Genomic DNA, 57671 nt, shown 5'->3' on the forward strand with positions numbered 1-57671 from the left:
GCACCCCACAGGGTGCGGCGGCCCTTCCCGTGCGCGGGGGCGGCCCGGTCGCCCTACCGCAGCCGCCGGCGCGGCATGAACGTGAACACCGCCGCGCCCAGCAGGATCACCGTCCCCGCCACCAGCCCGAGGGCCTTCAGCGCGCCGTGGTCGTCCGCGCCCGTCTCCGCCAGTCCGCCGCCGGTGGCGGTGCCGGCCGAGGTGCCGCCGGCGGAGGACGTGGTGGAGCCGGACGCTCCGCTCGCCTGCTCGGTGGTGTCCAGGGTCAGGGACACCTCGGACCTGGTCGGGGTGCACGTGGTGGTCGTGCCGAGGGCGTCGATCGTCAGCACGCCCGGGGACAGCGTCGACACACCGCTCGCGCCCGGCTTGTAGGTGCCGGTCAGGTCAGGGATCTCGATCGGGTCGCCCGACTTGATGGCGTCGGCGTTGGCCGGGCCCTCCACATGCACCGTGCCCTTGTCGGCACCGCCCAGGGCGACCTCCATCGACGGCTTGACCGAGCCCTTCGGGATGTCCGCGGGGCTGTCCATCACCGACTTCTTGAACTGCACCGTCAGACCGAAGCTCCCGCCGTCCTTCTTGGCGTTGATCTGCACCGGGGAGGTCGCGTTCTTGTCGCCGATGGGCGTCTTGCACGCGTACGGGACCTGGACCTCCTTGCCGGTGAAGTCGGTCTGACCGCTCCCGGTGCCGTCGCCGGAGGACGCGCTGGGTGTGCTCGACGGGGAGGCGGACGGCGAGGCGGAGCCCGTCGGGTCCGGCGAGGTACTGGCCGACGGGCTCGACGGACTCCCGCCCCCCGCCGCCACCTCGATGGTCGCCGCCGGCTGCACCGTCTGCGTCGGCGTGCACTTGGTGTCGGTCGACATCGCGTTGACCGTGTACGCGTCCGGCGTCAGCGTCACCGCGCCGGGCGTCGTCAGTTTCAGGGTCCCCTTCATGTCGGACAGCACCATGGCGGCCCCTTTGGGGATCGCCGGATTCTTGCGCGGGCCCTGCATCGCGATGTCGGCGGTCTGCGCGCCGGCCGCCTTGAGCGTGCCGGACGGCTGCACCGAGTCGGCGGGCAGGTCGATGATGTCGGGGTTCTTCGAGGCGGCCTGCGTGAACTTCCAGACGATGTCGACGCTGTCGCCGACCTTCGCCGTGGCCGGTGCGGTGATCTCGACCTTGGTGGTCCCGTCGACGGGGTCGATGCCCGCGGGCGGCACACAGTGGGCGGTGTACGACACCTCGGCGGCCTGCGCGGTCCCGGCGGCCGCGCCGAGCAGGACGCCCGCCGAGCACAGCGCCAGCGCGACGCCCGCCGCACCCGCTCTGCGCCCGCCGGCCGGTATGACTCTCCTTGGCTTGCTCACGTAGGTCCCTTCCTGGTGGGAGTCGTAGGACTCGTCGGGCTGTCGTGGTGCGGTGCGGAGAGCCGACCGGCCGTGCCCGGGAAGGAGTCCGGGGTGAACCACGGCAGGGTCGAAGTCGTCGTGGTGGTCGGGCTCGACGTGGTCTCGCCGTGCTGCGTGGTCTTCGTGTTCCGCGTGGCCTTCGTGGCCTCGGCGGCGGACTCGGCCGTCCCGGGCCCGCGGGCGCCGGCGCGGAGTCCCGGCAGGGTCAGGGGGAGGCGCGGCGAAGCCCGGCCGAATCGTCGGCCCCGCAGTCCTCGCGTTCCCCGCTGTCCTCGGCTCCGTCGTGGTCGGACGTGGTCCACCACGGCCATCCCGACGCGGAACACCGCGGCCGGCCCGACCAGGCAGACCAGGAGCCAGAACAGGGTCACGCCCCAGGGCCGGCCCACCCCCCACGGCTGCTCGGCGAGGACCCGGCCGCCGTACTCCAGCGAGACGGTGTAGTCGCCGTGCGCCCCCGCGGCGAGCTCGACCGGCAGTCTGATCCGCGCCTTGCGGCCGGGCGCGACGCTGCCGCGCCACTGCCGCTCGTCCCACTGCGGGGCGAACACGCCGTGCGAGGTGCCGACCCGGAAGACCGGGTTCGTCACGGCTTCGGAGCCGACGTTGCCGACGGTGAACACCAGGGTGCGCGCGGGCGGGGCCCCGAACCAGGTCAGCACCCCGCCCGAGCCGTCCAGCCGGGTGTCGGTGAGGACGGACAGCCGTCCTCCCGCCGACTGCGCGGGCAGCGGCTCCACCGCGTGCCCGGCCACCTGGAACACCGCGTCGGCCTGCGCCTTCGCGCCGGTCACGGTGGCGACGTGCACCACGCACGGGCACGGCACCGGCGGCTCGGTCACCGGCAGCTTCCGGCTGAAGCCGCCCTTGGCGTCGGTGGTGACGGCCCGGCCGTCCGCGTTGGCGCAGGAGTTGGTTCCGCCGAGTACACCCCGCGACGGCGCCGACCGCCCGCAGATCAGCACCATCAGCAGGGTGTGCGACCGCCAGCCGCTGCCGCTGACGGTGATCGAACCGCCGGTGCCGGCCTGCGCCGTGGACAGCTGGACGGCGGGCCCGTCGGCCGCCGCCGCGCCCGCCGGGGGCAGCACGAACAGTGCCGCGAGCACCGCCGCGAGCAGCGGGATCCGCAGCCCGCCGCTCACCGCGCCGCCCCCGTCAACTCGCCCTCGGTCCGCGGCTCCCGCGCCACGGCGCGGTCCGTCGTACGACGCCTGCGCAGCCGTACGACGAGGAGGCCGGCGCCCGCCGTCCCCGCGGCCCCCGTCGCCGCCACCGCGCCCCACGGCCCGAACCGCGCCGACCCGCTCGCCGTGTCCCGCGCGCCGCCTGCCGCCGTCACCGTCAGCCGTACGGTGACCGTGTCGAGGGCGGGCCGGCCGGGCCAGGGTTCGCTGAGCTCCAGTCGGCGGCCCGGGGGCAGTTCGACGGGCAGGGCGCGCGGGGCGCGGTCGAGGAGACGGCGGCCGAACGCGCCGTCCGCGCGCACCGCGAGCCGCGGGGCGAGGACCGTGGTGCCGCGGTTGACCAGCTCGTACGTGATGCGGTCACCGCGCACGACGACGTGCTCGACGGTCAGCGCGGACAGCTCCGGCCCGCCGACGCGCAGGCGCAGCGCGACAGTCGCGCCACGGCCGTCGGTGTCCCGTACGACGATCGTGCCGGAGCGGTCGCCGGGTGGCGCGTCGGCCGGGACGGTCACCGTGAAGGGGACGTCGGCGCGGGTACGGGCGGGGATGCGGACGGCGGTCGCGGCGAAGGTGACCGGCACGCCGGTTCCGCGCAGCCGTACGGTGACCGGCCGGCCGCCGCGGTTGGTCAGGGACACCGTGTCCTGGAGGACGGTGCCGGGTGTGCCCTCCCCGTAGAAGGACGGGCGGCCGCCGCCGGAGGGCGCGGCCGACCAGTCGGCGGCGAAGGGTGCGGCGACGACGGAAGGGGCGGTGCCCAGCAGCAGCAGGAGGGACAGCGGCAGGACACGGGCGGCGTACGACATCGGCGGCTCCATCAGGCAGGGGCGGCGCGCGTCGCCTCGGCGCGGGGGTGGCGGCCGGGCGGACGGGCGGCGCGGCGTGCGGTCAGCGGCGTACCCGTGCCGTCTGGTTCCTGCGTGTCAGCCACAGCGCGCCCGCCGCGCCGGCGAGGAGCACCGTGCCGCCGAGCGTGCCGAGGGCGACGGCCGAGTCCTCGGGTCCGGTCTGCGGAAGTTCCGCGCCCGATCCGCCGCTCTGCGTGCCCCCGCTCTGCGTGCCCCCGCTCGAACCGCCGCCCGCCGCCGTCACGTCGAGGGTGAGCGAGGGGCCCGGGTTGTTGGTGGGCGTGCACGTGGTGGTCGTGCCGAGGGCCTTGATGGTGAGCACGCCCGCCGTGAAGGTGACCTTGCCGGACTTCTTCGGGGTGTACGTGCCGCTCAGGTCGTTGATCTTGATCGGGGTGTTGGCCGGGATCGCGGCCTGGTTGGGGGCGCCCGTGGCGGTGAAGGTGCCGCTGTCGGCGCCGCCCAGCCTGACGGTGGCGCTCGGGTTCATCGCGCCCTTGCCCAGTTCGACCGGGCTGGAGGAGACGCCCTTCTGCCACGACATCGTGATCCGGTAGCCGCTGCCGCTCTTGACACCCTTGATGTCGATGGGCGAGACGGCGCTCTTGTCGCCGATGGGCGTCTTGCACTGGTAGTTGACGTTCACGACCTCGGCCCGGGCCGCCGGGGCGGCGAGCAGGACCGCCGAGCCGGCCAGGGCCGCGGCCGACGCGAACGCGGCGGTTCGTTTCTGGTACGACACGGTCCCCCTCATTTCTGACGGCACATCAGATCGGCCGTCAAGGTACGCCCGGGGCCGTAAGGAGGGAAGACAAGACGCACGCCGGAGTTGCGGCGATCCGGCGCGCGCGAAAAGGAGTTCGAGTGAAGGGGCCGACCTCGTGGCGGCCCTGTGGCGACTCGACGTAACCCGGGGTGACCCCGACCGGCCCGAAGTGGCTCCGCGTCACTCCGGACGTCTTCTCACCGGCTCAGGCCGGTGCCCCCAGTTCGGCCCACACCGTCTTGCCCGCGATGCCGGGCGCGCGGACGACGCCCCAGTCCAGGCACAGCCGCTGCACGATGAACATGCCGTGACCGCCGGGACGCCCGGCCCGATGCGGGGTGCGCGGGGCCGGCTGGCCGGCGCCGCGGTCGGAGACCTCGACCCGGATCACCTTGTTGTCGCAGGCGATCCGGAGCGACTCGGGGCCCTCGGCGTGCAGACAGGCGTTGGTGACCAGCTCGGACACGACGAGCAGCACGTCCTCGGCGGCCGCCCGGTGGTCCGCGCTGTCAGCCGGCAGCCAGCCCCACGCGTACAGCGCCTGGCGGGCGAAGTCGCGGGCGAGCGGCACGACACCGCTCTGGCCGTCCAGGCTCAGCCGGCGGACCTGCCGGCCCGTCGGCGACGCGGCCGCGTCCCCGGACGCGCCGACACCTGACACGTCCTCACCGGACGCGCCCACGCCTGACACGCCCGCCGCGGACGCCCCTGAAGCGCCGCTCGGCTCAGGGCCGCGGTCGCCCGGCGGGTAGGGCCGGGTGGTGCTCATCAGCGCTTCACCTCACCGATTCACCAGTTCACGATTCAAGAGTCAGTACGTAGATCGACGGTGGTTCCGTCGACATGGCGCCGACACATTCAGGATGTCTCCTGCCCGACCGGACGGACGGAACACCCCCCTGTTGGTACGGGACGGTGTCATGTGGACAGTGACGCACGAACGGACGAACCGGTTCGCCCGAGCGAAGACGGCCCGGACGCACGGGTCGGAGCGCGACGGCCATGGGCCGGCGGACCCGCTCAGCCCGCCTCGCCCGCCTCTCGGCCACCGCCTGTGTCCCCCGCCGCATCACCACTGCCGTCACCGCCGTTCGCGTCGTCGTCGGCCAGGGCCGCCTCAACCGAGTCGTGGACGGTGAAGACCGCCTCCGCCCCGGTGATCTCGAAGACGCGCGCCACCACGGGCAGCATCCCCGCGAGGTGCACCCCGCCCCCGGCGGCTTCCGCCTTCAGTCGCGCACCGAGCAGCACGTTCAGTCCCGTGGAGTCACAGAACTCCAGGCGCGAGCAGTCCACCACCAGCCTGCTGAAGCCCTTGGCAAGGCATTCGTCGAGTGGGGAACGCAACAGGTCGGCGGTGTGGTGATCGAGCTCACCCGCCGGTGTCACCACGGCGCTGGAGCCCTCTTCCCGCACCTCCACCAGAAGCCGGCCCGACTGCGCGCTGCCGACCGTCCCGCGGTCCATGCGTGTCTCACTCCCGAGATCGTGACTGCTGACAGATGCCCTCGAACACTACGCCTTCCCTACACACTCTGGCACCCGAACAACCGCCCGCAAACGGACATTTCAGAATGAAACGGACTTGCGGTGGGCTCCGTAGAGCGGGTAGGGCTAGTAGGGACACGTACCCGACACGGCCGGCTTTGGAGGCGCCGCACTCCGCAGTGCAGCACTGGCTTCGGCAGCCATATGCCGAGAACGATGGAGGACATCATGTCACCCCGGCTCGACGCATCGCATACCCATCAGGCGACGTCGACACCCCTTCCGGAACATCTGGATCCCATCGAGCAGAACCACGACGTACGCGCCGCACAGGGCGACGTACTCGCCGGGCTTCCGGAGATACCTCCGTACGAAGAGGTCGGCCCCGTCGACGCGCGGGCCTTGTCCAAGACGTTGTTCGAGCGGCTGGAGTCGCTCGAGGAAGGGACGCACGAATACTCGTACGTCCGTAACACGCTCGTCGAACTCAACCTCGCGCTGGTCAAGTTCGCCGCGTCCCGCTTCCGCTCGCGCAGCGAGCCGATGGAGGACATCATCCAGGTCGGCACGATCGGCCTGATCAAGGCGATCGACCGCTTCGAACTGGCCCGCGGCGTCGAGTTCCCCACCTTCGCGATGCCTACCATCGTCGGCGAGATCAAGCGCTTCTTCCGCGACACCTCCTGGTCCGTGCGCGTCCCGCGCCGGCTCCAGGAACTCCGGCTCGACCTGGCGAAGGCCGGCGACGAGCTGGCCCAGCAGCTCGACCGCGCGCCGACCGTGGCGGAGCTCGCCGAGCGCCTCGGCATCGGCAAGGACGAGGTCGTCGAGGGCATGGCGGCGTCGAACGCGTACACCGCCTCGTCGCTGGACGCGCAGCCCGAGGAGGACGACACCGAGGGCGCGCTCGCGGACCGCATCGGCTACGAGGACCACGGACTCGAAGGCATCGAGTACGTCGAGTCGCTGAAGCCGCTGATCGCCGGGCTGCCCTCCCGGGACCGGCACATCCTCTCCCTCCGCTTCGTCGCCAACATGACCCAGTCGGAGATCGGCGAGGAGCTCGGGATCTCGCAGATGCACGTCTCGCGCCTGCTGTCCCGGACGCTGGTGCGGCTGCGGAAGGGGCTGACGGTCGAGGAGTGACGGTCGAGAGGTGACAGAAGCGTGAGAGGCCCGGCGGACGACGCCGGGCCGCTTGGCTTGTGCCGCGCTGTCGCGTCCACCGCCCTGCCGTACGGTGCCGTCGACCGTGCCTCCGTACGGTCCCGTCGACCGCCCCGCCGTCCCGGTTGTCCGCCTCCTTGTCCCGTTGTCCGCCTCGCGCACCGGAACCCCCTTGTATTACCCGGAGATAACCCTTTGCCCAAAGCCTCTTGTCCTTCATCATGGGCACTCCAAACTGGCCGGTACGTCAGGACGGGCGGGCGACCGCAGGGGAGTGAGGAGGCCGGAGGATGGTTCAGGGCGGCGGTGTGCACGGGGGGGCGTCCGACGCCCGGTTGACCGCGTTGTTGCGTGCCGACACCGCGAGCGCGTACCCGGCGCTCCAGGAACTCCGCGCCCGCCACCAGTCGTCGGTCCTCGCCTACGCCCGGCTGTGCACGACCGGCGAGTCCGCGGCACGGCAGCTGGCGGCGCAGACCTACACCGTCGCGGCCCGCGAGACGGCCCGCGGCACCGACCCGGACATCCCCCTGCGGCACCGGCTGCTGCTGCTCACCGGCCGGCTGGCCGCGTCCTGGGCCGCCGACGAGCGGGCCGCGAGCCTCGATCCCGCACTGCTGCTCCTGCTGAGCACGGCCGGACCCAACGGCCCGGTCCCGCCCATGCTCGCCGCGTTCCGCTCCCTGCCCTCGCGCGCGCAGGGGCTGATCTGGTACCACGTCGTGGACGGCGAACCCGAGGACCGGACGGCCGACTTCCTCGGCCTCAGCCGCCCGGACGTGCAGCACGGCACACCCCAGGCCCTTTACGCCATGGGCCAGGCCTGTCTGCGCTCCCGCCTGGCCGCCTCCGACGACCCGCGCTGCGGGGACTTCCGCCGGCTGATCGAGGAGTCCGTACGGCCGGACAACCCGCGCCGCAGCACCGACCTGGACGCCCACATGGTGCGCTGCCCCCACTGCACGGCCGCGCACGAGGAACTGTCCGCCCTGCGTGACGCCCCGCGCACCGCCCTGGCCGAGGGCCTGCTGCCGTGGAGCGGCACGGCGTACGTCAGGACCGACGCGAACGCTACGCGCGTCAAGGGGCTTCCGGCGAGGCGGACCTGGTCGCCGTCCCGGCGTCTGGTGCTGACCTCGACGGCGCTGGGCGTGGCCCTGGCACCGCTGCTGCTGCTCCTGCTGTCGTCGGGCGGCTCGCCTGACCGCCGGCAGGCGGCGGGCGCGGCAGGCACCCCGTCCCACCCCCCGGTGACGGTGACGGCGACCGCCACGTTCTCGCCGCCGCCCCCGTCCCCCTCCGCCACCTCCAAGCCGCCGTCCCCCAGCCACAGTTCCGCGCGCCCGAAGCCGACCTCCGCGAAGCCGAAGCCGACCCCGACCCCTCCTGCGGCCCCGCGGCCGCCGGGCGCCGCCTACGCGCAGGTCGTGAACGTGTCCACGGGCCGCTGTCTGGACGTCGTGGACGACTTCGACAACGGCACGGACGTGGTCACCGCCGACTGCACCTCGGCGGCCACCCAGCGCTGGCGGGTCGACGCCGACCGAGGAGTCCTCCAGTCGTACGCCGACCCCGACTTCTGCCTCGACAGCCGCGGCGACGTCGACAACGGCGTCGGCATCTGGGACTGCGACTCCGCCGACGGCCGCCACGGCGCCAACCTCACCTTCACGGTGGACGACGACGGGGTGATCCACCCCGCGATCGCGATCGAGACCGGGGTGACTCCGGCGGGCGACGGCGGGGTGTCGCTGGAGCCGCTGAGCGGGGGCGCCCAGCAGCGGTGGCGGTCCGGGGCGAGCTGAGCCGCCGATACATCACGCACGCCTCGCACGCCTCGCACGCCTCGCACGCCTCCGGGGGTCAGCGGACGCGCACGCCTCGCCGCCACACCCCGCTCACCAGCGGCACGCCCGGACGGTAGGCGAGGTGCACATGGCTCGGCGCGTCCAGGAGGGTCAGGTCGGCGTACGCGCCGGGCGCGACACGGCCGATGTCGTCGCGGCGGAGGGCCGCCGCGCCGCCCGCCGTGGCCGACCAGACCGCCTCGTCCGGGGTCATGCCCATGTCCCGTACGGCGAGCGCGATGCAGAACGGGACGGAGGAGGTGAAGGACGAACCGGGGTTGCAGTCCGTCGACAGGGCGACCGTGACGCCCGCGTCGAGGAGGCGGCGGGCGTCGGGCCACTCGGCCCGGGTGGAGAACTCGGCGCCGGGAAGCAGGGTGGCGACGGTGCGGCCGTGCGCGAGGGCGTCGACGTCGGCGTCCGTGAGGTGGGTGCAGTGGTCGGCGCTGGCCGCGTCGAGTTCGACGGCGAGCTGTACGCCGGGGCCGTAGGAGAGCTGGTTGGCGTGGATGCGCGCTTGCAGGCCCTTCGCCCGGCCGGCCGTGAGGATCGCGCGGGCCTGGTCGCCGTCGAAGGCGCCCTTCTCGCAGAAGACGTCGATCCATCGGGCGTACGGGGCGCAGGCGTCGAGCATCTCGCCGGTGACCAGGGCGACATAGGCGGCCGGGTCGTCGGCGTGGTCCGGCGGCACGATGTGGGCGCCCAGATAGGTCACCTCGTCCGTGTGCCGGGACGCGATGCGCAGCGCGCGGGCCTCGTCCTCGACCGTCAGGCCGTAGCCGGACTTCGTCTCGAAGGTCGTGGTGCCCTGGCGGAGCGCCTCGTCGAGGTAGCGGGTGAGGTTGCGTTCGAGGTCCTCGTCGCTCGCCGCCCGGGTCGCCGCCACCGTGGTACGGATGCCGCCCGCGCTGTAGGCCCGGCCGGACATGCGGGCGTTGAACTCCTGGGTGCGGTCGCCCGCGAAGACCAGGTGGGAGTGGGAGTCGACGAAGCCGGGCAGGACCGCGCGGCCGCCCGCGTCGACCCGGTTGTCAGTGGCTGGTGCTTTGCTTGATTCACCGGTCCACACGACACGGTCGCCGTCGATGACGACGGCCGCGTCCTGGACCAGACCGAGGGGGGAACCGTCACCCAGGGAGGGGTCGTTGGTGACCAGGCCGGCGATGTTGGTGATGACAGTGCTGCTCATGGTGGCGTCCTCGTGGGTGGCGGCGGGGCTCGGGGCGGGCGTCGGGCGCTTCCTCAGGCGCGCAGGGCGGCGACGGCGGCCGCCAGTTCCCGCGCCACGTCGGGTACGAGCGTGTGCGCCCCGTCCCGTACGACATGCCGCCCACCGACGACCGTGTGGCGTACGTCCGCCGCGGTCGCGGCGAATACGGCCGTCTCGGCGCCGAGCCTGGGCAGCGGCCCCGCTGTTCTGACCGAGTCGAGCGCGAGCGTCGTGAAGTCGGCGAGGGCGCCGGGTTCGAGGGTGCCCGCGTCGGCCCAGCCGAGCGCCGCGTGGCCGTCGGCGGAGGCGGCCCGCAGCAGCGCGGCGGCCGTCCAGTGGCCGCGGGTGCGGGTGCGCAGGCGCTCGTTCAGCTCCATCGCGCGCGCCTCTTCGAGCAGGTCGATCACGGCGTGGCTGTCGGAGCCGAGGGAGATCGGGGACCCGGCGCGCTGGAGGGCGACGGCGGGGCCGATGCCGTCGGCCAGGTCCCGTTCCGTCGTCGGGCACATGCAGGTGCCGGTGCCGGAGCCGCCGAGCAGCGCGATGTCGGTGTCGGTGAGGTGCGTGTTGTGCACGCCGGTGGTCCGCGGGCCGAGCACGCCGTGGTCGGCGAGGAGCTGGGCCGGGGTGCGGCCGTGGGCCGCGCGGCAGGCGTCGTTCTCGGCGGTCTGCTCGGACAGGTGCACATGCAGCGGGGCCCGCCGCTCCTGCGCCCAGCGCGCCACCGTCTCCAGCTGGTCCGCGGGTACGGCCCGCACGGAGTGGATCGCGGCCCCGATCCGCGCGTGATCCCGGTCCTTGAGAACTGAACAGCGTTCGGCCCAGGCGTCGGCGTCGCCGTCGGAGAACCGGCGCTGGTGGGCGTTGGGCGGCTGTCCGAACCCGGACGAGAGGTAGGCGGTGTCGAGGAGGGTGATGCGGACACCGGCTTCGGCGGCGGCCGCGATCAGCGCCTCGCCCATCGCGTTCGGGTCGGCGTAGGGGGTGCCGCCCGGGGCGTGGTGCACGTAGTGGAACTCGCCGACCGCGGTGACGCCCGCCAGTGCCATCTCGGCGTACACCGCGCGGGCGAGCGCGTGGTAGGTGTCCGGGGTCAGCCGGTCCGCGAAGCCGTACATGACCTCGCGCCAGGTCCAGAAGGTGCCGGAGCCGACCTGGACCGTGCCGCGCAGGGCGCGGTGGAAGGCGTGGCTGTGGGCGTTGGCGAGGCCGGGGAGGGTGAGGCCGCGCAGGGTCTCGGCGCCGGGCGGCGGGGCGTCGACGCCCGTACGGACGGCGGCGATCCGGCCCTCGGACACCTCCAGGGCCACGCCCGGCTCGACGTTGGTGTCGAGCCAGGCGTGCTCCAGCCAGTACGTCCGGGTGTGGGTCTGCGTCACCTGCGGGCCAGCCCTTCCAGTGCGTCGGCGAGTGCGCTCACCCCGGCCACGCAGTCGTCCTCGGCCGCGAACTCGGCCGGGGAGTGCGATACGCCCGTGGGGTTGCGCACGAACAGCATGGCGGTCGGGACGCTCCCGGAGAGGATCCCGGCGTCGTGTCCGGCTCCGGTGCCGAGGACGGGTACCCGAAGATCGGTGTCGGTGCCCAGGACGCGGGCGAGTTCGTCGCGCAGGGCGTGGTCGAACTCGACGACCGGCGTGAACGACTCGCGGACGACGTCCAGGTCGATGCCGTGGGCCGCCGCGTGGGCGCGGGCCGCCTGCTCGATGCCGGTGACGACGGTGTCGAGGGTCTCCTGGCCGGCGGCGCGGGAGTCGAGCCAGCCTCGCACCAGGGAGGGGATGGCGTTGACGCCGTTCGGCTCGACGGAGATCTTGCCGAAGGTGGCGACGGCTCCGGCGAGTTCGGCCTCGCGGCGGGCGGCCAGGACGGTCTCGGCGTACGGCAGCATGGGGTCGCGCCGGTCCGCCAGGCGGGTGGTGCCGGCGTGGTTGGCCTCGCCGCGGAAGTCGAACCGCCAGCGTCCGTGCGGCCAGATGGCACTGGCGATGCCGACACGGTCGCCGGACAGGTCCAGTGCCCGCCCCTGCTCGACGTGCAGCTCCACGAAGGCGCCGATGCGGGCGAGCCGCTCGGGGTCGGGGCCGATGGCCTCGGGGTCGTGGCCGGCGGCCGCCATGGCCTGCGGCAGGGTGATCCCGTCGCCGTCGGTGAGGCGGTGCGCCTGCTCGACGGTGAGCTGCCCGGCGGCGAGCCGGGAGCCGACGCAGGCGAGCCCGAACCGGGCGCCCTCCTCGTCACCGAAGTTGACGAGAGCCAGCGGCCGGTCGAGCCGTGCGTTCCTGGCGCGCAGTTCGTCGAGGGCCGCGAAGGAGGACACCACGCCCAGGGGGCCGTCGAAGGCCCCGCCGTCGGGCACGGAGTCGAGGTGCGACCCGGTGACGACGGCGTCGCCCTGGGCAGGGTCCCCGAGCCAGGCCCACTGGTTGCCGTTCCGGTCGACCTCGTAGGTCAGCCCGCGGGAGCGGGCCTGCTCCTCGAACCAGGCCCGGCACTCGGCGTCGGCGGCGGTCCAGGCGAAGCGGCGGTAGCCGCCGGAGTCGGCGTGCCGGCCGATGGGCAGCAGCTCGCGCCACATCGCGTGGAAGGAGGCCGCGGTCGGTGCCGGGGCGCCGGCCCCCACGGGGGAGCCGCCGTCCGGCACCGTCCTCGACATGTCGTGCCGCTGCGTCACGCGTCGTCACCCTCGCGCATGGGAATCCGCACGCCCCGCTCGTCGGCGACCGACTCCGCGATGTCGTACCCGGCGTCGACGTGCCGGATGACGCCCATGCCGGGGTCGTTGGTGAGCACGCGGCGGATCTTCTCGCCGGCGAGCGGGGTGCCGTCGGCGACGGTGACCTGCCCGGCGTGGATGGAGCGGCCCATGCCGACGCCGCCGCCGTGGTGGATGGAGACCCAGGAGGCGCCGGAGGCGACGTTCACCATGGCGTTCAGCAGCGGCCAGTCGGCGATCGCGTCGGAGCCGTCGAGCATGGCCTCGGTCTCGCGGTAGGGGGAGGCGACGGAGCCGCAGTCGAGGTGGTCGCGGCCGATGGCGAGCGGGGCGGCCAGTTCGCCGGAGGCCACCATGTCGTTGAAGCGCTCGCCTGCCCTGTCGCGCTCGCCGTAGCCGAGCCAGCAGATCCGGGCGGGCAGTCCCTGGAAGTGGACGCGCTCGCCGGCCAGCTTGATCCAGCGGTGCAGGGACTCGTTCTCCGGGAAGAGGTCGAGGATCGCCTTGTCGGTCTTGGCGATGTCCGAGGCCTCTCCGGACAGGGCGGCCCAGCGGAAGGGGCCCTTGCCCTCGGAGAACAGGGGGCGGATGTAGGCGGGGACGAAGCCGGGGAAGGCGAACGCCCGCTCGTATCCGGCGAGCTGGGCCTCGCCGCGGATGGAGTTGCCGTAGTCGAAGACCTCCGCGCCGGCGTCCATGAAGCCGACCATGGCCTCGACGTGCCGGGCCATGGACTCCCGCGCGCGGGTCGTGAAACCGGCCGGGTCCTTCGCCGCGTACGAGGCCATGTCGTCGAAGTCCACGCCCACCGGCAGGTACGCCAGCGGGTCGTGCGCCGAGGTCTGGTCGGTCACGATGTCGATGGGGGCGCCTTCGGCGAGCATCCGCGGCAGCAGCTCCGCGGCGTTGCCCAGCAGACCGATGGAGAGCGGCCTGCGCTGGTCGCGGGCCTCGACGGCGAGCTGGAGCGCGTGCTCCAGCGAGTCGGCCTTCACGTCGAGGTAGCGGTGCTCGATACGGCGCTCGATGGCGCGCGGGTCGACATCGATGCAGATCGCTACGCCGTCGTTCATGGTCACGGCGAGCGGCTGGGCGCCGCCCATGCCGCCGAGGCCGGCGGTGAGGGTGATGGTCCCGGCGAGGGTGCCGCCGAACTTCTTCGCGGCGACGGCGGAGAAGGTCTCGTAGGTGCCCTGGAGGATGCCCTGGGTGCCGATGTAGATCCAGGACCCTGCCGTCATCTGGCCGTACATGGTGAGGCCGAGGGCCTCCAGGCGCCGGAACTCCTCCCAGTTCGCCCAGTCGCCGACCAGGTTGGAGTTGGCGATGAGGACGCGCGGGGCCCACTCGTGGGTCTGCATGACGCCGACCGGGCGGCCGGACTGGACGAGCATGGTCTCGTCCTGCTTCAGCGTCCGCAGCGTGCGCACCATCGCGTCGAAGGAGCGCCAGTCGCGGGCGGCCTTGCCGGTGCCGCCGTAGACGACGAGCTTGTCGGGGTGCTCTGCGACCTCGGGGTCGAGGTTGTTCTGCAGCATCCGGAGGGCGGCTTCCTGCTGCCATCCCAGGGCGCTCAGTTCCGTACCACGCGGGGCTCGTACGGGGCGGGGTCCTGACATGGTCTGCCTCCTGGCGAATCATTGCCTGTCGATATTCACATCCTGGCTACCTGAATAGAACTAGTCAATACATGGGCGCGTCGACGCGGACGGGTCGCGGATGTTTGGCTAGATGTATGAGTACGGACATCGACCTCACGGGGGGCGTCGTGAGCGACGGCACCAGCAACGAATCAGACATCGACACCACCGCCGCCGACGGGAGCGGCGGGCCGGGCGGCGACTCCGGCGCCGAGCGGGTCGCGCGGCGCGACGAGGCGGTGCGGGCCGCGGTGGAGCAGGGGCTGCTCACGCCGGACGCTCCCGTCGTCGGACTGCTCGACGTCACCGGCATACGGGAGTCCGCGGCGGCGCTGCGGGCCGCGTTCGACGCCGTGGTGGCGCCGGGCACACCCGTGCTGCACGCCTTCGCGGTGAAGGCGAGCCCGCTGGTGCCGGTGCTGCGGCTGCTGCGCGAGGAGGGCATCGGCGCGGAGGTGGCGAGCCCGGGCGAACTGGCGCTGGCGCGGGCGGCCGGGCTGTCACCGGCCCGTACCGTGCTCGACTCGCCCGCGAAGACCCCGGCCGAACTGCGCGAGGCACTCGCGCTCGGCATCGCCGTCAACGCCGACAACCCGCAGGAGCTGTACCGCATCGACGCGCTGATGCGCTCGGCGAGCAGCAGCTCCCCGCTCGGCATCCGGGTGAACCCGCAGCTCGGGGCGGGTTCCATCGAGGCGATGTCCACGGCCACGGCGACCTCGAAGTTCGGGGTGGCGCTGCGCGACGAGGGCGCGCGCGAATGGGTCGTCCAGGCGTATGCGGACCGGCCGTGGCTGAGCCGGCTGCACGCGCACACCGGGTCGCAGGGCATTCCGCTGGACCTGATGGTGCGGGGCGTGGCGGAGACGTACGCGCTCGCCGAGGAGATCAACGGGCGGATCGGACGACCGCAGATCGACACCATCGACATCGGCGGCGGACTGCCGGTGAACTTCGCCTCGGACGCGACGGATCCGACGTACGCGCGGTACGCGCTGCTGCTGCGCGAGGCGGTGCCGGGGCTGTTCGACGGGCGGTACGGGCTGGTGACCGAGTTCGGGCGGTCGCTGCTGGCCAAGCACGGGACGGTGGTGGCGCGGGTGGAGTACGCCAAGAGCGCCGGCGGGCGGCCGATCGCGGTCACCCACGCGGGCGTGCAGGTCGCGGCGCGGACGGTGTACGCGCCGGAGGCCTGGCCGCTGCGGATCGCCGCGTACGACGCGAAGGGGCGGCCCAAGCAGGGCCCGGCGGTCGTCCAGGACGTGGCCGGTCCGGCCTGCTTCGCGGGCGACCTGCTGGCGCGGGGCCAGTCGCTGCCGCTGCTGGAGCAGGGCGACCACGCGGCGGCGCTGGACACGGGCGCGTACTACTTCGCCCATCACTACGCGTACAACTCGCTGGTCAGGCCGGGCGTCTACGGCTTCGCCGCGGACGGCGACGGCGGTACGGCCTTCGCGACGGTGCGCGAGCCGCAGACGATCGAGGAGATCGTGGCCGAGTCGGGAGGAGCGCACGCGTCGGCACTCACCACCCTGCGTACACCCGGACGCCGTTGACGCACACATACGGACATGCAGGTCATCTGATAGGAAAACCAGTACAGCCGACCCACCTTAGCCATCCGCCGCATTTTCCACTGGAAAATGCCGGATCCCTCACCCGCCGCCCACACGGTGCGTAGTTTCGGCGTCACTCAGCCGGACCCCAGGCGGGAGGGGAGCGACGGTGCCCGGAATCGACGAGTGCTTACTGGAAGCGATGCGGCTGCCCGGTGCCCGGGGCGCGGCGCTGGTGGACTGGACGAGCGGCCTGGCCCTGGGGGTGGTCGGGGAGTCGCCGGGCGGCGACCACGAGGCGGCGGCCGTCGAGGCCGCGGAGCTGGCCCGGCTGGCCGCCGAGCACCGGGCGTTCGCGCCCGGTGACGGCGCGGACGAGGGGGCGGACGACGGCACGGCGCCGCCGGTCGAGGATCTGATCCTCAGCAACCGGGACAGCTACCACCTGCTGCGGTTCGTGCCCACGTCGTTCGACAGCAGTGTGTTCCTGCACGTGTGGCTGGCCCGCGCGGAGGGCAATCTCGCGCTGGCCCGCATCCGGCTGGGCGAGATGGCCGGACGGCTGGTGCTGGGATGACCGTGCTCGGTACCACTCCGCCGCCCCGGCTGCCGGTGCGGGACAGAGCGGCCGCCCACGCCGGGGCGGGCGGCCTCTCACCGATGCTGACCCGGCTCGCCGCCGAACGGGCCACCGGCGTCCTCGTCCGCGAGCACGGCACGCTCCACCTCGCCGAGGGCGAGGTCGTGCACGCCGAGAGCCCGTACGCGCCCGGTTTCGACGTGCTCCTGACGGCCCACGGCACGCTCGACGCCACGGCCTGGCAGCAGGCGCTGACCCAGACCGGCAGCAAGCCCGGAGCCGGGCGGCTGGTGGTCGACGGCGGCCGGGTCACCGCGGGCGCGCTGGAACTGTGCCATCTGGGGGCGCTGTTCGACGCCGCGTACTTCGCCCTCGCGCCGAGCAGCACCCCGGGCAGCTTCCACTACGGGAGCGGGCAGCCGCCGGGCTCGGTCCGCCCGGTGGCCGTGGCCGCCGTGGAGCGCGAGACGCTGCGCCGCCGGGAGCTGCTGCGGCGCGTCTGGCCGGATCCGCTGCCCGACAGCGCGCCGCTGGTCCGTATCGCCCCGCCCGCGGCGCCCGCGGTCACCGCCCGGCAGGCGGCCGTGCTCGCCCGGGTGGACGGGGTGCGCACCGCGATCGACATCGCGCGGGAGCTGGGCCGGCAGGCGTTCCACACGCTGGTGGACGTGCGGCGGCTGGCGGCGGCCGGGCTCGTGATCCCGCACCGGCCGCCCGCCCGCGTGTCGCCACCCGCCGCGTCCGCCCCGCCCGCCGCGGCCGCACCTTCCTTCCTCTCTGTCCCCGATCCCACCATCACGCTGCTGAAAAGGCTCAGGGATGCGCTGGAGGCCCTTTGAGCGGCAGAGCCCGCGACAGCGACCACGCGCCGAGAGGAGAGAGCTGATGGCGGCCGAGCCCGACATACGCGAGGAGCTGTCTCGGCTGCGGGCCAGGGTGCCCCAGCTGACCGGCGCCCTCGCGGCGAGCATGGACGGCCGGGTCCTCGCCCAGGACACTCCCGGCGTCGCGCCGGAGACCGTGGCCGCGCTCACCGCCACGGCACTCGGCGTCGCGGCCCGGCTGGCGGACGCGACCGGTCAGGGCGACCTGCGCGAGCTGCTCGTGCGCGGGGTGTACGGCTATGTCGCCACGTACGGGGCGGGCCACTCCGCCGTGCTCACGGTGCTCGCGCAGGACCGCGTGAACATCGGCCGGCTGCACCTGGAGGGCCGCCGGGCCGGCATCCGGATCGGCGAGCTCGTCGACGCGGAGGCGGCGGCCGCGTCGATCGCGGCCTCCGCCGCCGAGGCCGCTTCCACGCCCGCCGCCAAGCCCACGCCCAAGCCCGCTCCCAAGCCCGCCGCCAAGCCCACGCCCAGGACCGCCAAGCCCACGCCCGCCAAATCCGCCAAGTCCGCCGCGCCGGCCGCCCCCCGCACCGGAACACCACCGGTCCAACCGCCGCCGAGGCCGCCCAGACCGCCCACCGCCCCGCGGAACGACCCGGAGAGCGACTCGCACGGCGACCCGCAGAAGGAGCCGCGGACCGGTCCGCCGGACACACCGCCGACCGGACCGCACCCCGAGCCACCGCCCGAGACCCCGGCCAAGGCGCCGGCCAAATCACCGGCCAAGTCCACGGCCGCCCGTACCAGAACCCCTCGCGCGCCTCGCACCACTGCCACCAACGCGCGCACCACCACCGAAAGTTAAGAGAACGAGGAGAGTCAGTCATGGCCAACACCGAGACCACGCTGAAAGAGGCGCTCGCCTCCATCGAGGGCGCGACCGGGGTCGCGCTCGTCGACTACACCAGCGGGATGGCGCTGGGCACGATGGGCGGCAGCAAGGGCTTCGACCTGAACGTCGCCGCCGCCGGGAACACCGACGTGGTCCGCGCCAAAATGCGCACGATGGAACATCTGGGTCTCAAGGCGCAGATCGAGGACATCCTGATCACCCTGTCCGACCAGTACCACCTGATCCGGCTGATCAGCGGGCGCGGCGGCAACGGCCTGTTCATGTACCTGGTGCTCGACGCCAAGCGGGCCAACCTGGCGATGGCCCGCCACCAGCTGAAGCGGATCGAGGAGGACCTCGAGGTCTGAGCCCGGGGGTCCGGGTCCTCCCGCAAGGTCCGCCCGACGGGCCGACGGACCGGTCTCGCCGGCGGCAGGAACCGACACCGGCCGGGAGGACCCGCCACACCGGCGGAAGGACCCGCCACACCGGTCGGACGTCCGGTCGCACCGGCTGAACGACCCGCTACACCAGCGCCGCGGCGCGGCGCCGGGCCCCGCCCGGGGCCGCGTCGCCCGCCGCGATGCCGGTGCCGCGGTACCCCATGACCGCCTTGCCCGCCGGACGCCCGCCCCACGCGTCGAGCCAGTCGACCCGCACCCACAGCAGCGCGTCCTCGGCCCGCTCGCGCCGCCCGAGCCAGGCGGCCTTCAGCCGCAGCCCGCACCCCACGCCGGCCAGCAGCATGCCGCCGGCCGCGGGCACGGCGACGGAGCTGCCCAGCGCGACCACGACAGCCAGCGACAGCCACCAGCGGTGGCCGCGACGCCAGTTGCGTACGGTCACCGCACGGTCCTGGAGCACATCGTGCTTGCCGGCCCGGGCGGCACCGCGGGCGAGGACGGTGTAGCGCCCGCGGCGGCGGTACGCGACGACGGCGACCGCGACGACGAACAGCGCCGCCCCCGCCATGACACCGATCCGGCGGCCGGTGACGCCCGGCACCAGCACACCCACACCCGCCGCGAACACCCCGGCCCACCACAGCGGCGCCGCTCCGGCCCGTACGACGACGGCCACCCGAACCAACCCCTGGCCTCCGCGTGCCACGTCCCGCCTCCTCGTCATCCGGCAAAGTTCCCCAGGCGTGACACGCTAGCGAGCGAAGGTGAGACGAATCTGAGAACGCGCGGACCCCCGCGGGTCACTCCACGAACAGCCCCCGGGCCGCCGCCCGCACGTCGAACTCCTCCAGCCGGGCCTGCGCGTCGGGCAGGTCGTCGCACATGGCCTCCAGCAGCACCCGCCCGAGCAGCATCGGCGCGCACGCGGTGTCGAAGGCGAGCCCGGTGCCGACGGCGGCGGGCAGCAGCAGGTCGGAGACCTTGGCGACGGGCGCGAACGCGGAGTCGGCGACGGTCACCACCGCCAGACCGGCCTCCCTGGCGTGGGCGAGGGTGTCCACGACCTCGCGCGGGTGCCGCGGCAGCGCGAAGCACAACAGCGCCGAGGCGCCCGCCCGTACGGCGGCGTCGATCCGGTCGTGGACCATCGTGCCGCCCTCGTGCAGCAGCCGTACGTCCGGGTGGACCTTGGCGGCGAAGTACGCGAAGCCGTAGGCCTGGGAGGCGGCGGCGCGCAGGCCGAGGACGGGCAGCGGGCGCGAGGCGGCCAGGAGCCGGCCGGCCCGCTGCACCGGCCGCGGGTCCGCGAGCACCTCCGCGAGGTGCTTCAGATTCTCGATCTCGGCCTCGACGGCCTGCTGGTACTCGTTGTACGACGCCGAGTGCGCCGCCTGTTCCACGGGCGCGACCTCGCGCAGATGGCGGCGCAGGGCGGGGTAGCCGTCGAAGCCGAGGGCGACGGCGAAGCGGGTGACGGACGGCTGGCTGACCCCGGCGAGTTCGGCCAGCTCCACGCTGGACAGGAACGGCACGTCGGCGGCCCGCCGCACCATGCTGTGCGCGATGCGCCGCTGGGTCGGCGTCAGCCGGTGTCCCTCGAAGAGCGCCTGCAACCGTGCGGCGGGACTGTCCGGCACTCCCACGCCCCGGTCCGCGCTCCGGTCCGCGCTCCGGTCCGCGCTCCGGTCCGCGCTCGTGTCCGCGGTCATCACTCGCTCCCCCTCCAGATCTCCGTGAACCGGTCCAGCAGCCGGGCCGCCGCCGTCACGTCGTCCGTGAGCGGCCGGTCGGCCATGTCCTCGTCGAGCACCGACTCGGCGAACGCCAGCGCCCGGCCCACCGGGAGCTCCGGGTCGGGCCGCAGGCCGCGCAGCCGCAACGCCCGTACGGCGGCGACGAGTTCGCAGCCCACCACGAGACGGTACGCGCCGCACGCGCGCAGCGTCTGGCGGGCGGCGAGCGAGGCGAAGCTGGCCTGCTCCTCGACGCCCCGGGAGAGTACAGCGTGGCCCAGCGAGGCGGGTGCCGAGCAGGCGCGCAGCTCGCCGAGGGCGGCCCCGGCGGCGTACTCCAGGATCATCACGCCGGACGAGGCGGGTTCCTGGTCGGCGAGGAAGGGCTTGAGGCGGGTGAAGCCGGGCTCGTTGAGGGTGGACAGCCGGGACGTCGACAGTCGCGCCACCTGGGTCACCGCCAGCCGGAAGTGGTCCAGGGCGAGGGCGAGCTGGGCCATGTAGAAACCGCCGTGATGGTAGGCGGCCATGCCGTCGGGAGAGATGAGGGGGTTCTCGGCGGCCGCGTTGATCTCGACTGCGAGCACCTCCTCCAGCGCGTCCGCCGCGTCCTGCGCGGGTCCGTGGATCTGCGGCAGGCAGCGGAAGCCGTACGGGTCCTGGATCCGGCCGAGGGGAGGCGTCGGCCGGTCCTCGGCGCCGATCAACTCCCGCATGCGGCGCGCGACCCGGCCCGAACCCCGGTGCGGACGGGCCGCGTGCACGGGGGCGGCGTACGCCTCGTGCGAACCGTCGACCGCGAGCAGAGACAGTCCGGCGACGACCTGGGTGGCCTCGATCAGCCCGCGCAGCTCGTGCAGCGCCAGCGCCGACTGACCGAGGGTGAGGGCGTTGCTGCTGATGAGGGCGAGTGCGTCGTTGTTGTCCAGGGGCTGGGCCGTCGGCGCGCCCACCCCGCGCCACGGGTGCTCCCCGGCGAGCGCCAGTCCGAGCTGGGCCAGCGAGGCGATGTCGCCGGTGCCGACCGAGCCGAACTCGTTGACGACCGGGTACGCGCCGCTCTCCAGTGCCTCGCACAGGGCGGTGATCACGCTGGGCCGCAGCCCTGCGCCGCCCGCCAGCAACTGGTTGGCCCGCACGGCGAGCATCGCCCGCACCTGGCGGGCCGGCAGTTCCTCGCCGATGGCGCCGGCGTGGCTGCGCAGCAGCCGCAGACCGTGCCCGGCGGCCGCCTCGGTGGGCACGTCCTCGTTCCGGTTCGCGCCCACGCCGGTCGAGCGGCCGTACACGCGACCGGTCGCCGCGATCTGCCGGGCGGCGTCCCAGGACGCCTCGGCCCGCCGCATCGCCTCGCTCCCGGGGACGGGCCGTGCGCTTCCGTCGGCGAGGCGGGAGACGTCCTCGACGCCGAGTCCGACCCCGTCGAGGACCACGAGGCCGGCGGGCCCGGAACGCACGATCTCCGGTGCGTCCACGATACGAGACGACATAAGGCCCAAGCTCCCCTCAATCCGGACATTAGATCTCGCCTGCCGGTCATCGGTTACCTCGGATTAACCCCGGAGCATTGACAACCTATTCAGACACCAAGAACTCTGCATGACGTTATACAGCCGGGCAAGGGACATCTCATGATCCAGTTCGATGCGGTCCACAAGCGTTTCCCCAACGGCACGACAGCAGTCCACGATCTCTCCCTGGAGATGCCGGAGGGCGGTGTGACCGTCCTGGTCGGATCCTCCGGTTGCGGCAAGACGACCACCCTGCGGATGATCAACCGGATGGTCGAACCGACCTCCGGCACCATCCGGGTCGGCGGCCGGGACGTCACCCGCCAGGACGCCGCCGAACTGCGCCGCTCCATCGGATACGTCATCCAGCAGGCGGGCCTCTTCCCGCACCGCACGGTGCTCGACAACATCGCCACCGTGCCGCTGCTGCTGGGCTGGGGCCGCCGGAAGGCCCGGGCGCGGGCGGCCGAACTCCTGGAGACCGTCGGCCTCTCCGCCGACGCCGGGAAGCGCTACCCCCACCAGCTCTCCGGCGGCCAGCAGCAGCGCGTCGGCGTCGCCCGCGCGCTCGCCGCCGACCCGCCCGTCCTGCTCATGGACGAGCCGTTCGGCGCGGTCGACCCGGTGGTACGCACCCAACTCCAGGACGAACTGCTACGCCTGCAGAAGGAGTTGAGCAAGACCATCGTCTTCGTCACGCACGACGTGGACGAGGCGGTCCGGCTGGGCGACCAGATCGCGATCTTCCGCACCGGCGGCCATCTGGTGCAGTGCGCCTCCCCGGCCGAGCTGCTGGCCCGCCCGGCCGACGACTTCGTGGCCGACTTCCTCGGCGCCGAGCGCGGCCTGAAACTGCTGTCGCTGAAGACCCTCGCGGACGTCCCGCTGGGCCCGGCCCCCGAGGGCGGCACCTGGACGCTCGTCCTCGACCCGGCCGGCCGGCCCCTGCACTGGGCTTCGAAGGCCGCCGAGGGCACCGAACTCCCGGTGCGCCCGCTGGCGGACTCCGACTCCCTGCTGTCGGCACTCAACGAGTCGATCGCCTCCCCCACCGGCCTGGTCGCCCGCGTCGACGCGGCCGGAGCCCTCACCGGGGTCACGTCGCGCGACGACATCCACGAGTACGCGGGCCGGGCGCACGCGGCCGCGGGAGTCGCCGCATGACCATCGACTGGTCGTGGATATCCGGCCACACCGACGACCTGACCGCCCTCGCCCTCTCCCACCTGCAGGCGGCGCTGAGCGCCGTCCTGTTCGGTCTGCTGATCTCCCTGCCGCTGGCCGTCGTCGCCCACCGGATCCGCCCCCTGCGCGGCTTCCTCCTGGGCCTGTCGAACGTCCTGTTCACGATCCCCTCGATCGCGATCTTCGTCCTGCTGCTGCCGGTCTCCGGCCTGACCCGCACCACGACCGTGATCGGCCTGACCGTCTACACCCTGGTCGTCCTGCTGCGGAACACCGTCGAAGGGCTCGACTCCGTCCCCACCCGGACCAAGGAGGCCGCGAAGGCGATGGGCACGCGCCCTCTGCGCACCCTCCTCACCGTCGAACTCCCCCTCGCCCTCCCCGTGATCATGGCGGGCGTCCGGATCGCGACGGTCATGTCGATCTCCCTCGTCTCCGTGGCGACCTACATCGGCGACGGCGGACTCGGCCAGCTCTTCACCGACGGCTTCCAGCGCAACTTCCCGACCCCGGTCATCGTCGGCGTCGTCCTGACCCTGCTCCTGGCCGTGGTGGCGGACGCCCTGCTCGTCGCCCTCCAGTACGTGCTGACCCCGTGGAAGAGGAGGCGAGCCTGAGATGTACGAACTCTTCGAGAACCTCGGCAGGTGGCTGGTCAGCGGCGAGCAGTGGACCGGCTCCGACGGCATCGCCCACCGCCTCGCCGAACACCTCCAGTACTCGCTGCTGGCCACGCTCATCGCGGCCGCGATCGGCCTCCCGCTGGGCCTGCTGATCGGCCACACCGGGCGGGGCGCGTTCCTCGCGATCAACCTGGCCTCCTTCGGCCGCGCCCTGCCGACCGTCGGCCTGGTGGTCCTGGTCTTCCTGGCCAGCGGGCTGTCCATGACGCCGGTGTACATCGCCCTGGTCGCCCTCGCGGTCCCGGCGATCGTCACCAACACCTACGCGGGCATGACGGCCGTCGACCCGGAGGTGAAGGACGCGGCGCGCGGGCAGGGCATGCGCGGCCACCAGGTCCTGTTCCAGGTGGAACTCCCGCTCGCCCTCCCGCTGATCATGACCGGCCTGCGTCTGGCCCTGATCCAGGTGGTGGCGACGGCCACGATCGCCGCGTACGTCTCCTTCGGCGGCCTGGGCCGCTACGTCTTCGACGGCCTGGCCCAGCGCGACCTGGTGCAGGTGCTCGGCGGCGCGGTGCTGGTCGCCGTGGTCGCCATCGCCCTGGACCTGACGCTCTCCGCGCTCCAGCGCTTCCTCTTCCGCCACCGCACTGCCTAGGGGCCCGATCCATGAACCGCAGGACACTCCTCGGCGGCCTGTTCGCCGCCGCCTCCGTCCCCGCCCTCGCCGCCTGCGCCGGTGGCGTGACCTCGCTCGACGGCCAGGGCGGCAGCCCCGCCGGCGGCGGCTCCAGCAAGGACGGGGTCACCATCGGCACCGCCAACTTCACCGAGAACCAGGTGCTCGGCCACCTCTACGCCGCCGTCCTGGAAGCGGCCGGCGTGAAGACGACGGTCCGCCCGAACCTCGGCACCCGGGAGATCCTCATCCCCGCCCTCAAGGGCGGCGACATCGACCTCCTGCCCGAGTACCAGGGCGCCCTGCTGCACTACCTCGCGCCCAAGGCCACGGCCACCGAGGAGGGCGCGATGCAGAACGCCCTCGCCGTCGCCCTCCCGCCCGGCCTCCAGATCCTGCCGTACGGCATGGCCGAGGACTCCGACGCCTTCGTCGTCACCCGGGAGACCGCGCGGAAGTACGGCCTGACCTCCCTCGCCGACCTGACGAAGCAGAACGGCAGGCTGGTCGTCGGCGCCGCGCCCGAGGTGAAGAAGCGCCAGGTGGGCGTGGTCGGGCTGAAGGACGTGTACGGGGTGGAGTTCAAGGAGTTCAAGTCCCTGGACTCCTCAGGGCCACTGGTCAAGGGCGCTCTGAAGAAGGGCGACGTCGACGTGGCGAACCTCTTCACCACCGACACCGACATCCAGGCCAACGACTGGGTGGTGCTGACGGACCCGAAGAACCTCGTCCCCGGCCAGCACATCGTGCCGCTCGTCGCCGACCGCAAGGCCGACTCCACCGTCCGCAGGGCCCTCGCCCGGCTCGGCAACACCCTCACCACCGAGCAGCTCACCGAGCTCAACCGCCAGGTGGACAAGGACAAGAAGGACCCCGAGGACGTGGCGAACGCCTACGCCGAGCAGCACGGACTGGTGAAGTAGATGGCAGACCTCGTGGAACTCCGGTCCATCGACGTCGTCCCCGACGACGAACGGCACGGCACGGCCTTCTCGCAGTTCACGCTCTGGCTCGGCGCCAACCTCCAGATCACGGCCGTCGTCACCGGCGCCCTCGCGGTGATCTTCGGCGGCGACGTGGTCTGGTCGGTCCTCGGGCTCCTGCTCGGCAATCTGCTGGGCGGCGCGGTGATGGCCCTGCACTCGGCCCAGGGCCCCAGGCTGGGCCTGCCCCAGATGATCCAGTCGCGTGCGCAGTTCGGGGTGCGCGGGGCCGTCGTACCGCTGCTGCTCGTGATCGTGATGTACGTCGGCTTCTTCGCGAGCGGCAGTGTGCTGGCCGGGCAGGCGGTGGGTGAGCTGACCCACACGAACGACTCGACGGGCATCGTCGTCTTCGCCGTCGTCACCGCGGTGGTGGCGACGGTCGGCTACCGGGTCATCCACACGCTGGGCCGAGTCGCGAGCGTGGTCTGCGCACTGGCCTTCGTGTACCTGGGGATACGGCTGCTGGACCGCGCGGACCTGTCGGCGCTCCTGCACGACGCCCACTTCTCCCTGCCGATGTTCCTGCTGGCGATGTCGCTGTCGGCGTCCTGGCAGCTGGCGTTCGGCCCGTACGTGGCGGACTACTCCCGCTACCTCCCGCGCACGACGTCCGCGAAGGCCACCTTCTGGTGGACCCTGTCCGGCTCGGCGCTGGGCTCGCAGTGGTCGATGACGTTCGGCGTGCTGGTGGCGGCCACCGCCGGCGAGGAGTTCCTGTCGAGCCAGGTCGGCTACGTCGTCGCGCTCGGCGGTACGGGCCTGGTGGCGTCCTTCCTCTACTTCGTGATCGCGCTCGGCAAGCTGACCGTCAACGTGCTGAACACCTACGGCGGATTCATGTCGATGGTGACGAGCGTGAGCGGCTTCCGGGGACAGCGGGCGCTCTCGCGGCGCGGCCGGGCGGTGTACATCGCCCTGATCATGGTGGCGGGGACGGCCGTCGCCCTGCTGGGCAAGGACAGCTTCCTGTCCTCCTTCAAGGACTTCCTGCTCTTCCTGCTGACCTTCTTCACCCCGTGGTCGGCGATCAACCTCGTCGACTACTACCTGATCTCGCGCGAGCGCTACGACATCCCCGCCCTCTCCGACCCCCACGGCCGCTACGGAGCGTGGCGCTGGGACGCGCTGGGGGTCTACGCGGCGGGTCTGCTCGCCCAGTTGCCGTTCCTCGCGACGGGCTTCTGCACGGGCCCGTTCGTGGCGCCGCTCGGCGGTGCGGACGTGTCCTGGATCGTGGGCCTGGTCGTACCGGCGCTGCTGTACTGGCTGGTCGCACGGCGCAACACGGCGCACATCCCGGAGCGGACGACGTCCGCGCCCATCGCCGATCAGGGAGCGGTATCACGGGAGGGATGATCCGACCCACCTCCTGGGTGCGGGACGCCGTCCGCGCGGATCCCGCCTTCGTGTCCGCCCAGGTCGCGGCGGCCCGTCCGACCTCGACACCGGGCTCGGCTCCCCGCCGCCGTGAGCGGGCCGGCCGAGGCGGGGACCGACCGGGCCGGCCCCAGGCCGAACAGGGGGGCTACCCCCAGTGCGGCGGGCGCGCCCGCTGCCTACCGTGGGATCCCATGACGGCAAGGGAGACCATCATGGACGCGCGGGACGCCGACCTGAAGAAGGAACTCGACGCCACCCTGCACGCCCGCAGGGAACTGGGCGAGGATTACGAGTCCGCACTGGTCGACTCGTTCCTGGAGAAGGTCGACCAGCGCATCGACGGCGCGGTCGAGCGACGGGTGCGCCGGCAGCTGGCCGAGCAGCAGATGACGACCGCCCGGGGCGCCCGGACACCGAGGGCCACCGACTCCTGGGGCGACCGTTTCGGCTTCGGCATCGTCTCGCTGGTACTGGCGATCCCGCTGTCCGCGATCGGCGCGGGCACCGCGCACCTGCCGGGCCTGATCGCGTCCTGGATCGGCATCGTCGGCGTCAACGTGGTCCAGGCCGTCCGCACCGATCCCGGCCTGTTCGGCCGCCGCGGGCGGTCCCGGGACAGCGACTGGGAGGACTGACGGCGCCGCCGCCTCCGGGGCCGGTCAGGACCTGGCGCCAAGGCGGGAGGGCGGGGAAAAGGCTGTGCGCGGGGACCGCCGCACCCCCGTTGCCGGGGGGCGGGACGACGGCGGTCCCCGCGAGGGACGCGTGCCGGGTCAGGGCCGGGCGTGCGCGTCCTTGGCGCCGGTGGAGGTCCGGGAGCCGCTCCGGAGGTCCGTGACGCCGTTTCGGTGCCGGCGGGGGCGGGGAGCCGCTCCCGCCCTGCCGACACCCACCAATGTGCCGGACGCGTGTTAAGCCGGTGCTGCGCGGACGTGACACGCTCGTACCACTTCCGCGAAGTCACCTCTTCCGCAGGTCACCGTGAGTTCGCCACGGACACGGACCGTTCACCAGGGCTTCGCCGCTACTTCGCGCCCTTGGCGAGGAAGGACAGCAGGTCCTGCCGGCTGACCACGCCGGTCGGCTTGCCCTCGACGAGCACGATCGCCGCGTCCGCTCGGCCCAGGACCGACATCAGGTCCCCGACCGGCTCGCCGGAGCCGACCTGCGGGAGCGGGGCGGACATGTGCTTCTCCAGCGGGTCGTCGAGCGAGGCACGCTGGGTGAACAGGGCGTCGAGCAGCTCGCGCTCCACCACGGACCCCACGACCTCGGCGGCCATGACGTCCGGGTGACCGGCGCCCGGCTTCACGATCGGCATCTGCGAGACGCCGTACTCGCGCAGCACCTCGATGGCCTCGCCGACGGTCTCGTCGGGGTGCATGTGGACGAGGGAGGGGATGATGCCGCCCGCCTTGTGGCTGAGCACGTCGGCGACACGGGCGCTCGGTCCGGTGTCCTCCAGGAAGCCGTAGTCGGCCATCCACTCGTCGTTGAAGATCTTGCTGAGGTAGCCGCGCCCGCTGTCCGGGAGCAGGACGACGACGACGTCGTCCGGGCCGAGCCGCTCGGCGACGCGCAGCGCGGCGACGACGGCCATGCCGCAGGAGCCGCCCACCAGCAGGCCCTCCTCCTTGGCCAGCCGACGGGTCATCTGGAAGGAGTCCTTGTCGGACACGGGGACGATCTCGTCGGCGACGGTCCGGTCGTAGGCGGTCGGCCAGAAGTCCTCACCGACGCCCTCGACGAGGTACGGCCGCCCGGAGCCGCCGGAGTACACGGACCCCTCGGGGTCGGCGCCGACGACCTGGACCCTGCCGTCGCTGGCGTCCTTCAGGTAGCGCCCGGTGCCGGAGATGGTGCCGCCGGTGCCCACGCCCGCCACGAAGTGGGTGATCCTTCCCTCCGTCTGCTCCCACAGCTCGGGGCCGGTCGAGTGATAGTGGGAGAGCGGGTTGTTGGGGTTGGAGTACTGGTCGGGCTTCCAGGCGCCGGGCGTCTCGCGCACCAGCCGGTCGGAGACGTTGTAGTACGAGTCCGGGTGCTCGGGGTCGACGGCCGTCGGGCACACGACCACTTCGGCGCCGTACGCGCGCAGCACGTTGATCTTGTCCGTGGACACCTTGTCGGGGCACACGAAGATGCACTTGTACCCCTTCTGCTGCGCCACGATCGCGAGCCCCACGCCGGTGTTGCCGCTGGTCGGCTCGACGATGGTGCCGCCGGGCAGGAGCTCTCCGCTCTTCTCGGCCGCCTCGATCATGCGCAGGGCGATGCGGTCCTTCACGGATCCGCCCGGGTTGAAGTACTCCACCTTGGCCAGGACGGTCGCCTGGATCCCCGCGGTCACGTTGTTGAGCCTCACCAGCGGGGTGTTGCCGACGAGGCTGATCATCGAGTCGTGGAATTGCACCGTTGTCTCCGGTTGCTGCAAAAGAAGTGGTCGTAGTGGTTCCGCCAGCCTACGGCCCGCGGAAGACGTTCACTCCTGGTTGAGATTGGCCGACGGGTTGTACGGGGCAAGGAGTGGGTGTACGGCTACGAGGAGGTGGCGGCGACGCATGACGAGCATGTCGAGGGCGCGGGTGGCCCGGCGGATCGCGGCGGGCGCCGCGTACGGGGGCGGCGGCATCGGTCTGGCAGGTGCCGCGGCCGTCGGTCTGCTGCTGGCGGAAGTACAGCTGGCCCGGCGCCATGTGGGCAACGGTTCGCTCAACCACGTGCCGAGCGCGGAGGGCCGCTACGGCCATGGCTACGACGTCCCCGGCGAGCCGCCGCTGCGGCTGACGATGCTGGGTGACTCCACGGCCGCGGGCCAGGGCGTCCACCGGGCCGGCCAGACGCCGGGCGCGCTGCTGGCCTCGGGGCTCTCCGCGGTGGCCGAACGCCCGGTGGTACTGCGGAACGTGGCCCTTCCCGGGGCCCAGTCGGACGACCTCGACCGTCAGGTGGCCCTGACCCTCGCCGACCCGGCCCAGGTCCCCGACGTGTGCGTGATCATGATCGGCGCGAACGACGTGACCCACCGGATGCCGCCGACCCGCTCGGTGCGGCATCTCTCCTCGGCGGTGCGGCGACTGCGCACGGCCGGCGCGGAGGTCGTCGTCGCCACGTGTCCCGACCTGGGCACGATCGAACCGGTGCAGCAGCCGCTGCGCTGGCTGGCCCGGCGGGCCTCCCGGCAGCTGGCGGCCGCGCAGACGATCGGGGCGGTCGAGCAGGGGGGCCGCACGGTGTCACTGGGCGACCTGCTGGGCCCGGAGTTCGCGGCGAACCCGCGCGAGCTGTTCGGCCCCGACCACTACCACCCCTCCGCGGAGGGGTACGCGACTGCCGCGATGGCCATCCTGCCGACGGTCTGCGCCACCCTGGGCCTGTGGCCGGCCGAGGAGGAGCGTCCCGACGCGTCCCGCCGCGAGGGCTTCCTGCCGGTGGCCCGCGCCGCGGCCGAGGCGGCGTCCGAGGCGGGCACCGAGGTCACGGCCGCGATGCCGACCGGGCCCCGGGGCCCCTGGGCTCTCCTCAAGCGCCGCAGGCGCCGCCGCGTCCCGGAAACGTCCCCGACCCCGATCCACACCCCGGGCTGAACCAAGTCCGGAATCAGCCCCTCCGGCGCCGGACTTTCCAGCCCCTCCGGCGCCGGACTTTCCAGCCCCACCAGCGTCGGAACTTCCCAGCCCCACCGGCTCGGGAGTCCCGGCTCCTCCAGCCCCGGGAAACCCAGCCCCCACCGGCGTCGGACCTTCCAGCCCCACCGGCGTTCGAGGAGCGGGGGTCCGGGGGCGGAGCCCCCTGGGAACGGGACGGGAAGGGGCGGCGGGGGCGAGGAAAAGCAAGCGCTTGGAAACTGCGGCCAGAGTCACACGCCCTCCCCCGTGACCCAGACCATACGTACAGGTAACTTCCGAGACAGTCCGCCTTTGCCCATCCCCGTACGCCAATGGAGCCGTGATGCCCGAAGCCGTCATCGTCTCGACCGCCCGCTCCCCCATCGGCCGCGCTTTCAAGGGCTCCCTGAAGGACCTGCGCCCGGACGACCTCACCGCCACCATCATCCAGACGGCCCTCGCCAAGGTCCCGGAGCTGGACCCCAGGGACATCGACGACCTGATGCTCGGCTGCGGCCTCCCCGGCGGCGAGCAGGGCAACAACCTCGGCCGCATCGTCGCCGTGCAGATGGGGATGGACCACCTCCCCGGCTGCACCGTCACCCGGTACTGCTCCTCGTCCCTGCAGACGAGCCGCATGGCCCTGCACGCCATCAAGGCCGGTGAGGGCGACGTCTTCATCTCGGCCGGCGTCGAGATGGTCTCCCGGTTCGTCAAGGGCAACTCCGACAGCCTGCCGGACACGCACAACCCCTTCTTCGCCGAGGCCGAGGCCCGCACCGCGGCCGTCGCCCAGCAGGAGGGCACGACCTGGCACGACCCGCGCGAGGACGGCATCGTCCCGGACGCGTACATGGCGATGGGGCAGACCGCCGAGAACCTCGCCCGCTGGAAGGGCGTCACCCGCGAGGACATGGACGAGTTCGGCGTCCGGTCGCAGAACCTCGCCGAGGAAGCCATCAAGAACGGCTTCTGGGAGCGCGAGATCACCCCGGTGACCCTCCCCGACGGCACGGTCGTCAGCAAGGACGACGGCCCGCGCGCCGGCGTCACCCTCGAAGGCGTCCAGGGCCTCAAGCCGGTCTTCCGCCCCGACGGCCTCGTCACCGCCGGCAACTGCTGCCCGCTGAACGACGGTGCCGCCGCGGTGGTCATCATGTCCGACACCAAGGCCCGCGAGCTCGGCCTGACCCCGCTGGCCCGCATCGTCTCCACCGGCGTCTCGGGCCTGTCGCCCGAGATCATGGGCCTCGGCCCGGTCGAGGCCTCCCAGCAGGCGCTGCGCCGGGCCGGCCTGACCATCGACGACATCGATCTGGTCGAGATCAACGAGGCGTTCGCCGCCCAGGTGATCCCGTCCTACCGTGAACTCGGCATCGACCTCGACAAGCTGAACGTCAACGGCGGCGCCATCGCGGTGGGCCACCCCTTCGGCATGACCGGCGCCCGCATCACCGGCACGCTCATCAACTCCCTCCAGTTCCACGACAAGCAGTTCGGCCTGGAGACGATGTGCGTCGGCGGCGGCCAGGGCATGGCCATGGTCATCGAGCGCCTCAGCTGACGACCCGAACCCACCCTCGAACGCACCTGCGACAACTGAAAAGCCGTCAGTAGTCACCGTTCGACCCAGCGTCACACATCGGCCCGGAACCCGGAAACCGTCAGGGTTCTGGGCCGATTTGTGATCCAATCTCCCTCAGGATGTGACCTATCTCCCCCGAGGGAGGGATCAACGCAGGTCAGCGCCGTTCCACCACCAAACTCCGAGGCCAAAGCCTGGTCCGTTTCGTGACGTTACGCACTGACAGCTGGATGGTCCACCCTTCAAGCTGATGTAGGAAGTCGGGGGTCGACTTTGAACCGGGAGTACGTCAGTGAGCGCCATGCCGATCGCCCTGCTGCTCACCACGGCCGCCACAGGCGCCGTGGGCGTCGCCGTCCTGCGCACCCTCATGGTGCTGCGCCGGCAGGTCGCGGCGCTGCACACCGAGCTCGCCCAGAACAACGCGGCCGCGGCACGGGGTCTGGTCCCGGCCGCCCGCCTCGCCGTCGACGCCGAGGAGATACGTTCGGCCGTCGCCGAGGCGCTCGCCGAGGAACGGGAACGGGAGCTGGCCGAGGCGCGGGCGTTCTGGGCCGCCCAGGAGGCCCGTGACGCCTCCGACGCCCCCTCCCTGCTGGGTCTGCCGGACACCGAGCTGTTCCTGCCCCGCCAGGCCGATTTCGCGGGCATGGAGCACCTGGAGCCGGTGGCCGAGCCGGGCGCCGACGCCGACGAGTTCGCCGGGGACTCCCCCGAACTGGCCGCGGCCCGCCGCCGCCACCCCTCGCACCCCGACTTCGTACCGGTCCAGTCACCGGTCGTGAACGACCATGAGCGCACGGTCGCCACCCTGGAGGAGCTGGCCTCCTGTGGCGTCGAGCTGACCGACGTCCGCCCGGGCCCGCTGGGCACCCTCGACGTCTACGTCTTCGCCGACGGTACGACCCTCTGCATGACCCCGGGCCACCGCGAGACCGCGGAACGCCTGGCCACCGCCCTGCGCGTGGGCGAGACGCCGGTGCTGCTCGGCGGCTCGGGCATCTCGGGCGCGTACACGCTGACCTTCGCCTGCGGCGAGGAGACGGTGTACATCCTGGCGGACCGGGTCATCGCGTCCCTCTAGACGCGCGTGGGCGTCACACCCCCGCCCGGGTCTGCGCCTCCTCCACCAGCCCCACCGCTTCGGCCACTTCGGCCTCGCTGCGCAGCACGACCGCCAGGTCGTGTGCCGCGACGGTGATCTGGTCGGCGACGGCGAACATCCCGGCGTCCGGCATCTCACGTGGTTCGACGCCGGGTTCCTCGGCGCGTTGGGCCCGTCGTGCGAACTCCCGGGCCAACTCCAGTGCCGCCGCGGCGGCACTGCGCTGCAACCGGCTCTGGGGGGCGGCCCGCAGACGATCGGCGAAGTGATCCACCGCACGGCTCAGAGGCGTCGTATCAACCACGCCGCGAGACTACGCGCTGCCCCGGCACTGTTGCCAACGCGCCAACGCTCAGGCACCGTGACGTGAAGGACCGGCTTACACCCCATTGCGTCCGGAGGCGCCGATGTCCCACGTCCTCTCCGAGGAGACCCACCGCAACATGCTCGCCCGCATCCCGCACTGCACCGGTCGTGAAGTCTCCGACTGGCTGCGCACCGTCGACGAAGGCCCCTCCCTCTTCCGCTTCGAGGAGAAGGTCAGCTGGCTGCGTCACGAATACGACCTGGCGTACGGCCACGCCAAGGCGATCGTCCACGAGTACGACCTGAGGAGGGCAGCGCGCAAACTGCTCTAGGCGCGCGCACACGGAGGGCATGACGAAGGGCCCCGGGCGTGCCCGGGGCCCTTCGTCGGTAGGTCTACGACAGGCTTTCGCCGTCGAGGATCTAGTCGTTGCTGTTGAGGATCGCGATGATCCGCAGGAACTCCATGTAGATCCAGACCAGCGTCACCGTCATGCCGAAGGCGGCCAGCCAGGCCTCTTCGCGCGGGGCGCCGTACGCGATGCCGTCCTCGACCTGCTTGAAGTCGATGGCGAGGAAGCAGGCGCCGAGGATGATGCCGACGACACCGAAGATGATGCCGAGCGGACCACTGCGGAAGCCGAGACCGTCACCGCCGCCGAAGACCGCGAACAGCAGGTTCACCGCCATCAGCAGGATGAAGCCGAGCGCGGCCGCCATCACGAAGCCGACGAAGCGGCGGTTGACGCGGATCCAGCCGGCCTTGTACGCGATCAGCACACCGGCGAACACCGCCATCGTGCCGAGCACGGCCTGCATGGCCGCACCGCTGGCGATGCGGTTGTCGACGATGCTGGAGACGACGCCGAGGAAGACACCCTCGAGACCCGCGTAGGTCAGGATGAGGGCCGGCGAGGCCTTGCGCTTGAACGACTGCACGAACGCCAGCACCATCGCCACCAGTGCGGCGCCGATACCGATGCCGTACGAACGGCTGATGTTGGCGTCGTCGACCGGCAGCAGCGCCCAGGCGAGCGCGGCCGTGACGATCAGGAGACCAAGGGTGGTGGCGGTACGCAGGACGACGTCGTCCATCGTCATACGGCCGGCGGTGGTGACCGGGGCCTGCGGCGCGCCGTGCTGAAGGTCCTGCTGGGCGTACGGGTTCTGCGCGTAGGGGTTGCCGGACGGCTGGGCGTACGGACCGCCCTGCGCGTACGGGTTCCCATGCGTGCCGACAGCGGGTCCCCCGGCCTGCGGCGCGGTGTTGAAGCCCGCGTAGCCGCTGTCGCGGCTGAACCCCCGTCGCGAGAAGACCGGGTTTCTGCTCCTCATTTCACTCCTCCATGGCCACTCTGCGTGGGCCTTGGCTCAAGAGTAATAGGTAGGCAAAGGATTGACCCTAGTGCTTGGGGAGGATCTTTCCCTCGTCGTGCTGCGCAACACGCTACGCGGATCCTTGATTCCCAGTGGTGCGGGGGGTCATTCATGACCAAGCTGCGACACGTCCGGAACCGGTAGGAGATCATCCGTTCACCCGAACGGGTATCCGGTGTATCCCTCGGCGAGGTCGGTCTCCGCCGCGCGCGAGCCGGTGATCCGCTCCAGCCGGGCGAGCTGGAGGCGCTCCTCGAAGGGGGTGGCGCCGGGGAGCCGGTGCAGCATCGTGGTCATGTCGTAGGAGAACCGCTCGGCCTGCCAGACCCGGCGCAGACAGGTGGCGGAGTAGGCGTCGAGGAGCTCCGGCGAGCCCGTCTCCGTCGCGTACGTCAGCGCCCGCGCGAAGGTGACCACGTCACCGACGGCGAGATTCAGCCCCTTCGCGCCGGTCGGCGGCACGATGTGGGCGGCGTCCCCGGCGAGGAAGAGACGGCCGTGCCGCATCGGCTCGTGGACGTAGGAGCGCATGGGAGTGACCGACTTCTGCGTGATGGGCCCGCGGGCGAGCCTCCAGCCGTCGGCGGTCTCGAGACGCCGCTCCAGCTCGGCCCAGATCTCGTCGTCGGCCCAGGCCTCGGCGTCCGTCCCCTCGGGCACCTGGAGGTAGAGGCGGGAGACGGTCGGGGAGCGCATCGACAGCAGGGCGAAGCCGCGGTCGTGGCGGGCGTAGACCAGCTCGTCGTGGGAGGGGGCGACGTCGGCGAGGACGCCGAGCCAGCCGAAGGGGTAGGTCCGTTCGAAGACGCGGGTCGTCTCGGCCGGTATCGCCTTCCTGGCGATCCCCCAGAAGCCGTCGCAGCCGACGACGTAGTCGCACTCCAGGACATCTTCGCGCCCGTCACGGCGGAAGCGCACGCGGGGGCTGTCGGTGCCGGCCCCGTCGACCGCCAGGGCCTCCGCCTCGAACAGCAGCGGGCCGCCCTCCTCGATCTGGAGGGCGATGAGGTCCTTGCAGACCTCGGTCTGGGCGTACACCGTCACCGAGCGGCCGCCGGTGAGGGCGGGGAAGTCGACGCGGTGGCGGCGCCGGGCGAACCGCAGCTCGATGCCGTCGTGCCGCAGACCCTCACGGTCCAGGCGCTGCCCGGCGCCGGCCGCGCGCAGCACGTCCACCGTCCCCTGCTCCAGGATCCCGGCCCGCTGCCGCTGTTCGACGTAGGCCCGGTCCCGGCTCTCCAGGACGACCGCGTCGATGCCCGCGTTGCGGAGCAGCCGGGCGAGGAGGAGGCCGGCCGGGCCGGCGCCGATGATGCCGACGGTGGTGCGCATCGGACGTTCCCTTCGGATGGGCGTCATCGCCGTGATTCGCGAGTTCGAGAGTCCGGCCGCTTCGCCTGGTCGTCTGGTTCGTCTGGTTCGCCTGGTTCGTCTGGTTCGTCTGGTGAAATTAACTTCACCTTTATTTTCGCTGTGAGTCTGCGCTCCGGCTCCGACCGGTGTCAACGGCCGCGCGACGGCGGCTTTGATCAGCTACCCAAAAAACCGTTTCTGACCTGCGAAGACGACTGCGGTCCCGTCCGGTGGGCGCTCGCTCGGATGGTACGTTCCGTCGATCCGGTGTTACCTGGTGCGAGGGGAGAGACCGGAGGGGTGTGAACACCTCGGGGCTAAGGAGACTCTCATATGCGCAGGAACCCGGTCATACGAATTCTGGCTACCGCCCTTCTCACCGGCGGCGCGATCGCGGGAGTGGGAGCGGCCGCAAGCCCGGCCTCGGCCGCGACGGCCCCGGACGGCGTCAGCTCGCTGTCACACAACATCCAGACGAACGGCGGCGGCGGCGGCTGCGGATTCGGAGTCGGCTTCAACAGCGGCTTCAACCCGTTCTGCGGGTACGGCTTCGGGGGGTACGGCTTCGGAAACGGCTTCGGCAACGGCTTCGGCAACGTCGGCTACTACCCCTACAGCGCCGCTTACGGGTACGGCAGCACCCCCGTGGTGATCATCGTCCGCTGACGCGCCGACGGTGTGGAAGCGGCGAAGGACCGCGGGAAGTGACAGGAAGAGGGTCGCCGCGCCGCCGCGCGGCGGCCCTCCGCGGCCGAGGCCGCGACGACAGGCCGTTCCCGCGGTTCACTGACCGTGACTGCGGAAGTGCCCGGAACCGGACTCGAACCGGTACGCCCGCGAGGGGCAGCGAGGTTTAAGCTCGCCGTGTCTGCATTCCACCATCCGGGCAGGCCATGGCTCCGCGTCGAGGCCCCGAGCCTATCGGGACGCATCCCTCGAACAGCGGGCGGGCGGACCGATGTTGTCTTATTTTATTGACGTCTGAGGGTGCATCAGCACACGGAACACGCCATCCGCACTTGCCAATAGCGTGGCGTGGGCCAAGTGAGCCCGTATGCGGAATGACGGAATTTCACCGCCAGAACGAGGGTGCCCCACCTGTTATTCACACCCGGCGCTGTCAGGGTCGCCCGTCATCCCCAGGTATGACACAGCGCGGCACGGTCCGTCCGAAGTCTCCCTCCGGAACCGGAACAGCGGCTGACTACACGACGACCGGCGGACGCGACGATGGTCCACGTCCCCGAGAAACATCGTCGTCCCGCGAGGAGCGCCTTCCCGTGACCACCACACCCGTCGCCGGCCGGACCACCACCGTGGCCGCGCGCGCCACGGAGCTGTCGAAGATCTACGGACAGGGCGAGACCCAGGTGGTCGCTCTCGACCGGGTATCCGTCGACTTCCGGCAGGCCGAGTTCACCGCGATCATGGGCCCTTCCGGCTCCGGCAAGTCCACGCTGATGCACTGCGTGGCCGGCCTCGACACCTTCAGCAGCGGCTCCGTGCGCATCGGCGAGACCGAGCTGGGCTCGCTGAAGGACAAGAAGCTCACCAAGCTGCGCCGGGACAAGATCGGCTTCATCTTCCAGGCGTTCAACCTGCTGCCGACGCTGACGGCCCTGGAGAACATCACCCTCCCGATGGACATCGCCGGCCGCAAGCCGGACACGGCGTGGCTGGACACCGTGATCCGGATGGTGGGACTCGCCGACCGGCTCGGCCACCGGCCCTCGCAGCTCTCCGGCGGACAGCAGCAGCGGGTCGCCGTGGCCCGCGCGCTGGCCTCCCGGCCGGACATCATCTTCGGCGACGAGCCGACCGGAAACCTCGACTCACGATCCGGCGCCGAGGTGCTGGGCTTCCTGCGCAACTCGGTGCGGGAACTGGGCCAGACCGTGGTGATGGTGACCCACGACCCGGTGGCCGCGGCGTACGCGGACCGGGTGGTGTTCCTGGCGGACGGCCGGATCGTCGACGAGGTGTACGAGCCCACGGCGGACTCGGTGCTCGACCGCATGCGGAATCTTCCCGGGGGGAACCCCCAGAGCCCCGGCTTCGACGCCAAGGGCCACGCGAGCTGACATCCGCCGCGGCCTCCCGACGCTCCCTCACCCTCGTACACCTGGACTGAGACAACCCATGTTCCGTACCGCCTTGCGCAACGTACTCGCGCACAAGGCCCGGCTCCTCATGACCGTGCTCGCCGTGATGCTCGGCGTGGCGTTCGTGTCGGGAACCCTGGTCTTCACCAACACCATCTCGGACGCCTACCAGAAGAGCTCCGCCAAGGGCTTCGACCAGGTCGACGTGGCCGTAAGGTCGGAGAGCCAGGAGGACAAGGGCGACACGCCGAGCAAGACGCCCGAGCTGACGCAGGCGCTGCTCGACAGGAGCGCGCGGGTTCCGGGCGCCGCGTCCGCCGTCGGTGTCGTCAACGGCTTCACCGCCCTCGCCGACAAGGACGGCAAGCTCATCGGCGGCGGCTTCCAGTCGCAGGGCGGCAACTACTGGGGTCCGAAGGACGTCCGGTACCCGCTGGTCGGCGGCCACGCCCCGAAGGGCGAGGGCGAGGTCCTCATCGACTCCGCGACCGCGAAGCGCGCCGGCTACCAGGTCGGCGACACCGTGCGCCTCTCGGTCGACGGCCCGGTGCTGAACCCGACCGTCACCGGCATCTTCACCACCGACGACGGCAACGTCGCCGCGGGCGGCAGCCTCGCCCTCTTCGACACGGCGACCGCCCAGCGGCTGTTCGGCGAGACCGGCACGTACGACGAGATCGACGTGACGGCGAAGACGGGCGTCAGCCAGGCGGCGCTGAAGGCCGAGCTGGACAAGGCGCTGCCCGCGGACAGCACCGAGACCACCACCGGCCGGCAGCTCGCCGACGACCAGGCCGAGATGATCGCCTCGTCGATGAGCGGGCTGAAGCAGGGGCTGCTGGTCTTCGCCGGGATCGCGCTGTTCGTCGGCACCTTCATCATCGCCAACACCTTCACCATGCTGGTCGCCCAGCGCACCAGGGAACTGGCCCTGCTGCGCGCCGTGGGCGCCTCCCGCCGCCAGGTCACCCGGTCCGTGCTGATCGAGGCGTTCGTGGTCGGCACGGTGGCCGGGGTCACCGGGCTGGTCGCGGGCATCGGCATCGGAGCCGGGCTGCGGTCGCTGATGGGCACGCTCGACGCGGCCGTCCCCGACGGGCCGCTGGTCGTCTCCCCCGGCACGGTGGCCGCGGCCCTCGGGGTCGGCGTCGTCATCACCGTGCTCGCCGCATGGCTGCCGGGCCGCCGGGCCGCGAAGATCCCGCCGGTCGCCGCGATGAGCAGCGTGCACGCGAAGGCGAGCACCAGGTCGCTGGTGCTGCGCAACACGATCGGCGCGCTGTTCTCGGCCGCGGGCGTCGCGGTGGTCCTCGCGGCCACCACGATGGACGGCTCGGACGGGCAGGCCCCGATGGGTCTGGGCGCGGTGCTGCTCATCATCGGCGTGTTCATCCTGACCCCGCTGCTGTCCCGGCCGCTGATCGCGGCCACGGCCCCGGTGCTGCGCGCGTTCGGTGTGGCGGGCAAGCTGGCCCGCCAGAACTCGGTGCGCAACCCCCGCCGTACGGCGGCCACGGCCTCCGCGCTGATGATCGGACTGACCCTCATCACCGGGATGACGGTGATGGCGGGAAGCCTCCAGCACGCGATCGACAAGATGGCGTCGTCCGCGATCAGGGCCGACTACGTGGTGTCGATGGCGAACGGCAACTCCCTCTCCCCGGACGTCGGCAAGAAGCTGAAGGCCACCGACGGGGTGACCGCCACCAGCCCGCTGCGCAACGCGCCCGCGCGCGTCGAGGGCCGGACCGAGTACCTGACCGGCGTCGACGGCTCCGCCATCGGCAGGCTGACCGCGCTGACGCTGGACAGCGGCGCGTTCGAGGTCGGCGGTACGCGGGTCGTGGTCGACGACGACACGGCCAGGTCGCACCACTGGAAGGCCGGCTCGGACTTCACCGTCGGATACGAGGACGGCAAGAAGCAGCGGCTGAGCGTCGCCGGGGTCTACCAGGCCAACGAGATGATGCGCGGCATCATGCTCGACAACGCCGCGCTCGCCCCGCACCAGTCGGACCCGACCGACATGCAGGTCATGGTGAAGACGTCCGACGGCGCGTCCGACGCGGCCAAGGACCGGCTGGAGAAGGCCCTCGGCTCCAACCCGGCCATCAAGGTGCAGAGCAAGAAGGACATCTCCGAGGACATCGCGCAGATGTTCACGCTGATGCTGAACATGCTCTACGGCCTGCTCGCCATGGCGGTGATCGTCGCCGTCCTCGGTGTCATCAACACCCTGGCCATGTCGGTCTTCGAGCGCTCCCAGGAGATCGGGATGCTCCGCGCGATCGGCCTCGACCGCAGGAACATCAAGCGGATGGTCCGGCTGGAGTCGCTGGTCATCTCGCTCTTCGGCGGCGTGCTCGGCATCGGTCTGGGCGTGTTCTTCGGCTGGGCGGCCGGTGAGCTGCTGGGCACGAGGATGGCGACGTACGAGCTGGTCCTGCCGTGGGCGAGGATGGCGGTGTTCCTGCTGCTGGCCGCGACGGTCGGCGTGCTGGCGGCGCTGTGGCCGGCCCGGCGGGCGGCCCGCCTGAACATGCTGGCGGCGATCAAGTCGGAGTAGCGGTACGCCGTACGTGTGGGAGGGGCCCCGTTCCGGTGCGGAACGGGGCCCCTCACGTCGTGCGGTCAGTTCCAGACGCGGGCCCTGAGCGGCATCCCGGAGACGCCCGACCCGGGGGTGCGGACCGCCAGGACCTGGTTGACGCCGATGCGGTTGCGTTCGAAGGACACCGCGGAGGCCGCCATGTACAGGCGCCAGACGCGGGCGCGTCCCGGTCCGGTGAGCCGCACGGCCCGGGGCCAGTCGGCCTCCAGGTTGGCGACCCACCGGCGCAGGGTGAGGGCGTAGTGCTCACGGATCGACTCGACGTCGCGCACCTCGAAGCCGGCCCGTTCCAGCTGGGTGACCGTGGTGCCGACGGGTGCGAGTTCGCCGTCCGGGAAGACGTAGGCGTCGATGAACTCGTCCACCTCGTAAGCCGACTCGTCACGGTGCGGGCGGCGGGCGATCTGGTGGTTGAGGAGCCGGCCGCCCGGCTTCAGCAGGGCGTGCAGGTTCTCGGCGTACTCCAGATAGCGCTCGGCCCCGACGTGTTCGGCCATGCCGATGGAGGAGATCGCGTCGTAGGGGCCGTCGTGGACGTCCCGGTAGTCCTGGACACGGATCTCCACCCGGTCCGTCAGGCCCTCCTCGGCGACGCGCTTGCGGGCGTAGGCGGCCTGTTCCTGGGAGAGGGTGATGCCGACGACGCTCACGCCGTGCTCGCGGGCCGCGTGGACGGCCATGGAGCCCCAGCCGCAGCCGACGTCGAGCAGCCGCTGACCGGCGCTCAGCCCGAGCTTGCGGCAGACGAGTTCGAGCTTGTCGCGCTGGGCGTCCTCGAGGGTGGTGTCCGGTGCGGAGGACTCCCAGTACGCGCAGGAGTAGACCATCGACGGGCCGAGGACGGTCTCGTAGAAGTCGTTGCCGACGTCGTAGTGGTGGCTGATGGCGTGCCGGTCGGTGCGCCGGGTGTGCAGATGCAGACGGCCGCGGGGTCTGCGGACCTCCTCGCGGGGCGGGGCGGGCGGCAGCGCGGGGCCGGCCAGCTTGACCAGGCCGCGCACCGCGGCGCGCACCTGGGGCTCGCGCAGGGCCTGGGCGAGGGTCCTGGCGTCCTCGCCGCGCTCCCAGAACAGGCCGGAGAGCGCGTCCAGCGCGGTGTACAGGTCGCCCTCGACGTCGAGGTCCCCGGCGACCCAGGCCCGGGCCAGGCCCAACTCGCCAGGTTTCCAGAGCAGTCGGCGCAGCGCGCGCCGGTTGCGCACGACCAGCGTCGGGGCGCCCGGCGGACCCGCCTGCGAACCGTCCCAGGCGCGAATGCGCATCGGGAGAGGTTCCCCCAGCAACTGTTCGACGAAGCCCTTGAGCCGCAGCGCGGCGTCAGCCATGGCGCACACCTCCGTGAGAGCCGATCCCGGATGTCCGGACACCACGTAAACATCAGCGTGCCCGCGGCGCAGTCCCGCATTGGAGTTACAAACAGGCAAAATAGATGTAGCCAACATCAATAACGTCCGGTTCCAGCCGCGTTCGGAGACCTCGAAGCGGGCGCCCGAGCGGGCGCGTGAGCGGACGCCGAAGGGGCCGCCCGCACCACGGATGGCGGACGGCCCCTTCGGGGTGGTTCAGTGACCGTAGGTCAGGAGGCCTTGGCCTTCGCCTCGGTCTTCCCCGCCTTCTCGGCCTGCGCGGCCTTCGGCGCGGCGGCGACCGGGGCCGGCTTGGCGGCCTCGTAGAACTCCTCGCGCGGCGTCTCCAGCGCGCCGAGCGCGACGACCTCACGCTTGAGGAACATGGCGAGCGTCCAGTCGGCGAAGACCCGGATCTTGCGGTTCCAGGTCGGCATGGCCAGACCGTGGTAGCCACGGTGCATGTACCAGGCGAGACGGCCCTTGACCTTGATCTTCATCTTGCCCATGACGATCATCGCGACGCCCTTGTGCAGGCCGAGGCCCGCCACCGCACCCTTGTTGGAGTGCGAGTACTCCGCCTGCGGGAAGCCCCGCATGCCGGAGACCACGTTGTCGCCGAGGACCTTCGCCTGACGCAGCGCGTGCTGGGCGTTCGGCGGGCACCAGGCGTTCTCCACACCGGCCTTGCGGGCGGCGACATCCGGCACCTGGGCGTTGTCGCCCGCGGCCCAGATGTAGTCCGTGCCCTGGACCTGGAGGGTCGGCGCGCAGTCGACGTGACCGCGGGGACCCAGCGGCAGGCCGTAGCGGGACAGGACCGGGTTCGGCTTGACGCCGGCCGTCCACACGATCGTGTTGGAGTCGACCTCGAGGCCGTTCTTCAGCACCACGTGACCGTCGACGCAGGAGTCCATCGAGGTGGAGAGGTAGATCTCGACCCCGCGGCTCTCCAGGTGCTCCTTGCCGTACTGGCCGAGCTTGGGGCCGACCTCGGGAAGGATCTTGTCGGCGGCGTCGACCAGGATGAAGCGCATGTCCTCACGGGACACGTTCTTGTAGTACTTGGCCGCGTCCCGGGCCATGTCCTCGACCTCACCGATGGTCTCCGCACCGGCGAAACCGCCGCCGATGAAGACGAAGGTGAGCGCCTTGCGGCGGATCTCCTCGTCGGTGGTGGAGTCGGCCTTGTCGAGCTGCTCGAGGACGTGGTTGCGCAGGCCGATGGCCTCCTCGATGCCCTTCATGCCGATGCCCTGTTCGGCGAGGCCGGGGATCGGGAAGGTGCGGGAGACCGCGCCGAGCGCGACGACCAGGTAGTCGAAGGGCAGCTCGTACGCCTCGCCGACCAGCGGGGCGATCGTGGCGACCTTGCGGTCCTGGTCGATGGTGGTGACCCGACCGGTGAGAACCTCCGCCTTGGGCAGCACGCGTCGCAACGGGACGACGACGTGGCGCGGGGAGATGCTGCCGGCGGCGGTTTCGGGGAGGAAGGGCTGGTAGGTCATGTACGACCGGGGGTCGACGACCGTGACGGTCGCCTCGCCGTAGCGCATCTTCTTGAGAATGCGCCGAGCTGCGTACAGGCCTACGTACCCACCGCCTACTACGAGGATCCTGGGACGCTCCGTGGTGCTCATGGGATCGAGTATCCACCCGCCCCAGGGGGGTCGCTCGTGCGCCCCTTCACAAGCTTCGGCGGGGGGTGTGCTATTCTCCGCGACTCGCGTGATCCAGATCATGGCGGCGACCGGGAACCGGTGTCCGGGATGAGCCGTTGTCAATGCCGTGTGAGCTGCGGCTCCGGGTGTTCGGACACCTCGCGAGCCCCCCGCGGGAGACACGTTCGACACCCTGGCGAAACACCCCCGACACGCTCCGCTGAGCAGGCTCACCGGGCCGTTGAGCCCCCGAAAGGGCCAACCGGGGGCCCTGGATCCACCGGCACGGCCCAATTCCTTGTGAAGAACTTCACGAACTTTTGCGGCGAGGTGTCGCCCAGGCGGGTCACACGACACCCAGGACCCGCTCATACGTCATTCGGCCTGCTCAGCGGAGGGCCGCCGAGCAGGTCCGGAACCCGGCTACGCCACCGACCAGGCGATCCCGTCGAGGATGTCGTGCTCGCTCACCACGACCTCCTCGGCCCCGATCCGCTCCATGATCGAGAGCAGCACGAGGGCGCCCGCCCCGATCACGTCCACCCGGCCCGGGTGCATCGAGGGGATCGCCGCGCGCTCGGCGTGGGTGGAGCTCAGCAGCCACTCGGTGATCTCGCGGACCCGGTCGCGGGAGACCCGGGAGTGGTGGATGGCGACCGAGTCGTACGCGGGCAGTTCCTGCGCGATCGCCGACACGGTGGTGACGGAGCCGGCCAGGCCGACCAGGGTGTGCGCCTCCCGCAGCGGGACCGTCTGCTCCGCGAGGTCGAGGGCCGCCTCGATGTCGGCGCGCATGGCCGCGATCTGCTCCTCGGTGGGCGGGTCGGTGACGACCCCGTCCCGGACCAGGTGCCGCTCGGTCATCCGTACGCAGCCGATGTCGACCGAGCGTGCGGCGCGCACCGTGGCGTCGCCGACGACGAACTCGGTGGAGCCGCCGCCGATGTCCACGACCAGGTAGGGCCGGGCGAGGTCGTCGCGCCCGGTCAGTTCGCGGGTGGCGCCGGTGAAGGAGAACTCGGCCTCCTGGTCGCCGGAGATGACCTCCGGCTCGACACCGAGGATGTCCAGCACCCCGCGCACGAAGTCGTCGCGGTTCTCGGCGTCCCGGGAGGCGGAGGTGGCGACGAAGCGGAGGCGCTCGGCGCCGTGCTCCTTGACGACCTCCGCGTACGCGCGACAGGCGGCGAAGGTGCGCTCCAGCGCCTCGGGGGCCAGCCGGCCGGTGCGGTCCACGCCCTGGCCGAGCCGGACGATGGTCATCCGCCGGTCCAGGTCGACGAGTTCGCCCGTCTCCGGGTCGGCGTCGGCCACGAGGAGCCGGATGGAGTTCGTACCGCAGTCGACTGCGGCCACCCGGGTCACTGGTCGGCCTCCCCGGACTCGGCGGACCGGGCAGGCTCGACGGAGTCGGCGGGCTTCGCGGACTCGGCACCCTCGGCGGCCCTGAACGCGAAGTGGCCGGCGTCGGCGCCCTCGCCGCTCGTCTCGACCTGCCGTCCCGCGCCGGACGGCGGCACGGCCGGGGTCACACAGGCACCCTTGCTCCACCACTGCGGCAGCATCGCGAGCGCCTCGTCGCCGAGCGGGTTCACGCCCGGTCCGGCCGCCAGCGAGTGCGCGACCAGCACATGCAGGCACTTCACCCGGTCCGGCATCCCGCCGGCGCTCGGGAAGCCCGTCAGCTCCTCGATCTCGTCCCGCCGGCGGATGTAGTCCTCGTGCGCCGCACGGTACGCGTCGGCCAGCTCCGGGTCGGTCTCCAGCCGGGCCGTCATCTCCTTCATCACGCCGTTCGCCTCCAGCGTGCCGATCGCCCCGGAGGCCTTGGGGCACGTCAGGTAGTACAGCGTCGGGAAGGGCGTGCCGTCGGGCAGGCGGGGCGCCGTCTCGACGACGTCCGGCTGTCCGCACGGGCACCGGTGCGCGATGGCGCGCAGCCCGCGCGGCGGCCGCCCGAGCTGCTGCTTGAAGGCCTCGACGTCCGCGTCGGTGGGCTCGGTGCGCGGGGTGGGCGGCGGGGGCGTTTCCATGCCTGTCTTTTCTATCCGTTCACTGGTCGGAGGCGTCGGACTTGTCGACTCCGTCCCAGACGTTCGAGTACCAGGGGCGGTGGGCCGCTCCCAGGGGGGCGCGCGACTGCTTGACCGCGTCCGGGTCGATCACCACGTAGCCGGTCTCCCCGGGCATCACGTAGTGCAGCCGCTGCCGGATCTGCTGCTCGGCGTACGCGTCGTCCTGCCAGCGTGCCTTGAGGTCGCGCAGTTGCTCCACGCGCTCGCTGGCCTGCTGCTGCCGACGCTTCATGTCGGCGATCTCGGCGCGCTGGGAGACGTACTGCCTTATGGGATAGGCGAGGGCCACGATCAGCGAGCACAGGACGAGGGCGAGCAGCGCGGCCCGGCCGGTGAGCCGGGAGCGGCGGGCCTGGCGTCTGGTCTGGGAGCGGTAGACCCGCGCCGCCGTCTGCTCGCCGAGCAGCCGCAGCCTGGTCGTGGTGGAGAAACGGTCCCGGTCCTTCACGGCCATCTGGCTCTCCGCCTCCCCTTCACACCCGTCACACGCGCGTACGTCCCCGGACACGGTACGGGACCGAGTACGGGGACGTACGTACGACTGGCTCAGGCTTGACCCTGTACGGCTCAGCCCTTGAAGCGCGGGAAGGCGCTGCGGCCGGCGTACACCGCGGCGTCGTCGAGGATCTCCTCGATGCGCAGCAGCTGGTTGTACTTGGCGACGCGGTCCGAGCGGGCCGGGGCGCCGGTCTTGATCTGACCGCAGTTCACGGCGACCGCGAGGTCGGCGATGGTGACGTCCTCGGTCTCGCCGGAGCGGTGCGACATCATGCACTTGAAGCCGTTGCGCTGGGCCATCTCGACGGCGTCCAGGGTCTCGGTCAGCGAACCGATCTGGTTCACCTTGACGAGCAGGGCGTTCGCGGAGCCCTCCTCGATGCCGCGGGCCAGGCGCTCCGGGTTGGTGACGAAGAGGTCGTCGCCGACGATCTGGACCTTGTCGCCCAGCTTGTCGGTGATGACCTTCCAGCCGGCCCAGTCGTCCTCGTACAGCGGGTCCTCGATGGAGACGAGCGGGTACGCGGAGACGAGCTCCTCGTAGTACTCGGTCATCTCGGCGGCCGAGCGGGACTTGCCCTCGAACTCGTACTTGCCGTCCTTGTAGAACTCGGACGCGGCGACGTCGAGCGCGAGCGCGATCTGCTCGCCGGGGACGTAACCGGCCTGCTTGATGGCCTCGACGATGAGGTCGAGGGCGGCGCGGTTGGAGTCCAGGTTCGGGGCGAAGCCGCCCTCGTCGCCGAGACCGGTCGACAGACCCCTGGTCTTCAGCACCTTCTTGAGGGTGTGGTAGACCTCGGCGCCCCAGCGCAGCGCCTCGGAGAACGACTCCGCGCCGATCGGGGCGATCATGAACTCCTGGATGTCCACGTTGGAGTCGGCGTGCGAGCCGCCGTTCAGGATGTTCATCATCGGAACGGGCAGCAGGTGCGCGTTCGGGCCGCCCAGGTAACGGAACAGCGGCAGGTCGCTGGCCTCGGAGGCGGCGTGCGCGACGGCGAGGGAGACGCCGAGGATGGCGTTGGCGCCCAGCGAGCCCTTGTTGTCGGTGGCGTCCAGGTCGAACATCGCCTGGTCGATCAGGCGCTGCTCGGTGGCGTCGTAACCGACGAGCTCCGGGCCGATCTGCTCGATGACGGCGAGGACGGCCTTCTCGACACCCTTGCCCTGGTAACGGTTGGGGTCACCGTCACGGAGCTCGATGGCCTCGAAGGCACCCGTGGAGGCGCCGGACGGAACGGCGGCACGACCCGTGCTGCCGTCGTCGAGGCCGACCTCGACCTCGACCGTGGGGTTGCCTCGGGAGTCCAGGATTTCCCGGGCTACGACGACGTCGATGGACGGCACGAGCATCTCCTTCTGGGATGTGACGCGAGCTACGCCGGGCCGTAGGCCCGGTCGGGCGCGGGCCTGTGGTGGCCCCGCGGGACTGAGCCTAACCGTCTCCGGGCGATCGGCCAGCCTCCGACCGCCCCGAGCGCGGAACCGAGAGTAAATTGTTTCCGAACGGAACAAAGCCGGTTCACAAAAATCCCCGCTCCGGTGCGTACGGGGGAACACGCACCGGAGCGGGGAGCCCGTGGGGACGGGGGCGGCCTTCAGAGAGCCTCCACTAATGGGAGACACGGACAGGGGAGCGCCGCGGTTCAGCTACGAGCCGGGCGTCACTTCAGGTGCAGCTGCTGACCCGGGTAGATGAAGTCGGCGTCGGCGACGATGCCCTTGTTCAGCTTGAACAGCGCCGGCCAGCCGCCCTTCACCTGGTGCTTCACGGCGATGGCGCTGAGGGTGTCGCCCTTGACGACCTTGTACTCGCCGTCACCCTTCTTGACCTTCTTGCCGGTCGGGGTGGTGACGGTCTTCGGGGCGGCCGGGCGCGCGGCGGAGCGGGAGGCGGCCTGCTTGTCGGTGGAGCGGGTGGTGGTCTTGGCGGGCTTGCTCGGCGTACCGGCGGAGCCGCCGGTGTAGGCGGCACCGGACAGACCCTTGCCGCAGGTCGGCCAGGCGCCCTTGCCCTGCGCGGCGAGGACCTTCTCGGCGACGGTGATCTGCTGGGCCTTGGAGGCCTTGTCGGCGGTGGCCGCGTACTGCGTGCCGCCGTAGGCGGCCCAGGTGGAGGCGGAGAACTGCACGCCGCCGTAGTAGCCGTTACCGGTGTTGATGGACCAGTTGCCGCCGGACTCGCACTGGGCCACGGCGTCCCACTGGGAGGCGGTGGCGGCGGAGGCGCTGCCGACCGCCATCAGCGGAGCGGCGACGGCTACACCGGTGACACCGGCCAGCGCGGCGACCCGGGTGGCCTTGGACGGACGACGGTGCTTGCCCTTGCCGGAAAACAGCATGCTTGATCCCCTCACCGACGCCTGCGAGGTGAGCTGTCGGGTTCGAGCCGGTTGAGTTGCCCGGCCGCGTCCCTCACGGGACACGGCTTCACCCCGAGCCGGAACCAGCTTCAACTGCTGGGCCCGGCACCTACCTTGGGTCCCCCGCTCCTGCCTACGGCGCTTGACGCGACGACTGTTCCCGGACGGCCGCTGGCAGGACTCGGCGTTGCGGCAGCCGGTGCCCGCGGTGGCGAGCGGTCACGACCGTAGACACGGGATCCGCCGAATTCCAAAGACGATCAGGGCCTCTGAGACTCATCCCACACTTTCACCAAAACGGACATTTAACGGCGAACCAGGGCGTCAACTCCCGCCGCTTTTCGCCCGTTTAGGCACCGACTCGTCGGCTCTGACCAGCAGTCGGCCCACCGGCCGTGCGTGGCACGAGGGTCGGCCTACGAGCCTGCCGTGGCGTAGGCGGTCGAAGCGTGCCGCCCGACGAAGGAGAAGGCGTCGGCCGCGTCCGCCGCTTGCTCGTCGGCGCTGCCGCCGCGATGGCGGCCGGTGCCCGACGCGTCGGCGGCCGGCGCGCCCGTATCGGCGGCCGGCGCGCCAGTGTCGACGCTCAGCGCGCCCGTGTCGACGAGGCCCGAAGAACCGATGGCCTGCCGGGAGTTGTCCGAGTCGCCGCCCCTGGCCCCGTCCGTGGACGAACCGGCACCGCGTCCCGCGTCATCCGCACCGGAGTCAGACGCCCCATCGGACCCGGCAGCTCCCGTCGCACCCGAAGAGGGAGTGGAAGAGGACGGTTCACCGGAAGGCAGGATCGAGGGAACGCCGGTGGCCTCACCGGAAGGCTGGGCCGACGGGCCGCCGGACGCCTCGCCGGAAGAGCCGGACAGACCGAGCGAGTCGGACAGTGAGGGCGAATCGGAGGAGTCGGACGATCCGCCCGAGGAGTCGCCCAGTACACCCGTGTCGATGTTCGCCGACACGGAGTCCTTGGCCAGCCCCGAGAGCAGTCCGCACGTGGACCAGGCCTCGACACCCTGGTCGGCGAGGACCTTCTCGGCGACGGCTATCTGCTGGGAACGGCTGGCCAGGTCGGCTCTGGAGGCGTAGTCGAGACCGCCGTACCGCTCCCAGTCGTCCTGGCTGAGGTGAAGGCCGCCGTAGTACCCGTTGCCGGTGTCGGCGCTCCAGGAGCCGCCGGTCTCGCACTGCGCGACCTGATCCCAGGTGCTGCTCTCCGCCGCGCTCGCGCCGGTGGCGGCGAGGAGCGGGATGGCGATGGCGGAGCCGGTCACTCCGGCCGCGACGAGCAGGGCCGGAGCCTGACGGGGGCGACGATGACGACCGTTCCCGGAGAGCATGCGGAGACCTTTCGCGCGACAGAGGTGAGCGGCACGGTGAGTGAGGCTGAGGGCCGTGCTGATGGCTGAACGTATCGGCAGACGATCACTTGTCACAAGTTAATGCCGCGTAGATCACGTGAAGATCACATTGTTGAACGCGTGTCATCTTTGCGCGGAGGACTCCGCGGTGAACTCCACGGGCAGGGTCCGCAGTCCACGCATGATGAGCCCGCCACGCCATCTCAGCTCGGCCGGATCCGCCCCGAGCCGCAGATCGGGGAGCCGGGTGAGGAGCGTGGCGAGCGCGGTCCGCCCCTCCAGCCGGGCCAGCGGCGCGCCCAGGCAGTAGTGGATGCCGTGGCCGTATCCGAGGTGCTGGTTGTCGCGGCGGGAGAGGTCCAGCACGTCCGGATCGGCGAACCGCTCCGGATCCCGGTCCGCGGCCGCGAGGACGACGAGGACGGGGTCGCCGGCCGCGATGTCCTGCCCGCCGATGCTCAGCGGCCTGGTGGCGAACCGCCAGGTGGCCAGCTCCACGGGGCCGTCGTAGCGCAGGAGTTCCTCGACGCCGGTGGCCAGCAGGCCGTGTTCGCCGGCTGCCAGGGACGACTGGAGGCGGGCGCGCTGGTCGGGGTGGGTCAGCAGGGCGTACAAGCCGTTGCCGATGAGGTTGACGGTCGTCTCGAAACCGGCGAACAGCAGGATGAAGGCCATCGCGGCGGCCTCGTTCTCGGTGAGGTGCTCGCCGTGGTCGGAGGCGCGGATGAGACCGGAGATGAGGTCCTCGCCGGGCGCGGCGGTGTCCGACAACGCCTCCCGTTTGCGGTGGATGAGCTCGGCGAGATAGCCGCGCATCTTCTTCACCGACCGCGCGACCCCGCCCCGCGGGCCTCCCCCGTGCCGGATCATCATGCCCGCCCAGTCGCGGAAGTCGTCCTGGTCCTCGCGCGGGACGCCGAGCAGGTCGCAGATGGCGTAGATGGGCAGCGGGAAGGCGAACTCGTGGATGAGGTCGGCGGAGCCGTGCCCGGCGAACCCGTCGATGAGCCGGTCGGTCAGCTCCTGCACCCGCGGCGCGAACTCCGCGACCCGGCCCGGCGTGAACGCCTTGCTGACCAGCCGCCGGAGCCTGGTGTGGTCCGGCGGGTCGATGTTGAGCAGGTGGGTCATCAGCTCGGCCTTGCGCTCCCCGGGGATGCCGGTCTTCCCCTTGGCGTGCGCGGGCTCGTCGTGGTGCGCCGGGTTCTTGCTCAGCCGCTGGTCGGCGAGGGCCTGCTTGGCGTCGGCGTACCGGGTGACCAGCCAGGCCTCGACCCCGCTGGGCAGTTTCGTCCGGTGCACGGGGGCGTGCTCGCGCAGCCAGGCGTAGGCCGGATACGGATCGGCGGCGAACTCCCAGGTGAAGAGCTCGGGGGCGGGGGGCGGGGGGTGGGGCTGGTTGGTCACTCCCTGACGGTAGCTGGCCCGCCCCGCCGCACGGCACGGCTGTCTCCCAGGGGACCGTCCAAGACCTGCGCGGCGGGACCGTCCCCGGCCTGGACGGCCCGGCTCAGCCAGTACGCGGCGTGGTTGCGGTGGATCAGGCCGAGGTGGCGAAGGGCGAGCACGTCGCCGTGCCCCGCGGCCGCCTCCAGATACGGAACGGCCCCTTCCTCGTCGCCGCTCTCCAGGAGCAGTTCCGCCAGCCGTACGGCCGACGGGGTGTGGCCGAGGTCAGCGGCCCTGCGCAACCAGTCCTCGTGCTCCTCGCCCTCGGTGTGCGCCGCGAACATCACCATGATCGGGAAGTCGCCCGCCTCGACCCGCGGACGCAGCGCGGCACGTGCCGCGTCCAGCACGGCTTCGCGGCGGCTCGAGGCCCAGCGCCTCGACTCGTCGAGCAGGATCCGCCACATGTTGTCGGGGACCGTCGGCAGGTCTCCCGACCCCAGCGCCTCGGCCACGAGCGCCCCGTACGCCCGCCAGGTGCCGGGCCGCTCCCCCGCCACGAGCAGTCCCGAGACCCCGAAGAGCGGGGCCGTCGCCCAGGCCAACGCGTCCTCGAACGACTCCCGCTTCCGCGCCTCCGTGGGATAGGCGTCCTCGACCGCCCGGAGCAGAGCGGTCGGCACGGCCTCCCTGACACCGCACCGCGTGAGGTCGACGGCCACCTGGACGAGCAACTGGCCATGTGGATGCTCGACTTGGGTCCCGCTGCGCTGCCACTCGTCGAACAGGAGATGCCCGATCGCGAAGTAGGGGGCGGCACCTTCCCGGCCGCTCCACATGAAGGCCGGATAGGCACGCGGGTCGTCCGTGTCCTCGGCCAGCCGACGCAGCTCCGCCGCGCTCCACTCACGCGGGAGTTCCACCTTGCGTGCCATGGCCACCACGTTCGCGCCGGGCGCGGAGCGGCGCCGGTAGTACTCGTCGGCGCTCATCGTGCCCAGCACGACCACGCCCAGACTGGTGAGCAGGCCCAGCAGCCGTCGGTCCAGGCCGCCCGGCTGCAGGTGATCGGCGAGTTCGTCGAGCCAGACGACGTACCGCCCGGGTCTGCCCTTGATCGCGCCGAGCAGCCGGCGCAGTTCCTCGCCGGGCGCGGGCGCGTACAGCCGGTGGCCCGCCAGCGACCGCACACCGTTCCACGCGGTGTAGGACCTGCCCGCGTACGGCTCGCCCAGGATCAGGACCAGGCCCGCATGGGCGAGCAGACCACGCAGTTCTCCGTCACAGTCGCGGGGAACATACGGCGGCACGTCCGGCAGTCCGGGCACGTGCCGGGTAGGGCGCACACCGAACTCGACCGGATCGACCTCACCCACGGGCCGCCACTCGGCGGTCGCGAGCACCGTCCCGTAGTTGTACTGCACGCCGACCACCCCCTGGTGAAAGGTGGCCTGACCGAAGTCGACATGGTCGCCGGCCGTATGGTGCACGGTCTGGTCCCGGCCGGCATCGGGCGTTGCGGCGGGGGCCGCCGAGGCGACAGAACCGGGGGGCGTGCCGCCGCCGACGGCGCCCCTGCCCTTGGCGCCTTTGGCACCCCTGGCGACCGGGGCACCCCTGGTGGCCGGAGCGGCGGGAGTGGAGCGGCCCGGGGTCGCGAAGGCGTCACGGATGCCGAAGCCCCGGCGGGGCGCGGCCTGTGCCCTCACCCGGGCGAGGAGATCCTCGTAGATCTCAGGGCTCTGCTCGCGCAGGACGCGCAGATGGCTACGGAGCGAGTCGAGGTCCGCATACCCATGGACGAAAGTCTGCCGCTCGTGCCGCGGCATCTCCAGAAGTGCCTCGGCCAGCCACTCCAACTCCCGCTCCATGCAAGCCCCCACGCATAGCAGCCACCCCTGTGGGCAACGGTACTAGCGCCTGATCCGCAAGGCAGGTCCTACGGCCGCAGGCCTTCGGCTGTGCGTACCGCGTCGCGGTAGGTGCGGGCCGCCGCTCGCAGGGCCGACTCCGGGTCCACGCCCTCCGACTCTGCGCGGGCCGCCAGGGCCAGCAGTTCGTAGCCGATGCCCTCGGTCCGCGGGAGCGGGACGTCGAGACCGGCCGTGCGGACGCGGGAGGCCAGCTTGGCGGCGAGCGCCAGGCCCGGCTGGTGCAGGGGGATGCCCTCGGTGACGGAGGTGCGCCGCTTCTCCTGGGCCTTGGTGCGCAGCCAGTGCTCCTTGACCTCCTCGGGAGTGGAGGCGGTCGCGTCGCCGAACACGTGCGGGTGGCGGTGGATGAGCTTGGTGACGATGCCGGCGGCCACGTCGTCGATCGAGAAGGGCGGCTCGTCGTCCTCGGCGCGGCCCTCCTCGGCGATACGGGCGTGGAAGACGACCTGGAGGAGGACGTCGCCGAGCTCCTCGCGCAGCTCGTCCCGGTCGCCGTCCTCGATCGCCTCGACGAGTTCGTACGCCTCCTCGATGCCGTACTTCGCCAGGCCCTTGTGGGTCTGCCGGGACGACCAGGGGCACTCGACCCGGATCCGGTCCATGACCTGCACCAGGTCCAGGAGGCGGGCGCCCGGGAGGTCGTAGGAGGCGGGGAGCAGTTCCAGCTCCGGCATCGCCACGCGGCCGGAGCCGGCCAGCCGGGCGAGGCCGTCGGTGAGGGCCGGTTCGCCCTCGCCGGTCGCCACGACCACCACCGTACGACCGCCCGCGCACGCCGCGACCAGTTCCTCGGCCGTCGGGGAGGCCTCGTCGACCGCGGTCCCCGCCTCGCGCAGATACGGCAGTTGCGGGTGCGCTCCGTCCGCGCACAGCACCCGGTCGGCCGCGCGCAGCGCCTGCCAGGCCGGCCAGGACAGCAGTCCGGGGGCGACCCGGTGGCTGGTGGTGAGCAGGACGATGCGGCCGGTCGCGGCTTCGGGGCTGGGTGTGTTCACGCTTCGAACGTAACGCACGGCGCCGACGGTCCCCCGGTCGTCCACGGGCCGAGGCCGAGGCCTGGGCCGGGCGGCGGCGCCGTACCCGTCACGTCGGCTGCTGCTGCGAGCCGGCCGCCGACACCTCCCGCACCCACGGCGTCTTCGCGTCGACCCGGCTGACCTTCTGGACGTCCCAGCTGCCGTAGCGCGGGTTGAGGTCGACGTGGAGATCCTTGGACGCCTCGGACAGGGCCTTCCAGAACGCGGGCTGGTTGGTGTCGGTGCCGAGGTGCGCGGCGAGCTTCTGGGCCTCCAGCTGGAGGCGGAGGTTGTCGTCGAGACGCTGCGGCGGGATGTCGTACTGCTGGAGCCAGGCCGCCTCCAGCCCCGCGGCGCCGCCAGCCTGCTGCTCCAGTCCGGCCCGCATCTGCTGGATCTCGTTGCGGGTGACGCTGACGCCCGCGTCCCGGGCGGCCCGCTGGAGCACCTGGTCCAGGACCATGCCGTGCAGGGTGTCCCGGGTGAGGTTGCCGGTGGTGGCGATGGTGCGCGCGTACTGCGCGTCGTCCGACACCGCCGCGCGCTGCGCCGAGCGCACCTCCTGCACCCTGCTCTCCAGCTGCGACACGGTGATCCGCTCATCGCCGACGACGGCCGCGGCGCCGGGATGCGCCTCGTTCCCGCAGGCGGTGAGGAAAGGGCCCGCTGCGACGATCGCGGCGGAGAGGAGGAGCGCGGTGCGACGGCGGCGGTGCAAGGAAACCTCCCGAGGAGATTGTGCGACGGTGCACAAAGTCTTGCGGTGATCGATGGTAGGCAGTGGCCACGCTCTGGCCAACCCATTCGACCAACGATTCACCGGGACTTACGGCACCGCCGCGCCCGCACCGGGTCGCCGGCCGCGTGTGCGGTCCTCGTGCACGGTCGTCAGCCGGTGATGGCCACCGGGCCGTCCCAGGTGTCCCGGTCCACGGTGATCGTGTACCCGCCGATGGTCTCCTTGCTGTTGACCATGTACTGGTGGCCCCGGCTGTGGTTCGTCCACTGGGTCGGGCCGAACGGCCAGTCGGCGGTGGTGGTGTACTGCTTGTCCCACAGCGCGTACCACATGTTGCCCGGCAGGTCCGTCTTGTCGGTGGCGTTGGCGATCGCCTTGGCGCTGGAGCTGGTGAAGCCGTAGTAGCCGGAGCGGTACGTCTTGGCGCGCAGGGCCTTGTCGAAGGCGCGCACGTACGTCAGGACGGCGTCGTTGCACGCCTTGTTCGTGATGTCGTACGACTCCATGTCGAGGTAGACCGGGCTGCCGGCCTTCATCCCGAGGGCGGAGGCCTTGGCCACCGCGTCGGCGGCGTCCTTGGCGCCGAGCGAGGCGGCGGTGGAGGCGCTGATCTTCTCGGGGCTGGAGCCGGTCTGGCAGGGCGGCTGGGCGCCCACGTAGATCGGGATGAGCTTCCAGCCGACCGTGCTGACGGACTTCACCCAGGACGCGGTGAGGTTGGCCTGGGCGCAGCCGCGGTTCTTGCCGCCGATGTAGACGGCGGCGGCGCCGTAGGTGCCGTTGTGCCAGGCCTTCATCGCGGACAGGGAGGGCGCTGCGCAGGTGTCGAAGGCGCGGCCGGTGAAGGTCTTCTGCGCGGGCCAGACCGTGGCGGCCATGGAGGTCTGCGCGGCGATGCCGGCCCCGGCGACGACGGCGGCCCCGGCCGCCGCCCACGTGATGTATCTGCGCTTCCTCGACTGACGATGGCTGGACATGTGTGACCCCACCCCTTGGTTCTGCCGGGGACACCGGCAGGTTGTGCGATGACGGCGCGTGCGGCGCGAAACCGATCGCGACCCGGCGAAACGGATCGCAACCTAACTGGACACGCACCTCTGTTCGGGAAAAGCCGCCCCTAGAAGCTCACAAGTTTCCCTCAGAACACAGCAAAATCTAGCCACGCACCTGTCCCAGCCACTGCAACGTCCGCCGGATCTCCGCCGCGAGCGGATGTCCGGGGCCGTGCAGCCGCTCCACGTCGTGCAGCAGCCGGGCCAGCATGTCGTGGGCGGCGGCGCGGTCGCCGAGCGCCAGCAGCAGATGGCCGATACGGCGGCGGACGTCGAAGGCGAGCTCCGGGTCGCCGGCGACGTACTGGTTCTCGTAGTACGGCAGCAGCGCGCGGTACTCCGCGAGCGCCGCCGCCGGTTCGCCCAGCTGCTCCAGGCACTGGGCGGCCTCGTAGCGGTAGCGCAGGGACTGCGGGTCGGCCTGGCCGGCCTCGGTGGCGCGTTCGTCGGCGAGGCGGCGCAGTTCGGGCAGCGCGCGCCGGTACTGGCCGTCGTCCATGAGCGTGGCCGCGTACTGCTTGCGCAGGGTGCGGACGACCGGGGAGTGCTCGCCGTGCTGCTGCGCGGCGGCGGGCAGGATCGCGCCCAGTATGTCGACGGCCTGGGTGATGCGGCCCTCGCCGAGGAGACGCTTGACCTCGTCGACGGCACCGGCGACATCGGGCTTCTCGGCGACCGGCGCGACGGAGGCGGGCTGGGGCGCGGGCGTGCGCGCCCGGTCCGGCCAGGGAGCGTGCGGGCGCAGGAAGGGGCGGGTGGGGTCCAGGGGCGCCCCGGTGGGCATCCCCCGCGCGGGCAGCAGCAGCGCCAGGTGTTCGTACACCTCCTGCGCGGAGGCCGGTCGATGCTGCGGGTCCTTGGCGAGCAGGCGCAGGACCAGGTTCTCGAGCGCCTCCGGGACCTCGGGGCGCAGCCGGCGCACCGGCAGCGGCGGCTCGTACAGGTGCCGGTGCAGCACGCCGAGCGCCGTCGAGCCCGCGAACGGCACGTCGCCGCTCAGGAGTTCGTGCATCAGCACACCGAGCGCGTACAGGTCGGTGTACGGGCCGACCGCGCCGCCCATGGCCTGTTCCGGCGCCATGTACGCGGGCGAACCGATAGGAGATCCGGTGTGCGTGAGGCGGGTGGTGTCGGTGTCCATGACGGAGGCGACACCGAGGTCGAGAACGGTGACCGTGCCGTCCTGCTTCACCATCACATTGCGCGGCTTCAGGTCCCGGTGGACGATCGGCACGGCGTGCACGGCGCTGAGTACGGCGCACAGTTGCGCGGCGACCGCGACCGCCCACTGCCACGGGTACGGGTCGTGCTCGGCATGGTGGTCGGAGAGGTCCGCGCCGTCGACGTACTGCATGACGAGGAACAACTCCTCGCCCTCGCTGCCCGCGTCGTGCACGGTGACCAGGCCGGGGTGGTCGACCTGCGCGGTCACCCGGCACTCGCGCACGAAACGGCGGCGCAGTTCGTCCGCCTCCTGGCCGGCGACCTTGTCGGGGCGCAGCAGCTTCACCGCCACGCGCCGGTCGAGCCGCTGGTCGTAGGCCGTCCAGACCTGGCCC

Annotated in this window: 50 protein-coding genes, 1 tRNA gene, 1 pseudogene and 1 riboswitch (1 of these 53 running past the window's edge); of the genes and pseudogenes, 20 read left to right on the top strand and 32 right to left on the bottom strand. The window is 71.9% G+C overall.

What is annotated here, in order from left to right; genetic code table 11:
* Positions 1-53: 53 nt before the first annotated feature.
* From ACFV0T_RS31235 to ACFV0T_RS31260, 6 genes are all read right to left on the bottom strand, one after another.
* On the bottom strand, positions 54-1361 hold the full coding sequence (locus ACFV0T_RS31235) for a hypothetical protein (protein WP_385786388.1): 1308 nt from the start codon (positions 1359-1361) through the stop codon (positions 54-56).
* The gene (locus tag ACFV0T_RS31240; protein WP_385786391.1) at positions 1358-2548 is read right to left on the bottom strand and encodes a hypothetical protein; all 1191 of its coding nucleotides are present in this window, start codon (positions 2546-2548) and stop codon (positions 1358-1360) included. Before ACFV0T_RS31240 ends, ACFV0T_RS31235 begins: the two co-directional genes overlap by 4 nt.
* Positions 2545-3399: a hypothetical protein gene (locus ACFV0T_RS31245; RefSeq protein ID WP_385786395.1), complete on the bottom strand. Its 855-nt coding sequence runs from the start codon at positions 3397-3399 to the stop codon at positions 2545-2547. Before ACFV0T_RS31245 ends, ACFV0T_RS31240 begins: the two co-directional genes overlap by 4 nt.
* Before the next feature lie 82 nt (positions 3400-3481).
* Positions 3482-4183: an LPXTG cell wall anchor domain-containing protein gene (locus tag ACFV0T_RS31250; RefSeq protein WP_385786398.1), complete on the bottom strand. Its 702-nt coding sequence runs from the start codon at positions 4181-4183 to the stop codon at positions 3482-3484.
* A gap of 229 nt (positions 4184-4412) precedes the next feature.
* Positions 4413-4976 carry an ATP-binding protein gene (locus ACFV0T_RS31255; RefSeq protein ID WP_385786401.1) on the bottom strand — a complete coding sequence of 188 codons (564 nt, stop codon included), beginning with the start codon at positions 4974-4976 and terminating at the stop codon, positions 4413-4415.
* 251 nt (positions 4977-5227) lie between these two features.
* Complete coding sequence (locus ACFV0T_RS31260) at positions 5228-5674, bottom strand: STAS domain-containing protein (RefSeq protein ID WP_385786404.1); 447 nt, start codon at positions 5672-5674, stop codon at positions 5228-5230.
* Between the two features lie 249 nt (positions 5675-5923).
* Between ACFV0T_RS31260 and ACFV0T_RS31265 the strand changes: the two genes are divergently transcribed.
* Complete coding sequence (locus ACFV0T_RS31265; protein ID WP_385786407.1) at positions 5924-6841, top strand: RNA polymerase sigma factor SigF; 918 nt, start codon at positions 5924-5926, stop codon at positions 6839-6841.
* A 311-nt stretch (positions 6842-7152) separates the two neighbouring features.
* On the top strand, positions 7153-8667 hold the full coding sequence (locus ACFV0T_RS31270) for a ricin-type beta-trefoil lectin domain protein (protein WP_385786410.1): 1515 nt from the start codon (positions 7153-7155) through the stop codon (positions 8665-8667).
* A gap of 58 nt (positions 8668-8725) precedes the next feature.
* On the opposite strand, the gene hutI is transcribed toward ACFV0T_RS31270, so the two are convergent.
* From hutI to hutU, 4 genes are all read right to left on the bottom strand, one after another.
* Complete coding sequence (hutI, locus tag ACFV0T_RS31275) at positions 8726-9898, bottom strand: imidazolonepropionase (RefSeq protein WP_385786413.1); 1173 nt, start codon at positions 9896-9898, stop codon at positions 8726-8728.
* A gap of 53 nt (positions 9899-9951) precedes the next feature.
* The gene (locus ACFV0T_RS31280; RefSeq protein WP_385786415.1) at positions 9952-11298 is read right to left on the bottom strand and encodes a formimidoylglutamate deiminase; all 1347 of its coding nucleotides are present in this window, start codon (positions 11296-11298) and stop codon (positions 9952-9954) included.
* Positions 11295-12497, bottom strand: coding sequence for an allantoate amidohydrolase (locus ACFV0T_RS31285; RefSeq protein ID WP_385786542.1), 1203 nt, complete (start codon positions 12495-12497; stop codon positions 11295-11297). The genes ACFV0T_RS31280 and ACFV0T_RS31285 overlap by 4 nt, the downstream gene beginning before the upstream one ends.
* 92 nt (positions 12498-12589) lie before the next feature.
* The gene (gene hutU / locus ACFV0T_RS31290) at positions 12590-14254 is read right to left on the bottom strand and encodes a urocanate hydratase (protein WP_385786418.1); all 1665 of its coding nucleotides are present in this window, start codon (positions 14252-14254) and stop codon (positions 12590-12592) included.
* A 116-nt stretch (positions 14255-14370) separates the two neighbouring features.
* Between hutU and ACFV0T_RS31295 the strand changes: the two genes are divergently transcribed.
* From ACFV0T_RS31295 to ACFV0T_RS31315, 5 genes and pseudogenes are all read left to right on the top strand, one after another.
* Positions 14371-15831, top strand: a complete 1461-nt coding sequence (locus tag ACFV0T_RS31295; RefSeq protein WP_385786420.1) for a diaminopimelate decarboxylase — start codon at positions 14371-14373, stop codon at positions 15829-15831.
* Positions 15832-16000: 169 nt separating this feature from the next.
* Entirely contained in the window at positions 16001-16408 is a 408-nt protein-coding gene (locus tag ACFV0T_RS31300) for a hypothetical protein (protein ID WP_385786423.1), read from the top strand.
* Positions 16405-17250 carry a transcriptional regulator gene (locus ACFV0T_RS31305; RefSeq protein WP_385786426.1) on the top strand — a complete coding sequence of 282 codons (846 nt, stop codon included), beginning with the start codon at positions 16405-16407 and terminating at the stop codon, positions 17248-17250. The genes ACFV0T_RS31300 and ACFV0T_RS31305 overlap by 4 nt, the downstream gene beginning before the upstream one ends.
* A gap of 46 nt (positions 17251-17296) precedes the next feature.
* Positions 17297-17839 (top strand): annotated as a pseudogene (locus ACFV0T_RS31310) (roadblock/LC7 domain-containing protein); the annotation flags it as partial.
* 287 nt (positions 17840-18126) lie between these two features.
* On the top strand, positions 18127-18501 hold the full coding sequence (locus tag ACFV0T_RS31315; protein WP_152890494.1) for a hypothetical protein: 375 nt from the start codon (positions 18127-18129) through the stop codon (positions 18499-18501).
* 157 nt (positions 18502-18658) lie between these two features.
* Here the strand turns inward: ACFV0T_RS31315 and ACFV0T_RS31320 are convergent, their stop codons facing one another.
* The 3 genes from ACFV0T_RS31320 to ACFV0T_RS31330 all read right to left on the bottom strand — a co-directional run bounded on the left by ACFV0T_RS31320 (position 18659) and on the right by ACFV0T_RS31330 (position 21760).
* Positions 18659-19243: a hypothetical protein gene (locus ACFV0T_RS31320; protein ID WP_385786429.1), complete on the bottom strand. Its 585-nt coding sequence runs from the start codon at positions 19241-19243 to the stop codon at positions 18659-18661.
* A gap of 94 nt (positions 19244-19337) precedes the next feature.
* Complete coding sequence (locus ACFV0T_RS31325; RefSeq protein ID WP_385786432.1) at positions 19338-20246, bottom strand: MurR/RpiR family transcriptional regulator; 909 nt, start codon at positions 20244-20246, stop codon at positions 19338-19340.
* Entirely contained in the window at positions 20246-21760 is a 1515-nt protein-coding gene (locus tag ACFV0T_RS31330) for an aromatic amino acid ammonia-lyase (RefSeq protein WP_385786435.1), read from the bottom strand. The genes ACFV0T_RS31325 and ACFV0T_RS31330 overlap by 1 nt, the downstream gene beginning before the upstream one ends.
* A 141-nt stretch (positions 21761-21901) precedes the next feature.
* On the opposite strand from ACFV0T_RS31330, the gene ACFV0T_RS31335 reads away from it, so the two are divergent.
* The 6 genes from ACFV0T_RS31335 to ACFV0T_RS31360 all read left to right on the top strand — a co-directional run bounded on the left by ACFV0T_RS31335 (position 21902) and on the right by ACFV0T_RS31360 (position 27269).
* On the top strand, positions 21902-22945 hold the full coding sequence (locus tag ACFV0T_RS31335) for an ABC transporter ATP-binding protein (RefSeq protein ID WP_385786437.1): 1044 nt from the start codon (positions 21902-21904) through the stop codon (positions 22943-22945).
* A complete protein-coding gene (locus tag ACFV0T_RS31340; RefSeq protein WP_385786439.1) occupies positions 22942-23583 on the top strand; it encodes an ABC transporter permease in 642 nt (213 codons plus the stop codon). Before ACFV0T_RS31335 ends, ACFV0T_RS31340 begins: the two co-directional genes overlap by 4 nt.
* A gap of 1 nt (position 23584) precedes the next feature.
* Positions 23585-24247, top strand: a complete 663-nt coding sequence (locus ACFV0T_RS31345) for an ABC transporter permease (protein ID WP_385786441.1) — start codon at positions 23585-23587, stop codon at positions 24245-24247.
* 11 nt (positions 24248-24258) lie between these two features.
* Entirely contained in the window at positions 24259-25191 is a 933-nt protein-coding gene (locus ACFV0T_RS31350) for an ABC transporter substrate-binding protein (RefSeq protein WP_385786443.1), read from the top strand.
* A complete protein-coding gene (locus tag ACFV0T_RS31355; RefSeq protein WP_385786446.1) occupies positions 25192-26610 on the top strand; it encodes a purine-cytosine permease family protein in 1419 nt (472 codons plus the stop codon). It begins immediately after the preceding gene.
* 236 nt (positions 26611-26846) lie between these two features.
* Complete coding sequence (locus ACFV0T_RS31360; protein WP_385786544.1) at positions 26847-27269, top strand: hypothetical protein; 423 nt, start codon at positions 26847-26849, stop codon at positions 27267-27269.
* A gap of 389 nt (positions 27270-27658) precedes the next feature.
* On the opposite strand, the gene ACFV0T_RS31365 is transcribed toward ACFV0T_RS31360, so the two are convergent.
* A complete protein-coding gene (locus ACFV0T_RS31365; protein ID WP_385786449.1) occupies positions 27659-29047 on the bottom strand; it encodes a cystathionine beta-synthase in 1389 nt (462 codons plus the stop codon).
* 148 nt (positions 29048-29195) lie between these two features.
* Here ACFV0T_RS31365 and ACFV0T_RS31370 point away from each other — a divergent pair, with 148 nt between their 5' ends.
* The 3 genes from ACFV0T_RS31370 (at position 29196) to ACFV0T_RS31380 (ending at position 32911) form a co-directional block, all read left to right on the top strand.
* Complete coding sequence (locus tag ACFV0T_RS31370) at positions 29196-30221, top strand: SGNH/GDSL hydrolase family protein (RefSeq protein ID WP_385786452.1); 1026 nt, start codon at positions 29196-29198, stop codon at positions 30219-30221.
* A 364-nt stretch (positions 30222-30585) separates the two neighbouring features.
* Positions 30586-31806: an acetyl-CoA C-acetyltransferase gene (locus ACFV0T_RS31375; protein ID WP_385786455.1), complete on the top strand. Its 1221-nt coding sequence runs from the start codon at positions 30586-30588 to the stop codon at positions 31804-31806.
* 313 nt (positions 31807-32119) lie between these two features.
* Positions 32120-32911, top strand: a complete 792-nt coding sequence (locus tag ACFV0T_RS31380) for a hypothetical protein (RefSeq protein WP_385786458.1) — start codon at positions 32120-32122, stop codon at positions 32909-32911.
* A 13-nt stretch (positions 32912-32924) separates the two neighbouring features.
* On the opposite strand, the gene ACFV0T_RS31385 is transcribed toward ACFV0T_RS31380, so the two are convergent.
* Positions 32925-33236 carry a hypothetical protein gene (locus ACFV0T_RS31385; protein WP_385786460.1) on the bottom strand — a complete coding sequence of 104 codons (312 nt, stop codon included), beginning with the start codon at positions 33234-33236 and terminating at the stop codon, positions 32925-32927.
* A gap of 103 nt (positions 33237-33339) precedes the next feature.
* Here ACFV0T_RS31385 and ACFV0T_RS31390 point away from each other — a divergent pair, with 103 nt between their 5' ends.
* On the top strand, positions 33340-33570 hold the full coding sequence (locus ACFV0T_RS31390) for a DUF4287 domain-containing protein (protein WP_152890507.1): 231 nt from the start codon (positions 33340-33342) through the stop codon (positions 33568-33570).
* Between the two features lie 91 nt (positions 33571-33661).
* On the opposite strand, the gene ACFV0T_RS31395 is transcribed toward ACFV0T_RS31390, so the two are convergent.
* The gene (locus ACFV0T_RS31395) at positions 33662-34573 is read right to left on the bottom strand and encodes a Bax inhibitor-1/YccA family protein (RefSeq protein ID WP_385786464.1); all 912 of its coding nucleotides are present in this window, start codon (positions 34571-34573) and stop codon (positions 33662-33664) included.
* A gap of 198 nt (positions 34574-34771) precedes the next feature.
* Entirely contained in the window at positions 34772-35947 is a 1176-nt protein-coding gene (locus tag ACFV0T_RS31400) for a 4-hydroxybenzoate 3-monooxygenase (protein ID WP_385786467.1), read from the bottom strand.
* 354 nt (positions 35948-36301) lie between these two features.
* Between ACFV0T_RS31400 and ACFV0T_RS31405 the strand changes: the two genes are divergently transcribed.
* Positions 36302-36634, top strand: a complete 333-nt coding sequence (locus ACFV0T_RS31405) for a hypothetical protein (RefSeq protein WP_385786470.1) — start codon at positions 36302-36304, stop codon at positions 36632-36634.
* A 139-nt stretch (positions 36635-36773) separates the two neighbouring features.
* Here ACFV0T_RS31405 and ACFV0T_RS31410 read toward each other — a convergent pair.
* Positions 36774-36856 (bottom strand) — tRNA-Leu (locus ACFV0T_RS31410).
* A 392-nt stretch (positions 36857-37248) separates the two neighbouring features.
* Here ACFV0T_RS31410 and ACFV0T_RS31415 point away from each other — a divergent pair.
* Positions 37249-38049, top strand: a complete 801-nt coding sequence (locus tag ACFV0T_RS31415; RefSeq protein ID WP_385786472.1) for an ABC transporter ATP-binding protein — start codon at positions 37249-37251, stop codon at positions 38047-38049.
* Between the two features lie 58 nt (positions 38050-38107).
* On the top strand, positions 38108-40636 hold the full coding sequence (locus ACFV0T_RS31420; RefSeq protein WP_385786475.1) for an ABC transporter permease: 2529 nt from the start codon (positions 38108-38110) through the stop codon (positions 40634-40636).
* Positions 40637-40701: 65 nt separating this feature from the next.
* Here the strand turns inward: ACFV0T_RS31420 and ACFV0T_RS31425 are convergent, their stop codons facing one another.
* The 14 genes from ACFV0T_RS31425 to ACFV0T_RS31490 form a co-directional block, all read right to left on the bottom strand.
* Positions 40702-42006, bottom strand: coding sequence for a class I SAM-dependent methyltransferase (locus tag ACFV0T_RS31425; protein WP_385786478.1), 1305 nt, complete (start codon positions 42004-42006; stop codon positions 40702-40704).
* Between the two features lie 251 nt (positions 42007-42257).
* Complete coding sequence (locus ACFV0T_RS31430) at positions 42258-43667, bottom strand: NAD(P)/FAD-dependent oxidoreductase (protein ID WP_385786480.1); 1410 nt, start codon at positions 43665-43667, stop codon at positions 42258-42260.
* A 444-nt stretch (positions 43668-44111) separates the two neighbouring features.
* A complete protein-coding gene (locus tag ACFV0T_RS31435) occupies positions 44112-45053 on the bottom strand; it encodes an exopolyphosphatase (protein WP_385786483.1) in 942 nt (313 codons plus the stop codon).
* On the bottom strand, positions 45050-45721 hold the full coding sequence (locus ACFV0T_RS31440; protein ID WP_385786486.1) for a DUF501 domain-containing protein: 672 nt from the start codon (positions 45719-45721) through the stop codon (positions 45050-45052). The genes ACFV0T_RS31435 and ACFV0T_RS31440 overlap by 4 nt, the downstream gene beginning before the upstream one ends.
* 19 nt (positions 45722-45740) lie before the next feature.
* Complete coding sequence (locus ACFV0T_RS31445) at positions 45741-46217, bottom strand: septum formation initiator family protein (RefSeq protein WP_385786489.1); 477 nt, start codon at positions 46215-46217, stop codon at positions 45741-45743.
* Between the two features lie 113 nt (positions 46218-46330).
* A complete protein-coding gene (eno, locus tag ACFV0T_RS31450; protein WP_385786492.1) occupies positions 46331-47617 on the bottom strand; it encodes a phosphopyruvate hydratase in 1287 nt (428 codons plus the stop codon).
* Positions 47618-47928: 311 nt separating this feature from the next.
* On the bottom strand, positions 47929-48606 hold the full coding sequence (locus tag ACFV0T_RS31455; RefSeq protein WP_385786495.1) for a transglycosylase family protein: 678 nt from the start codon (positions 48604-48606) through the stop codon (positions 47929-47931).
* 3 nt (positions 48607-48609) lie between these two features.
* Positions 48610-48778, bottom strand: a riboswitch (cyclic di-AMP (ydaO/yuaA leader).
* A 265-nt stretch (positions 48779-49043) separates the two neighbouring features.
* Complete coding sequence (locus ACFV0T_RS31460) at positions 49044-49961, bottom strand: transglycosylase family protein (RefSeq protein ID WP_385786498.1); 918 nt, start codon at positions 49959-49961, stop codon at positions 49044-49046.
* A 144-nt stretch (positions 49962-50105) separates the two neighbouring features.
* Complete coding sequence (locus tag ACFV0T_RS31465) at positions 50106-51389, bottom strand: cytochrome P450 (protein WP_385786501.1); 1284 nt, start codon at positions 51387-51389, stop codon at positions 50106-50108.
* On the bottom strand, positions 51386-53242 hold the full coding sequence (locus ACFV0T_RS31470) for a hypothetical protein (protein ID WP_385786504.1): 1857 nt from the start codon (positions 53240-53242) through the stop codon (positions 51386-51388). The genes ACFV0T_RS31465 and ACFV0T_RS31470 overlap by 4 nt, the downstream gene beginning before the upstream one ends.
* Positions 53243-53310: 68 nt before the next feature.
* Positions 53311-54300 (bottom strand): nucleoside triphosphate pyrophosphohydrolase, encoded by a 990-nt coding sequence (locus ACFV0T_RS31475; protein ID WP_385786507.1) that lies wholly within the window; start codon positions 54298-54300, stop codon positions 53311-53313.
* Positions 54301-54388: 88 nt separating this feature from the next.
* Complete coding sequence (locus ACFV0T_RS31480; protein ID WP_385786510.1) at positions 54389-55039, bottom strand: SurA N-terminal domain-containing protein; 651 nt, start codon at positions 55037-55039, stop codon at positions 54389-54391.
* A 170-nt stretch (positions 55040-55209) separates the two neighbouring features.
* Positions 55210-56037, bottom strand: a complete 828-nt coding sequence (locus ACFV0T_RS31485) for a glycoside hydrolase domain-containing protein (RefSeq protein WP_385786513.1) — start codon at positions 56035-56037, stop codon at positions 55210-55212.
* 178 nt (positions 56038-56215) lie between these two features.
* On the bottom strand, positions 56216-57671 hold the 3' portion of the coding sequence (locus ACFV0T_RS31490; RefSeq protein ID WP_385786546.1) for a protein kinase. The gene runs 29 nt beyond the window's last position; 1456 of the gene's 1485 nt are visible here — the last part of the coding sequence; its start codon lies off the right edge, out of view; the stop codon is at positions 56216-56218.

This window comes from Streptomyces sp. NPDC059582 (assembly GCF_042735715.1).
Lineage (GTDB): Bacteria > Actinomycetota > Actinomycetes > Streptomycetales > Streptomycetaceae > Streptomyces.

Bases quoted from the DNA above. Each gene is read 5' to 3' on its own strand.
- ACFV0T_RS31295 (WP_385786420.1), top strand. From the start codon at position 14,371: ATGAGTACGGACATCGACCTCACGGGGGGCGTCGTGAGCGACGGCACC.
- eno (WP_385786492.1), bottom strand. From the start codon at position 47,617: ATGCTCGTGCCGTCCATCGACGTCGTCGTAGCCCGGGAAATCCTGGAC.
- ACFV0T_RS31345 (WP_385786441.1), top strand. From the start codon at position 23,585: ATGTACGAACTCTTCGAGAACCTCGGCAGGTGGCTGGTCAGCGGCGAG.
- ACFV0T_RS31375 (WP_385786455.1), top strand. From the start codon at position 30,586: ATGCCCGAAGCCGTCATCGTCTCGACCGCCCGCTCCCCCATCGGCCGC.
- ACFV0T_RS31285 (WP_385786542.1), bottom strand. From the start codon at position 12,497: ATGTGGCGCGAGCTGCTGCCCATCGGCCGGCACGCCGACTCCGGCGGC.
- ACFV0T_RS31315 (WP_152890494.1), top strand. From the start codon at position 18,127: ATGGCCAACACCGAGACCACGCTGAAAGAGGCGCTCGCCTCCATCGAG.
- ACFV0T_RS31340 (WP_385786439.1), top strand. From the start codon at position 22,942: ATGACCATCGACTGGTCGTGGATATCCGGCCACACCGACGACCTGACC.
- ACFV0T_RS31395 (WP_385786464.1), bottom strand. From the start codon at position 34,573: ATGAGGAGCAGAAACCCGGTCTTCTCGCGACGGGGGTTCAGCCGCGAC.
- ACFV0T_RS31460 (WP_385786498.1), bottom strand. From the start codon at position 49,961: ATGCTCTCCGGGAACGGTCGTCATCGTCGCCCCCGTCAGGCTCCGGCC.
- ACFV0T_RS31355 (WP_385786446.1), top strand. From the start codon at position 25,192: ATGGCAGACCTCGTGGAACTCCGGTCCATCGACGTCGTCCCCGACGAC.
- ACFV0T_RS31245 (WP_385786395.1), bottom strand. From the start codon at position 3,399: ATGTCGTACGCCGCCCGTGTCCTGCCGCTGTCCCTCCTGCTGCTGCTG.
- ACFV0T_RS31390 (WP_152890507.1), top strand. From the start codon at position 33,340: ATGTCCCACGTCCTCTCCGAGGAGACCCACCGCAACATGCTCGCCCGC.
- ACFV0T_RS31325 (WP_385786432.1), bottom strand. From the start codon at position 20,246: ATGACCGCGGACACGAGCGCGGACCGGAGCGCGGACCGGAGCGCGGAC.
- ACFV0T_RS31370 (WP_385786452.1), top strand. From the start codon at position 29,196: ATGACGAGCATGTCGAGGGCGCGGGTGGCCCGGCGGATCGCGGCGGGC.
- ACFV0T_RS31400 (WP_385786467.1), bottom strand. From the start codon at position 35,947: ATGCGCACCACCGTCGGCATCATCGGCGCCGGCCCGGCCGGCCTCCTC.
- ACFV0T_RS31270 (WP_385786410.1), top strand. From the start codon at position 7,153: ATGGTTCAGGGCGGCGGTGTGCACGGGGGGGCGTCCGACGCCCGGTTG.
- ACFV0T_RS31265 (WP_385786407.1), top strand. From the start codon at position 5,924: ATGTCACCCCGGCTCGACGCATCGCATACCCATCAGGCGACGTCGACA.
- ACFV0T_RS31360 (WP_385786544.1), top strand. From the start codon at position 26,847: ATGGACGCGCGGGACGCCGACCTGAAGAAGGAACTCGACGCCACCCTG.
- ACFV0T_RS31470 (WP_385786504.1), bottom strand. From the start codon at position 53,242: ATGGAGCGGGAGTTGGAGTGGCTGGCCGAGGCACTTCTGGAGATGCCG.
- ACFV0T_RS31255 (WP_385786401.1), bottom strand. From the start codon at position 4,976: ATGAGCACCACCCGGCCCTACCCGCCGGGCGACCGCGGCCCTGAGCCG.
- ACFV0T_RS31455 (WP_385786495.1), bottom strand. From the start codon at position 48,606: ATGCTGTTTTCCGGCAAGGGCAAGCACCGTCGTCCGTCCAAGGCCACC.
- ACFV0T_RS31330 (WP_385786435.1), bottom strand. From the start codon at position 21,760: ATGTCGTCTCGTATCGTGGACGCACCGGAGATCGTGCGTTCCGGGCCC.
- ACFV0T_RS31440 (WP_385786486.1), bottom strand. From the start codon at position 45,721: ATGGAAACGCCCCCGCCGCCCACCCCGCGCACCGAGCCCACCGACGCG.
- ACFV0T_RS31335 (WP_385786437.1), top strand. From the start codon at position 21,902: ATGATCCAGTTCGATGCGGTCCACAAGCGTTTCCCCAACGGCACGACA.
- ACFV0T_RS31260 (WP_385786404.1), bottom strand. From the start codon at position 5,674: ATGGACCGCGGGACGGTCGGCAGCGCGCAGTCGGGCCGGCTTCTGGTG.
- ACFV0T_RS31420 (WP_385786475.1), top strand. From the start codon at position 38,108: ATGTTCCGTACCGCCTTGCGCAACGTACTCGCGCACAAGGCCCGGCTC.
- ACFV0T_RS31485 (WP_385786513.1), bottom strand. From the start codon at position 56,037: ATGTCCAGCCATCGTCAGTCGAGGAAGCGCAGATACATCACGTGGGCG.
- ACFV0T_RS31425 (WP_385786478.1), bottom strand. From the start codon at position 42,006: ATGGCTGACGCCGCGCTGCGGCTCAAGGGCTTCGTCGAACAGTTGCTG.
- hutU (WP_385786418.1), bottom strand. From the start codon at position 14,254: ATGTCAGGACCCCGCCCCGTACGAGCCCCGCGTGGTACGGAACTGAGC.
- hutI (WP_385786413.1), bottom strand. From the start codon at position 9,898: ATGAGCAGCACTGTCATCACCAACATCGCCGGCCTGGTCACCAACGAC.
- ACFV0T_RS31445 (WP_385786489.1), bottom strand. From the start codon at position 46,217: ATGGCCGTGAAGGACCGGGACCGTTTCTCCACCACGACCAGGCTGCGG.
- ACFV0T_RS31430 (WP_385786480.1), bottom strand. From the start codon at position 43,667: ATGAGCACCACGGAGCGTCCCAGGATCCTCGTAGTAGGCGGTGGGTAC.
- ACFV0T_RS31305 (WP_385786426.1), top strand. From the start codon at position 16,405: ATGACCGTGCTCGGTACCACTCCGCCGCCCCGGCTGCCGGTGCGGGAC.
- ACFV0T_RS31350 (WP_385786443.1), top strand. From the start codon at position 24,259: ATGAACCGCAGGACACTCCTCGGCGGCCTGTTCGCCGCCGCCTCCGTC.
- ACFV0T_RS31405 (WP_385786470.1), top strand. From the start codon at position 36,302: ATGCGCAGGAACCCGGTCATACGAATTCTGGCTACCGCCCTTCTCACC.